Annotated in this window: 56 protein-coding genes and 1 tRNA gene (2 of these 57 only partly in view); 27 read left to right on the plus strand and 30 right to left on the minus strand. The window is 64.2% G+C overall.

Annotation, left to right across the window (positions count from 1 at the left end; translation table 11 throughout):
• Both DSM43276_RS11510 and DSM43276_RS11515 read left to right on the plus strand, forming a co-directional pair.
• Positions 1 to 395: the final stretch of an HNH endonuclease signature motif containing protein gene (locus tag DSM43276_RS11510; RefSeq protein WP_136629052.1), read on the plus strand. Its footprint begins 880 nt before the window's first position; the window shows 395 of its 1275 coding nt (coding positions 881–1275); the start codon falls outside the window, past its left edge; its stop codon occupies positions 393 to 395.
• A gap of 9 nt (positions 396 to 404) precedes the next feature.
• Positions 405 to 1610 (plus strand): FAD-dependent oxidoreductase, encoded by a 1206-nt coding sequence (locus DSM43276_RS11515; protein ID WP_078329980.1) that lies wholly within the window; start codon positions 405 to 407, stop codon positions 1608 to 1610.
• Positions 1611 to 1619: 9 nt separating this feature from the next.
• On the opposite strand, the gene polA is transcribed toward DSM43276_RS11515, so the two are convergent.
• Genes polA through DSM43276_RS11530 form a run of 3 tightly spaced genes read right to left on the minus strand, consistent with a single transcriptional unit; the run spans position 1620 to position 5182 of the window.
• The gene (polA, locus tag DSM43276_RS11520) at positions 1620 to 4328 is read right to left on the minus strand and encodes a DNA polymerase I (RefSeq protein ID WP_078329979.1); all 2709 of its coding nucleotides are present in this window, start codon (positions 4326 to 4328) and stop codon (positions 1620 to 1622) included.
• A 32-nt stretch (positions 4329 to 4360) separates the two neighbouring features.
• Entirely contained in the window at positions 4361 to 4759 is a 399-nt protein-coding gene (locus tag DSM43276_RS11525; RefSeq protein ID WP_078329978.1) for a VOC family protein, read from the minus strand.
• A gap of 9 nt (positions 4760 to 4768) precedes the next feature.
• Positions 4769 to 5182 carry a winged helix-turn-helix transcriptional regulator gene (locus DSM43276_RS11530; protein WP_412458670.1) on the minus strand — a complete coding sequence of 138 codons (414 nt, stop codon included), beginning with the start codon at positions 5180 to 5182 and terminating at the stop codon, positions 4769 to 4771.
• Between the two features lie 116 nt (positions 5183 to 5298).
• On the opposite strand from DSM43276_RS11530, the gene DSM43276_RS11535 reads away from it, so the two are divergent.
• The 4 genes from DSM43276_RS11535 (at position 5299) to DSM43276_RS11550 (ending at position 8481) form a co-directional block, all read left to right on the plus strand.
• Entirely contained in the window at positions 5299 to 6009 is a 711-nt protein-coding gene (locus DSM43276_RS11535) for an SDR family NAD(P)-dependent oxidoreductase (RefSeq protein ID WP_078329976.1), read from the plus strand.
• 68 nt (positions 6010 to 6077) lie between these two features.
• Positions 6078 to 6518, plus strand: a complete 441-nt coding sequence (locus tag DSM43276_RS11540) for a Zn-ribbon domain-containing OB-fold protein (RefSeq protein WP_078329975.1) — start codon at positions 6078 to 6080, stop codon at positions 6516 to 6518.
• Positions 6515 to 7720, plus strand: coding sequence for a lipid-transfer protein (locus DSM43276_RS11545; protein ID WP_078327101.1), 1206 nt, complete (start codon positions 6515 to 6517; stop codon positions 7718 to 7720). The genes DSM43276_RS11540 and DSM43276_RS11545 overlap by 4 nt, the downstream gene beginning before the upstream one ends.
• 53 nt (positions 7721 to 7773) lie before the next feature.
• Complete coding sequence (locus DSM43276_RS11550; protein WP_078329974.1) at positions 7774 to 8481, plus strand: YwaF family protein; 708 nt, start codon at positions 7774 to 7776, stop codon at positions 8479 to 8481.
• On the opposite strand, the gene DSM43276_RS11555 is transcribed toward DSM43276_RS11550, so the two are convergent.
• From DSM43276_RS11555 to DSM43276_RS11580, 6 genes are all read right to left on the minus strand, one after another.
• Positions 8463 to 9188, minus strand: a complete 726-nt coding sequence (locus DSM43276_RS11555; RefSeq protein WP_078326937.1) for an ABC transporter ATP-binding protein — start codon at positions 9186 to 9188, stop codon at positions 8463 to 8465. The genes DSM43276_RS11550 and DSM43276_RS11555 overlap by 19 nt on opposite strands.
• Positions 9189 to 10142 (minus strand): ABC transporter ATP-binding protein, encoded by a 954-nt coding sequence (locus tag DSM43276_RS11560; protein ID WP_078329973.1) that lies wholly within the window; start codon positions 10140 to 10142, stop codon positions 9189 to 9191. It abuts the gene before it with no gap.
• Positions 10139 to 11308, minus strand: a complete 1170-nt coding sequence (locus DSM43276_RS11565; protein WP_078329972.1) for a branched-chain amino acid ABC transporter permease — start codon at positions 11306 to 11308, stop codon at positions 10139 to 10141. Before DSM43276_RS11565 ends, DSM43276_RS11560 begins: the two co-directional genes overlap by 4 nt.
• Positions 11305 to 12375, minus strand: a complete 1071-nt coding sequence (locus DSM43276_RS11570) for a branched-chain amino acid ABC transporter permease (RefSeq protein ID WP_078329971.1) — start codon at positions 12373 to 12375, stop codon at positions 11305 to 11307. Before DSM43276_RS11570 ends, DSM43276_RS11565 begins: the two co-directional genes overlap by 4 nt.
• Positions 12376 to 12405: 30 nt before the next feature.
• The gene (locus DSM43276_RS11575; protein ID WP_109556128.1) at positions 12406 to 13590 is read right to left on the minus strand and encodes a branched-chain amino acid ABC transporter substrate-binding protein; all 1185 of its coding nucleotides are present in this window, start codon (positions 13588 to 13590) and stop codon (positions 12406 to 12408) included.
• Between the two features lie 97 nt (positions 13591 to 13687).
• Positions 13688 to 14305 (minus strand): ANTAR domain-containing response regulator, encoded by a 618-nt coding sequence (locus tag DSM43276_RS11580; protein ID WP_078330003.1) that lies wholly within the window; start codon positions 14303 to 14305, stop codon positions 13688 to 13690.
• Between the two features lie 124 nt (positions 14306 to 14429).
• On the opposite strand from DSM43276_RS11580, the gene DSM43276_RS11585 reads away from it, so the two are divergent.
• Together DSM43276_RS11585 and DSM43276_RS11590 are read left to right on the plus strand one after the other, a co-directional pair.
• A tRNA-Leu gene (locus tag DSM43276_RS11585) sits at positions 14430 to 14506 on the plus strand.
• Between the two features lie 32 nt (positions 14507 to 14538).
• Complete coding sequence (locus DSM43276_RS11590; protein WP_136629054.1) at positions 14539 to 15078, plus strand: hypothetical protein; 540 nt, start codon at positions 14539 to 14541, stop codon at positions 15076 to 15078.
• 25 nt (positions 15079 to 15103) lie between these two features.
• Here the strand turns inward: DSM43276_RS11590 and DSM43276_RS11595 are convergent, their stop codons facing one another.
• Entirely contained in the window at positions 15104 to 15475 is a 372-nt protein-coding gene (locus DSM43276_RS11595; protein WP_078329969.1) for a hypothetical protein, read from the minus strand.
• 148 nt (positions 15476 to 15623) lie between these two features.
• Between DSM43276_RS11595 and DSM43276_RS11600 the strand changes: the two genes are divergently transcribed.
• The 5 genes from DSM43276_RS11600 to DSM43276_RS11620 all read left to right on the plus strand — a co-directional run bounded on the left by DSM43276_RS11600 (position 15624) and on the right by DSM43276_RS11620 (position 19893).
• Positions 15624 to 16100, plus strand: coding sequence for a nuclear transport factor 2 family protein (locus DSM43276_RS11600; RefSeq protein ID WP_078329968.1), 477 nt, complete (start codon positions 15624 to 15626; stop codon positions 16098 to 16100).
• Positions 16101 to 16173: 73 nt separating this feature from the next.
• Positions 16174 to 17436: a class I SAM-dependent methyltransferase gene (locus tag DSM43276_RS11605; RefSeq protein WP_078329967.1), complete on the plus strand. Its 1263-nt coding sequence runs from the start codon at positions 16174 to 16176 to the stop codon at positions 17434 to 17436.
• Positions 17433 to 18221, plus strand: a complete 789-nt coding sequence (locus DSM43276_RS11610; RefSeq protein WP_078326948.1) for a glycosyltransferase family protein — start codon at positions 17433 to 17435, stop codon at positions 18219 to 18221. The genes DSM43276_RS11605 and DSM43276_RS11610 overlap by 4 nt, the downstream gene beginning before the upstream one ends.
• On the plus strand, positions 18218 to 18871 hold the full coding sequence (locus DSM43276_RS11615) for a PIG-L deacetylase family protein (RefSeq protein ID WP_078329966.1): 654 nt from the start codon (positions 18218 to 18220) through the stop codon (positions 18869 to 18871). Before DSM43276_RS11610 ends, DSM43276_RS11615 begins: the two co-directional genes overlap by 4 nt.
• Positions 18868 to 19893: an NAD-dependent epimerase/dehydratase family protein gene (locus DSM43276_RS11620; RefSeq protein ID WP_078329965.1), complete on the plus strand. Its 1026-nt coding sequence runs from the start codon at positions 18868 to 18870 to the stop codon at positions 19891 to 19893. Before DSM43276_RS11615 ends, DSM43276_RS11620 begins: the two co-directional genes overlap by 4 nt.
• Before the next feature lie 5 nt (positions 19894 to 19898).
• Here the strand turns inward: DSM43276_RS11620 and rfbC are convergent, their stop codons facing one another.
• Positions 19899 to 20456 carry a dTDP-4-dehydrorhamnose 3,5-epimerase gene (gene rfbC / locus DSM43276_RS11625; protein WP_078329964.1) on the minus strand — a complete coding sequence of 186 codons (558 nt, stop codon included), beginning with the start codon at positions 20454 to 20456 and terminating at the stop codon, positions 19899 to 19901.
• 42 nt (positions 20457 to 20498) lie between these two features.
• Here rfbC and DSM43276_RS11630 point away from each other — a divergent pair, with 42 nt between their 5' ends.
• Positions 20499 to 21575: a class I SAM-dependent methyltransferase gene (locus DSM43276_RS11630; RefSeq protein WP_078330002.1), complete on the plus strand. Its 1077-nt coding sequence runs from the start codon at positions 20499 to 20501 to the stop codon at positions 21573 to 21575.
• Here DSM43276_RS11630 and DSM43276_RS11635 read toward each other — a convergent pair.
• Entirely contained in the window at positions 21572 to 22606 is a 1035-nt protein-coding gene (locus tag DSM43276_RS11635; RefSeq protein ID WP_157896042.1) for a glycoside hydrolase family 6 protein, read from the minus strand. The two genes, DSM43276_RS11630 and DSM43276_RS11635, sit on opposite strands and share 4 nt — an antisense overlap.
• A gap of 42 nt (positions 22607 to 22648) precedes the next feature.
• Between DSM43276_RS11635 and DSM43276_RS11640 the strand changes: the two genes are divergently transcribed.
• Positions 22649 to 23743, plus strand: a complete 1095-nt coding sequence (locus DSM43276_RS11640; protein WP_136629056.1) for a glycosyltransferase family 4 protein — start codon at positions 22649 to 22651, stop codon at positions 23741 to 23743.
• Here the strand turns inward: DSM43276_RS11640 and DSM43276_RS11645 are convergent.
• From DSM43276_RS11645 to DSM43276_RS11655, 3 genes are read right to left on the minus strand one after another with little or no spacing between them, the layout of a single operon-like run.
• Positions 23708 to 24736: a glycosyltransferase family 4 protein gene (locus tag DSM43276_RS11645; protein ID WP_211196767.1), complete on the minus strand. Its 1029-nt coding sequence runs from the start codon at positions 24734 to 24736 to the stop codon at positions 23708 to 23710. The genes DSM43276_RS11640 and DSM43276_RS11645 overlap by 36 nt on opposite strands.
• A 12-nt stretch (positions 24737 to 24748) precedes the next feature.
• Entirely contained in the window at positions 24749 to 26731 is a 1983-nt protein-coding gene (locus DSM43276_RS11650) for a glycosyltransferase (RefSeq protein ID WP_078330000.1), read from the minus strand.
• Between the two features lie 5 nt (positions 26732 to 26736).
• Entirely contained in the window at positions 26737 to 28212 is a 1476-nt protein-coding gene (locus DSM43276_RS11655; protein WP_078329961.1) for a flippase, read from the minus strand.
• Between the two features lie 32 nt (positions 28213 to 28244).
• Here DSM43276_RS11655 and DSM43276_RS11660 point away from each other — a divergent pair, with 32 nt between their 5' ends.
• The gene (locus DSM43276_RS11660) at positions 28245 to 29321 is read left to right on the plus strand and encodes a glycosyltransferase family 4 protein (protein WP_078329960.1); all 1077 of its coding nucleotides are present in this window, start codon (positions 28245 to 28247) and stop codon (positions 29319 to 29321) included.
• Here DSM43276_RS11660 and DSM43276_RS11665 read toward each other — a convergent pair whose 3' ends face one another.
• Positions 29322 to 30131 carry a WecB/TagA/CpsF family glycosyltransferase gene (locus DSM43276_RS11665; RefSeq protein WP_078329959.1) on the minus strand — a complete coding sequence of 270 codons (810 nt, stop codon included), beginning with the start codon at positions 30129 to 30131 and terminating at the stop codon, positions 29322 to 29324.
• A 131-nt stretch (positions 30132 to 30262) separates the two neighbouring features.
• Between DSM43276_RS11665 and DSM43276_RS11670 the strand changes: the two genes are divergently transcribed.
• The 8 genes from DSM43276_RS11670 to DSM43276_RS11705 all read left to right on the plus strand — a co-directional run bounded on the left by DSM43276_RS11670 (position 30263) and on the right by DSM43276_RS11705 (position 40257).
• On the plus strand, positions 30263 to 31189 hold the full coding sequence (locus DSM43276_RS11670) for a hypothetical protein (protein WP_078329958.1): 927 nt from the start codon (positions 30263 to 30265) through the stop codon (positions 31187 to 31189).
• A gap of 10 nt (positions 31190 to 31199) precedes the next feature.
• Positions 31200 to 32504, plus strand: a complete 1305-nt coding sequence (locus DSM43276_RS11675; RefSeq protein WP_157896041.1) for an O-antigen ligase family protein — start codon at positions 31200 to 31202, stop codon at positions 32502 to 32504.
• Positions 32501 to 33838 (plus strand): glutamate-1-semialdehyde 2,1-aminomutase, encoded by a 1338-nt coding sequence (locus tag DSM43276_RS11680; protein WP_078329956.1) that lies wholly within the window; start codon positions 32501 to 32503, stop codon positions 33836 to 33838. Before DSM43276_RS11675 ends, DSM43276_RS11680 begins: the two co-directional genes overlap by 4 nt.
• A 129-nt stretch (positions 33839 to 33967) precedes the next feature.
• On the plus strand, positions 33968 to 35422 hold the full coding sequence (locus DSM43276_RS11685; protein ID WP_078329955.1) for a cytochrome ubiquinol oxidase subunit I: 1455 nt from the start codon (positions 33968 to 33970) through the stop codon (positions 35420 to 35422).
• Positions 35423 to 35452: 30 nt separating this feature from the next.
• A complete protein-coding gene (gene cydB / locus DSM43276_RS11690) occupies positions 35453 to 36481 on the plus strand; it encodes a cytochrome d ubiquinol oxidase subunit II (protein ID WP_078329954.1) in 1029 nt (342 codons plus the stop codon).
• Positions 36478 to 38142: a thiol reductant ABC exporter subunit CydD gene (cydD, locus tag DSM43276_RS11695; RefSeq protein ID WP_078329953.1), complete on the plus strand. Its 1665-nt coding sequence runs from the start codon at positions 36478 to 36480 to the stop codon at positions 38140 to 38142. The genes cydB and cydD overlap by 4 nt, the downstream gene beginning before the upstream one ends.
• A complete protein-coding gene (cydC, locus tag DSM43276_RS11700; protein ID WP_078329952.1) occupies positions 38126 to 39778 on the plus strand; it encodes a thiol reductant ABC exporter subunit CydC in 1653 nt (550 codons plus the stop codon). The genes cydD and cydC overlap by 17 nt, the downstream gene beginning before the upstream one ends.
• Positions 39775 to 40257 (plus strand): DUF4190 domain-containing protein, encoded by a 483-nt coding sequence (locus DSM43276_RS11705; RefSeq protein WP_078329951.1) that lies wholly within the window; start codon positions 39775 to 39777, stop codon positions 40255 to 40257. Before cydC ends, DSM43276_RS11705 begins: the two co-directional genes overlap by 4 nt.
• A 3-nt stretch (positions 40258 to 40260) precedes the next feature.
• Here DSM43276_RS11705 and DSM43276_RS11710 read toward each other — a convergent pair whose 3' ends face one another.
• The 14 genes from DSM43276_RS11710 to DSM43276_RS11775 form a co-directional block, all read right to left on the minus strand.
• Entirely contained in the window at positions 40261 to 41955 is a 1695-nt protein-coding gene (locus DSM43276_RS11710) for a purine-cytosine permease family protein (protein WP_078329950.1), read from the minus strand.
• Between the two features lie 56 nt (positions 41956 to 42011).
• Complete coding sequence (locus tag DSM43276_RS11715; protein WP_078329949.1) at positions 42012 to 43421, minus strand: bifunctional lysylphosphatidylglycerol flippase/synthetase MprF; 1410 nt, start codon at positions 43419 to 43421, stop codon at positions 42012 to 42014.
• A 51-nt stretch (positions 43422 to 43472) separates the two neighbouring features.
• Entirely contained in the window at positions 43473 to 43658 is a 186-nt protein-coding gene (locus DSM43276_RS11720; RefSeq protein WP_078329948.1) for a PLD nuclease N-terminal domain-containing protein, read from the minus strand.
• A complete protein-coding gene (locus tag DSM43276_RS11725; protein ID WP_211196768.1) occupies positions 43655 to 44524 on the minus strand; it encodes an acyl-CoA thioesterase II in 870 nt (289 codons plus the stop codon). Before DSM43276_RS11725 ends, DSM43276_RS11720 begins: the two co-directional genes overlap by 4 nt.
• Before the next feature lie 14 nt (positions 44525 to 44538).
• The gene (pyk, locus tag DSM43276_RS11730) at positions 44539 to 45957 is read right to left on the minus strand and encodes a pyruvate kinase (RefSeq protein WP_078326971.1); all 1419 of its coding nucleotides are present in this window, start codon (positions 45955 to 45957) and stop codon (positions 44539 to 44541) included.
• 87 nt (positions 45958 to 46044) lie between these two features.
• Positions 46045 to 46359: a quaternary ammonium compound efflux SMR transporter SugE gene (gene sugE, locus DSM43276_RS11735; protein WP_078329946.1), complete on the minus strand. Its 315-nt coding sequence runs from the start codon at positions 46357 to 46359 to the stop codon at positions 46045 to 46047.
• 90 nt (positions 46360 to 46449) lie between these two features.
• Entirely contained in the window at positions 46450 to 46806 is a 357-nt protein-coding gene (locus DSM43276_RS11740; RefSeq protein WP_078329945.1) for an NINE protein, read from the minus strand.
• Positions 46803 to 47834: a prolipoprotein diacylglyceryl transferase gene (gene lgt, locus DSM43276_RS11745; protein ID WP_078329944.1), complete on the minus strand. Its 1032-nt coding sequence runs from the start codon at positions 47832 to 47834 to the stop codon at positions 46803 to 46805. The genes DSM43276_RS11740 and lgt overlap by 4 nt, the downstream gene beginning before the upstream one ends.
• Positions 47831 to 48661, minus strand: a complete 831-nt coding sequence (gene trpA, locus DSM43276_RS11750) for a tryptophan synthase subunit alpha (RefSeq protein WP_078329943.1) — start codon at positions 48659 to 48661, stop codon at positions 47831 to 47833. Before trpA ends, lgt begins: the two co-directional genes overlap by 4 nt.
• A complete protein-coding gene (trpB, locus tag DSM43276_RS11755) occupies positions 48658 to 49932 on the minus strand; it encodes a tryptophan synthase subunit beta (RefSeq protein ID WP_078329942.1) in 1275 nt (424 codons plus the stop codon). Before trpB ends, trpA begins: the two co-directional genes overlap by 4 nt.
• Positions 49933 to 50037: 105 nt before the next feature.
• Positions 50038 to 50856 carry an indole-3-glycerol phosphate synthase TrpC gene (gene trpC, locus DSM43276_RS11760; RefSeq protein ID WP_078288115.1) on the minus strand — a complete coding sequence of 273 codons (819 nt, stop codon included), beginning with the start codon at positions 50854 to 50856 and terminating at the stop codon, positions 50038 to 50040.
• A gap of 93 nt (positions 50857 to 50949) precedes the next feature.
• A complete protein-coding gene (locus DSM43276_RS11765; protein ID WP_078329941.1) occupies positions 50950 to 51582 on the minus strand; it encodes a TIGR02234 family membrane protein in 633 nt (210 codons plus the stop codon).
• A complete protein-coding gene (locus DSM43276_RS11770; RefSeq protein WP_078329940.1) occupies positions 51575 to 53110 on the minus strand; it encodes an anthranilate synthase component I in 1536 nt (511 codons plus the stop codon). The genes DSM43276_RS11765 and DSM43276_RS11770 overlap by 8 nt, the downstream gene beginning before the upstream one ends.
• A gap of 75 nt (positions 53111 to 53185) precedes the next feature.
• Positions 53186 to 53677 (minus strand): MarR family winged helix-turn-helix transcriptional regulator, encoded by a 492-nt coding sequence (locus tag DSM43276_RS11775; RefSeq protein ID WP_078329939.1) that lies wholly within the window; start codon positions 53675 to 53677, stop codon positions 53186 to 53188.
• A gap of 350 nt (positions 53678 to 54027) precedes the next feature.
• Here DSM43276_RS11775 and DSM43276_RS11780 point away from each other — a divergent pair, with 350 nt between their 5' ends.
• The 3 genes from DSM43276_RS11780 to DSM43276_RS11790 all read left to right on the plus strand — a co-directional run.
• Positions 54028 to 54471, plus strand: coding sequence for an MmpS family transport accessory protein (locus DSM43276_RS11780; RefSeq protein ID WP_078329938.1), 444 nt, complete (start codon positions 54028 to 54030; stop codon positions 54469 to 54471).
• Positions 54468 to 57281, plus strand: coding sequence for an MMPL/RND family transporter (locus DSM43276_RS11785; protein ID WP_078329937.1), 2814 nt, complete (start codon positions 54468 to 54470; stop codon positions 57279 to 57281). Before DSM43276_RS11780 ends, DSM43276_RS11785 begins: the two co-directional genes overlap by 4 nt.
• A 296-nt stretch (positions 57282 to 57577) precedes the next feature.
• Positions 57578 to 57671, plus strand: partial view of an HIT family protein gene (locus DSM43276_RS11790; RefSeq protein ID WP_078329936.1) — the 5' portion only. The gene runs 335 nt beyond the window's last position; 94 of the gene's 429 nt are visible here — the first part of the coding sequence; its start codon is at positions 57578 to 57580; the stop codon falls past the right edge of the window.

The following is a 57671-nucleotide window of genomic DNA, read 5'->3' on the forward strand; positions in this document are numbered from 1 at the left end:
GCGCCGCGGGCATAGCGGTCACCGGCGCCGGCACCAGGCTGCCCCTGCGTGATGTGATCCGCATGGCCACCCACGCCCACCACTACCTGACGATTTTCGATGATGACGGTCGACCGTTGTATCTGGGATGTTCTAAACGCATCGCATCGGCAGATCAGCGGATTGTGTTGCACGCCCAAGACCGCGGCTGCACCCACCCCGACTGCCACGTGCCCGGATACCTGTGCGAAGTCCACCACATCACCGAATGGGCCGACGGTGGCCCCACCAACATCGACAACCTCACCTTCGCCTGCGGCCCCCACCACCGCCTCCTCAACCACGGCTGGACCACCCAAAAACACCAAGACGGCACCACCCAATGGATACCCCCACCACAACTGGTTCGGGCGTAGCGTCCGAGTATGACGCAAGTTATGCGGACTCAGGTGTGTGTCGCCGGCGGAGGCCCCGCAGGTTTGGTGCATGCCCTGCTGCTGGCGAGGGCCGGGATCAACGTTGTCGTCCTGGAAAAGCACGCCGACTTTCTGCGCGATTTTCGGGGGGACACCGTTCACCCCACCACCATGCGCATCATGGATGATCTCGGGTTTATCGACGAGTTTCTGCGGCTGCCACACCAGAAGGTCGATCACATCGCCTTCGATGGCGACGGGCGGTTGCGCACCTTCGGCGATTTCCGCGCGCTCGCGTGGTTGGGGTACAAGCAGCCATATATCGCGTTCATGCCGCAGTGGGATTTCCTGGACTTCTTGGCTGAGAAGGCCGAGCAATACCCGGAATTCACGCTCATCCGTAATGCGGAGGTCACCGATCTGATCGTCGATGATGATGACCGAGTGACAGGCGTGCGTACACCCGACCTGGAGGTGCATGCCGAGCTGGTCATCGCGGCTGACGGTCGCACCTCTGCCGTACGCGCCGCGTCGGGACTGGAAATCGCCGACGAGAGTTCACCGATGGATGTGCTGTGGTTCCGGTTGAACCGGCGACCGGGTGATCCCGACGAGACATTTGCGGTACTGCGTAAAGGCCTGCTGTTGGCCATGATCCATCGCGGCGACTACTGGCAGGTCGCCCACCTCATGCCCAAGGGTGCCGGCCCGCATAACGGCTCGCTGGACGCATTCAAGGAGCGCTTGATCACGGCACGCCCCCAGCTGCGCGAGCACGTGAATGATCTGCGGTCCTGGGATGACACCAGCCATCTCGATGTCCGGGTCGACCGGCTCAAGACCTGGTGGCGCCCCGGCCTGCTGTGCATAGGCGATGCCGCGCATGCCATGTCGCCCGCAGGCGGAGTCGGCATCAACCTGGCTGTCGCCGATGCAGTGGCAGCTGCGAACATCCTCGTGGATCCGCTGCGCGAGGGACGTGTCACCGACGAGGATCTCGCCAGGGTGCAACGCCGACGCGAACTGCCGACCAAGATGGTGCAAGCGTTTCAGGTGTTCGTCCAGAACAACGTCATCAAGCCGGTTCTCACCGGCGACCTGTCCCCCATCAAACTGCCATTCTTTGTCGGACGGGGCCCATTCAAGTTCGTGCCGCCGATCGCGGTCGGCAGAGGCCTGCGTCCGGAGCGCGTACACACCCCGGACGTGCACTAGCGCCGCGACTCAGTGGGCCGCGGCATCCCAGCTACGGCCATACCCCACCGAAACCTCAAGTGGCACATCGAGCGGATACGCCGAACCCATGGTTTCGCGTACCAGCGTCTCGAGCGTGTCCCGTTCACCTTCGGCCACTTCGAAGAGCAGCTCGTCATGCACTTGAAGAAGCATGCGCGACTGTAAACCCTTGTCGCGCAGCGCTTTATCGGTGGAAATCATCGCGACCTTGATGATGTCGGCGGCGCTCCCCTGGATCGGCGCGTTGAGTGCTGCGCGCTCGGCCGCCTCGCGGCGCAGGCGATCACCACTGTCCAGATCGGGCAGGTAGCGGCGCCGGCCGAGCACCGTCGAGGTGTATCCGTCCTTGCGTGCCTGATCCACCACGGCGTGCAGGTACTCACGAACGCCGCCGAACCGCGAGAAGTACTGATCCATCTGCTCTTTGGCCTCGTCATTGGAGATCTTGAGCTGGGTGGCCAGGCCATAGGCCGACAGCCCGTACGCCAGGCCGTAGGACATGGCCTTGACCCGCCGGCGCAGCTCGCCGGTCACCTCGTCGATCGGCACCCCGAACGCCCGGGCAGCCACGAACGAGTGCAGGTCCTCGCCGGTGTTGAACGCTTCGATAAGACCCTCGTCGGCCGACAGATGCGCCATGATGCGCATCTCGATCTGGCTGTAGTCGACAGTCATCAACTCGGCGTAGCCCCCACCGACAACGAAGCCATCGCGGATCTCACGCCCGGCCTCGGTGCGCACCGGGATGTTCTGCAGGTTTGGCTCTGTCGATGACAACCGGCCCGTGGCCGCGATCGTCTGGTTGAAGGTGGTGTGAATACGTCCATCCGCGGCAACGGATTTCAGCAGCCCGTCGACGGTGACCTTCAGCCTGGTGACATCACGGTGAGTGAGGAGGTGCTCCAGGAACGGGTGCCCGGTCTTGTCGAAGAGCGTTTGCAGCGCGTCCGCATCGGTCGTATAGCCGGTCTTGGTCTTTTTGGTCTTGGGCATACCGAGCTCGTCAAACAGCACCACCTGAAGCTGTTTGGGAGAGCCCAGATTGATCTGCTTCCCGATCACCGCATAGGCGGCGTCGGCGGCCTCCCGGATACCGGTGGCGAATTGGTTCTGTAGCGAGGTCAGATGGTCGATGTCGACCGCGATACCGACCGACTCCAACCCGGCCAGCACCCGTAGGACCGGTAGTTCCATCTCGGTGAGCAGTGCCGCCGACTCGATGCGTTCGAGTTCGACGTCGAGCGCATCGGCGAGGTCGATGACGGCACGGGCACGCAGCATCTGGGCCTGGGATTGTTTGGCTCCGTCCGCACCGTCTTCATCGAGTAGCGAAAGCTGTTGCTCTCCAGTGTCTTCGGCGCGCAGCTCGCGGCGTAGGTACCGCAACGACAGGTCGTCGAGCGCGAAGCTACGCTGCCCGGGGCGCACCAGGTAGGCGGCGAGAGCGGTATCGGAGGTGACGCCGGCGAGTGGCCATCCGCGCCCGGTCAGCGCGTGCATGGCCTGCTTCGCCTCATGCAGGGCCTTGGGGCGAGCCTCATCGGCGAGCCACTCGGCCAGAGCTGCCTCATCCTCTGGGGTGACCGTTGTGGTGTCGATGTACGCACCATCTCCGTCGGCGGACGCGATGGCCACGGCCGTGGCATCGCCGTCATAGGGCGTGTATGTCCCGACTACCGCGAGGCCGCTACGACGGCCATCGGCTGTGTGTGCGGTCAGCCACTCGGCGACGGCTCCCGGCTCCAACGCCTGTCCCGCCAGCTGGAAGCCCTCGTCCACTTCGGGCTCCACCGCCTCCAGGGTCTCGAACAACCTGTCGCGCAGCACCCGGAATTCGAGATCGTCGAACAGGCGGTGTATCTGGTCGCGGTCCCAGGGGGCCAAGGCGAGCTGGGCGGGCACATACGGAAGCGGCACCGTCCGCACCAGATCGGTGAGCTCGCGGTTCAGGACCACCGATGCCAGGTTCGCGCGCAGCGAGTCGCCAACCTTTCCGCGCACGGTATCGGCCTTGTCGATCAGCTCTTGTAAGGAGCCGTACTCGAGGATCCACTTGCTGGCGGTCTTCTCGCCGACCCCGGGGATCCCGGGCAGGTTGTCGCTGGGGTCGCCCCGCAATGCCGCGAAATCGGGGTACTGGGTGGGCGTCAACCCGTACTTCTCGACCACGGCCTCCGGCGTGAACCGGGTGAGCTCGCTGACTCCCTTGCGCGGATACAGCACTGTCACGTCCTCATTGACGAGCTGCAGTGCGTCGCGATCACCGGTGACCACATAGACCTTGAAACCCTCGGCCTGCCCCTGGGTCGCCAGGGTGGCGATGATGTCGTCGGCCTCGAAACCTTCCTCGGCGAGCACCGTGATGCCCAGGGCCTGCAGCACTTCCTTGGTGATGTCGATCTGTCCGCGGAACTCGTCGGGCGTGGCCGAACGAGTGGCCTTGTATTCGGGGTACCGCTCCGAGCGGAATGTCTTGCGGGAAACGTCGAAGGCGGCGGCCACATGCGTCGGGGCCTCATCGCGCAGCAGGTTGATCAACATCGAGGTGAACCCGTACACCGCGTTGGTGGTCAGGCCGGACTGTGTCTTGAAATTCTCGGCCGGGAGCGCATAGAACGCCCGGAACGCCAGCGAGTTACCGTCGAGCAGCAGCAGGGTCGGCTGTTTGGTCTCGGTCTTGGTTACAGGCGCAGTCACCCTCCTACCCTAAGCAACGGGGGCGACAGCACCTACGACCCCGACGCCTCCCCTGATCCGTAGGACCGGGTGATGATTTCCAGATAGTGGCCCGACGGGTCGCGGAAGTACACCCCGCGGCCGCCATCATGGTGATTGATCTCGCCCGGATGTTGGGCCCGCGGATCTGCCCAGTGCTCGAGACCGCGATCAGTAATGCGGCTATAGATTGCGTCAAAGTCGTCCTCGTCGACCAGGAAGGCATAGTGCTGCGGGGTGATGTCGTCGCCCGCGATGGTCGCAAAGTCCAGATTGCCGCCGTGTTCGAGGGTCACATTGAGGAACGGGCCAAATTCCTGTGCGGAAGGCAGTCCGAAGATCTCGGTGAAGAAGCGCGCGGACGCGTCGCGGTCATGTGAATGAATAATGGTGTGGTTGAACGCGATACCCATGGAACCTCGCTACTTCGCCATCGACGGATTGTCAAGGCTAGCGTCGAATAGCGCCCGGTGGCCGCGAATGGCCTCGTGATGGCCGCGGGCCCAGAGGACCAAGGCGGCGGAGATGCTGTGCAGGTCGAGTCCCAACGGCGTCAGCGCATACTCCACCCGCGGTGGCACCTCGGCGAACGCGGTGCGCGTGACGAGTCCGTCACGGCGCAACAACATCAGCGTGCGGGTGAGCATGCGCTGCGAAATGCTCGGCACGGCGTCGTGAAGCTCGGTGTATCTGCGAGGGCCGTCGTGCAGCGTCGCGATGATCAGCACACTCCATTTGTCGCCGACGCGGTCCAGGACCTCGCGGATGAACTCGCCCTCGGCTAGCCCCACGCCGGCGCAAACACTCGGCAAAACAGAGCTCTCACGTTCCGTCACTACGCACATCCTTGTTCGCCAGCGCACACCCGTGTGCCTTTTGTAGGAGGTTCAAAACATCTTCATGATGGTGCTACGCACAGATCAGAAGAAATGATACGACCAGGAGGTTAAGGATGAACAGAACCATGCTCGTGCTCGGGGCTGGCACTGGCACCGGCGCGGCGGTAGCTCGGCGATTTGGCCGTGATGGTTTCCACGTCGCGGTGGTGGGACGCAGACGTGAACCCCTGGACTCGTTGGTGGCAGATCTCCTCGACGACGACGTACTGGCCACCGCGTTTCCCACAGACCTCACCGACGCGGTCCGCGTTGCCGAGCTCCTTTCGGCGGTGACCTCCGCGCTGCCCCCGATTGAGGCCATTTACTACGGCCCCTCGTCGCCTGTCGCATTCACCGCCGCCCGCGAACTCACCGTGGCCGAGGCCGACCGTTACTGGGGGCTGCTGGTGCGTCCGCTGATCCACACGGTGTCCGCGGTACTTCCCGGAATGATCGAACGAGGGCGCGGGACGATCCTGTCCACCATCGGCGGAACAGGAGCCAGGGCTATGCCCGAGATGAGCGGACCCGGGCCGGCCGCGGCCGCAGCGCGAAACTATCTGCAGGGACTGCATTCTGAAGTGGCACCGCACGGTGTGTACGTCGGGCTGCTGACCATCGGGGCGCTCATCCTCGGTAGCGAGATGGCGGCCGTGACACCTCGCGATGCCCACGAGTTCCCGACGGTCGAATCAGTAGCGTTGGCCGAGCAGTTGTGGGACATGTCAGCCGTCCGGAACACGTTCGAGAATTTCGTGCCGTCGGACTCGATATTTGGGCCATGATCCCGCCAGGCGGGACACAAAACTGACACACGTTTCAATTCGCCCATGAGCATGGGTAATCTGACCGGGTGCCTACAGATCAAGCCCCTGCCGTCGACGGCTGGTTCGATACCGACGAATCCGGTCAGCCACACCTGATAGGCGGCAAGTGCACGCAGTGCGCCACCATCGTGTTCCCGCCGCGTGCCAACAACTGCCCCAACCCGGCCTGTGACAGCGATGTGCTCGATCAGGTGCCGCTGTCGTCTCGTGGCACGGTCTGGAGCTACACGGAGAATCAGTACGCACCTCCTCCCCCCTATCCGGCGTCCGACCCATACGAGCCGTACGCGATCGCCGCGGTCGAACTGGCGGCCGAGGGCATCATCGTGCTCGGCAAGGTGGTCGCGGGCACCGGCGCTGCCGACCTGAAGGTGGGTCAAAGCATGGAACTCGCACTCGAACCGCTCTACACCGACGACGAGGGCGTGCAGCGTCTGGTCTACGCATGGAAGAAGGTCTCGGCATGAGCCGCACCCCGGATCCGGTTTACATCCTCGGCGCGGGCATGCACCCGTGGGGTAAGTGGGGACGTGACTTCACCGAGTATGGCGTCGCCGCGGCCCGCACCGCACTGCAGGACGCCGAATTGGATTGGCGCCAAATTCAATTCGTCGCCGGAGCGGACACCATTCGCAATGGTTACCCGGGCTTCATCGCCGGCTCGACCTTCGCCCAGAAGCTGGGATGGAACGGTGTACCGATCAGCTCGACGTATGCGGCCTGTGCCAGCGGTTCGCAGGCGCTGCAGAGTGCCCGCGCGCAGATTCTCGCCGGTTTCTGCGATGTGGCATTGGTCATCGGGGCCGACACCACCCCGAAGGGCTTCTTCGCGCCGGTGGGCGGCGAGCGCAAGGCCGACCCGGATTGGCAGCGTTTCCACCTCATCGGCGCCACTAACCCGGTGTACTTCGCGATGCTCGCGCGGCGCCGGATGGACCTCTACGGTGCGACTGCCGAGGATTTCGCCCAGGTGAAGGTCAAGAACTCCCGGCATGGTCTGAACAACCCGAACGCCCGGTTCCGCAAGGAGTCCTCCGTGGAGGATGTGCTGGCCAGCCCCGTCGTGTCGGACCCGCTGCGGCTGCTGGACATCTGCGCCACCAGCGACGGCGCCGCGGCCCTGATCGTGGCCAGCGCCGATTTCGCGAAGAAACATCTCGGCTCGGTCGAGGGCGTCCCGTCGGTTCGCGCGGTCGCCACCATCACCCCCAAGTATCCGCAGCATCTTCCTGAACTCCCCGATATCGCTACCGATTCCACCGCGGTGGTGCCGGCGCCCGAGCGCGTGTTCAAGGATCAGATCGTCGACGCCGCCTACGCGGAGGCCGGTATCGGTCCCGAGGACGTGAGCCTCGCCGAGGTGTACGACCTCTCGACGGCCCTGGAGCTGGACTGGTACGAGCACCTGGGCCTGTGCGCCAGGGGCGAGGGCGAGCAGCTGTTGCGCAGCGGTGCCACGACGGTCGGCGGACGGATTCCGGTGAATGCCTCCGGTGGCCTGGCCTGCTTCGGCGAAGCCATCCCGGCCCAGGCCATCGCGCAGGTGTGCGAGCTGACCTTCCAGCTACGCGGGCAGGCCGGTGATCGGCAGGTCGAGGGTGCGCGGGTCGGGATTACCGCCAACCAGGGCCTGTTCGGCAACGGTTCGTCGGTCATCGTCGCGCGCTAGCCACGCGCCGTGGTGATCGCGCCGCGGTGATCGTGGGGCGTTAGCCTCAAGCGATGGAACGACAGTTCCACGCGTACGGCCCGTCGCATTGGGTGATTCTTGCCGTATTCGTGCTTGGCGCAGTGCTGTTGGTGTCGTGCGGGCGCAGCCTCGCCGAGATCCGCGCGCGCCTGCTCGGTCGTGCGCTCGGCGCCGTGACGGCGATCATCTATGCCGTCATCTTGATCGCCGGATGTATTCCTCTGCGCATCGACGTCTCGGTACCCCTGCGGCTGACCGACCTGGCCACCGTCGTCGCGGCGTACGCGCTGTGGTCCCAACGGCATTGGGCATATGCGTTGACGTATTACTGGGGACTGGTGCTCAGCAGCCAGGCGCTGATCTCCCCCGTGCTGACCGGCCCCGACTTCCCGGACTACAGGTTCCTCGGGTTCTGGTCGATACATCTGCTCGTCGTGTGGGCGGCGATCTATCTCACCTGGGGTCGGGGCATGCGTCCCACGTGGCGTAGCTATCGCCTGACCGTCACTGTCACGTTGTCCTGGGTCACTCTCACCATGGCGTTCAATGCCATCGTCGGGTCGAATTATGGCTTCCTCAACGAGAAGCCCTCAACGGCAAGTCTTTTGGATCTGATGGGTCCGTGGCCCTGGTACGTGGTCTCCGCGACCGGGTTGGTTCTCACGGTCTGGGCATTGATGACCTGGCCGTGGGAGCGATCCGCGGGTAAAACGGGCGAAGGTCAGACAACGCCGAGATAGGCGGACCGCACGCTGTCGTCTTGCAGCAATTCTCGTCCGGCGCCCGATCGAACGACCGAACCGGTCTCCAGAATGTAGGCGTGATCCGAACGGCTCAGCGCCTGCTGTGCATTTTGCTCGACCAGAACCACCGTCGTCCCGGAGGCGTTGATCTCCTCGATGATGTTGAAGATCTTCGTGATCAACAACGGCGCCAGACCCATGGACGGCTCATCGAGCAAGAGGATCTTGGGCCTGGCCATCAGGGCACGTCCAATGGACAGCATCTGTTGCTCGCCGCCGGAGAGAGTGCCGCCCTCTTGGTGCCGGCGTTCGGCGAGCCGCGGGAACAATGCGTTGATCCAGTCGAGGCGTTCCCGGCGCTCTGCGCGCGACTTGAATTTTCGCCCGTAACAACCCATTTCGAGATTCTCGGCGACGGTCATGCCGGGGAAAATCCCCCGCCCTTCGGGCGCCTGGACGATTCCCGCCTTGACGCGCTTGTGCGCCTTCATCTTCGAGATGTCCTGGCCCTCGAAGAAGATGGTCCCGGCACTGAGCGGGACCAGGCCGGAGATGGCGCGCATGGTGGTCGACTTGCCGGCGCCATTGGAACCGAGCAGGGTGACCAGCTCGCCCTCGCGGACATCCAGGGACAACGTGCGCACAGCCTGGATTGGGCCATAGTGGACCCCGACGTTGGTGAGTTTCAGCTGTACGGGAGGCACTTACCTCTCGCTTTCGGTATCGGGCACAGCCGAGTCGAGCCAACCAGGTCCGGGACCGGGTCCGTGGAATTCCTCATCGGCCACTCCTAGGTACGCCTCGATCACCGCCGGGTCGTTTCTGACCTCGGCGGGCAGGCCGTCGGCGATCTTCCTGCCGAATTCGAGCACGACGATGCGGTCGGTGACGCCCATGACCAGCTTCATATCGTGCTCGATGAGCAACACGGTGTATCCGTAGTCGCGGATGCGCTGAATCAGCTCGATCAGCGATTCCTTCTCACTGGGGGTGAACCCGGCAGCCGGCTCGTCCAGACAGAGCAGTTTGGGTTCGGTGGCCAGCGCCCGCGCGATCTCGAGTCTGCGCTGGCTGCCGTACGGGAGATCCTTGGCCTTGATGTCGGCGACATCGGCGATGCCGACGAAGTCGAGCAGCCCCAACCCCACGTCGACGGCATAGTGTTCCTCACGACGGTGCCGCGGTGTGCGCAGTAGCGCCCCCAGTACCGAGGTCTTGTGCCGGGCATCCGTACCTACCGCGACATTCTCCAGGGCCGTCATCTCGCCGAACAGCCGGATGTTCTGGAAGGTCCGGGCGATCCCGCGCCGGGTGATCTGGTGCCGCCGCAGTCGGCGCATCGCTTTCCCGTCGAACACGATGCTGCCCGATGTCGGCTTGTACACGCCGGTGATGGCGTTGAAGCAGGTCGTCTTGCCGGCGCCGTTGGGACCGACCAGGCCGAGGATCTCGCCACGCCTGATATCGAAGCTCACCCCGTCGAGGGCTTGCAGGCCACCGAATTTGAGCGTCAGTTCCTTCACCTCGAGCAGCACCTCGGCGGTGGCGGGATCGGTCGTGTCGTCGAGATCGTCGGCAAGGTCGACCGCGGTATCGGATCCGGCGAACTCGACAACTTCCTGCTCGTCCTCGGGACTGTCGTTCTCGTGCTCGGTCATGCCGGGGCCTCGGCTTCCTCGGGCTTCTTCGCGCCAAACCGCTCAGATGCCTTGCGCCAGTAGGCCATCAGCTTCTGCTGCGCCGGGAACAAACCCTGGGGCCGGAAGATCATCAGCACGACCAGCGCCAATCCGAAGAACAGATACTTCAGATTGCCAAGGTCTACGCCCTGTACCTGCACGCCGAGAAGGCGGTTCGGCAGGTACACGATGATGAACGCGCCGAAGATCACGCCGAGCTTGTTGCCCTGCCCACCGAGCACCACGGCGCACAGGAACAGCATCGAGTTGATGATGTTGAAGGTGGGCGATGCCACGTACTGGACCTGGCCCGCGTACAGGGCGCCGGACAATCCGCCGATGCTGGCGCCAATCACGAAGGCCCACAACTTGAACCGAAACGTGGGAACCCCCATCATCTCGGCGGCGTCCTCGTCCTCCCGAATGGCCACCCACGAGCGGCCCACTCGGCTGCGCTCCAGATTGCCCATCAGTATCAGCACCACCGCGATCAGGCAGAGACCGAGCCAGTACCACCACACGCCATAGTTCAGGTGGCCACCAGAATTGCCGCTGGAGAAGACACCGCCGCGGACGTACTGCTCCCCCACATGCGGATACGCGATCTTGTGTAGGCCACGCGGCCCGTTAGTGACCTCCAGATTGTCGGCGAGCAGCCGGATGATCTCGCCGAATCCCAGCGTGACAATGGCCAGATAGTCGCCCCGAAGGCGCAGTGTGGGTGTGCCCAGCACCAGGCCGAAGAAGGCGGTGATCGCCACGGCGATGGGGAGACAGGACAACCATGCCCAGCTCGAACTGAAGAAGGCCGATGTTCCCATGCGGTTCCACGGACTGTCGGGGCTGGTGAGCAACGCGACCGTGTATGCGCCGATGGCGTAGAAGCCGACATACCCCAGGTCAAGCAACCCCGCCTGCCCCACAACGACATTCAGGCCTATCGCAATCAGCGCTACCATCGCGAACTGGGCCATCACCGGGCCGAAGGCGGTGTTGGGAGTGTCCAGGAGCGGGATCTTCCACACCGGTAACAGCGCCATGAGCGCGAATCCGATGATCCCGTATGCCCACTGGACCGGGCGGGCCAGCTCGGACCACCACCGGCGTATCGAGTCGCCCGGTGCCAGAGCGCGCGCGGCCGTCATGCCTTCGCCCGCCCGAGACTCTCACCGAGAATGCCGGTGGGACGGAACATGAGCACCAGTACCAGCAGGACGAATGCCACCACGTCGCGCCATTGGGTGCCGAACACCGCTTGTCCGTAGTTCTCCATCACGCCCAGCAGCAGGCCGCCCAGTAGCGCACCGCGCAGGTTGCCGATACCACCGAGCACGGCGGCAGAGAATGCCTTGATCCCCAACAGGAATCCGCCGGAGTAGATGATGCCCTGCGGCACCTTCAGCGTATAGAGGAGCGCGGCCGCCCCGGCCAACAGTCCACCGATGACGAACGTCGTCATGATGATGCGTTCGCGCGACACGCCCATCAGCGTCGCCGTCGTCGGATCCTGCGCGACCGCACGGATACCGCGCCCGAACTTGGTGTGGTTGATCGCGATATCGGTCAAAAGGGCCAGCACCAGGGCCGCCGCCACCACCACGATGGTGACATTGGTGAGCGTGGCCTGGAACGGAATGTGGTGGCCGCCTATGTCAAAGGGGCCAAACGTCCATACCGGCCGGGGCGTCACCAGGCGGATCGGCTGCTGTGCATTACTGCCGCCGTAACCCTTCAGGATCTTCGGCAGCACGAAATGCACGAATTCCTGGATGACAAAGGACATCCCGATGGCGGTGATGAGGAACGTCAGAGGCCGCGCGCCGCGGCGACGCAGCGGGCGGTAGGCGACCGCTTCCAGTCCCAGCGCCGTGGTGGCCGATACCACCATCGCGACGAGCATCGCGACACCGAGATACAGGACGGTGAGCGATACGCCCTTGTTGTAGGCATTACCTCCGGGTGTGAAGCCGAGTATGACGTCCAGGGCGAAGTACGCCCCGAACATGCCCAGCATGAAGACCTCGGAATGCGCGAAGTTGATGAGGCGTAACACCCCGAAGACGAGCGTGTAGCCCACCGCGACCAGCGCATAGATGGCGCCCCACGCCAAGCCGTCGATCGTCAGCTGACCGATGCTGTTCCACAGTCCGTGCAGATCGAATGAAATTGTGCTGGCCTGCACACCTGTCTGTGCCATCCACCCCGAAATCATTTGCGGCTGAGCCTAGTCCCCTCGTATGTCCTACGTGACCTTATACACCCAGATAAGCGTCGAGGTTAGCTCTCCGTTCTCGTTCCACTTGTACTCACGCGCCACACCCTGCCCCTGGTAGTTCCGCACCCAATCAACCAATCCAGCCCGGGTGGTCTTTCCGGCGTCGATTCCCTTGACCAGGATCGTCGCCAGGTCATACCCCTCGGTGCTGTACGTCCCCGGCTCCTGTGAGAACTTAGCGGTGTATTCCTTGGCGAAGGTGTCCGACGCGGGCCCACACGGGCAGGACAGCAGCGCGTCCTTGGCGGAATCGCCCGCCTGCTTCACGAACTCCATGTCCTTGGTGCCGTCCGCGGACACGAACGTCGCGGTCACTCCGGCGTTGCGCAGCTGCTGTACCAAGGGGGCCGCTTCGGCGTAGTAACCGCCGAAGAACACGGCATCAGGTGTGGCGCTCTTGAGCTGAGTGACCGCCGCGGAGAAGTCCTTGTCCCCCTTCTTCACCGAGGCGTTGCAGTCGGTTCCGAGCGTCCCGCGTACCGCGTTGGCAAGCCCGGAACCGTAGTCGGTGCTGTCGTCGACCACGCAGATCTTCTTGTACCCAAGCGTCTTCTTGAGGTAGTTGGCAACGGCGGGGCCCTGCACTCCGTCATTGGCCAGGCCCCGGAAGAACGTCTTCCAGCCCTGCTGGGTGAGTGTCACGTTGGTCGCCGAGGCGGTCGTGGAGACCAGACCGGCCTCACTGAAGATCTGGCCCGTCGACTTGGTTTCCCCAGAGAACCCCGGCCCGATCAGCCCGATAATGGTCGGGTCGCCGATGATTTGCGGAGCAATATTGCTCGCATTCTGCGGCAGCCCCTCGGTATCGAACTCACGGAGTTTGATCTGGCATCCGGGATTAGCGGCGTTGTGCTTATCAATGGCCAGTTTCGCCCCGTCGAGAATGTTGATTCCCAGCGCCGCATCCGGGCCGTTGAGTGCACCGGCCATCGCCAGGGAAATATTGGCGCACTGCGCCTTTCCATCACCGGCGGGATCGGCCGCCGACTTCACGTTGGACGCAGGTACCTCGGACCCGTCCTGAGCGATCTGCACCAAGGGCGAGATCTTCAGGGTGGTCTGATTCGACTCGTCCGACTGAGTGCCGGCATGACAGCCGGCCAGGGCGAGGGTCACCGCGCCCAGCATGATCACACTCGCGCGTGCACGCACGATTACCTCCGGATGGCTGGGGCTGACAGGGCGAAACAAAAACGCTGATCAGAAAACATAGCCAACCGCGGGGCAACGCGCAGTGCTTACCCGAGTTTCAGCTCGGCGCGCCGGTATCGAGTGTTTCCAGCACCACTTCGGCAACCCGCTTCATGGTGGTGCGGCGGTCCATCGCGGCGCGTTGGATCCATTTGAACGCCTCGGGTTCGGTGAGGCCCTGGGTTGACTGCAGGACGCCCTTGGCGCGCTCGACAAGCTTGCGGGTCTCCAGCCGGTCAGCCAGGGTCTGAACTTCCTTCTCCAGCGCGGTGAGCTCGCCAAAACGGCTCACGGCGACCTCGATGGCAGGCACCAGGTCGGTCTTGGAGAACGGCTTCACCAGGTAGGCCATGGCGCCCGCGTCGCGGGCCTTCTCCACGAGGTCGCGTTGGCTGAATGCGGTGAGGATCACGATCGGGGCGATGCGCTTGGCGGCGATCTCCGACGCGGCGTCGATGCCATCCCGGCGCGGCATCTTCACGTCCATGATGACCAGATCCGGTTTGAGCTCTTCGGCGAGGTCGACGGCTTCCTGCCCGTCCCCGGCCTGACCTACCACGTCATAGCCCTCCTCTTGGAGCATCTCGACCAGGTCGAGGCGGATGAGGGCTTCGTCTTCGGCGACGAGCACGCGGTGCGCGGGTGCCGCCGGTTCGGTGTTCTGAGGGCCGGTCATGGCGACCATTGTGACGCATGTGGTCGCATGTACGGCGATACCCTGGTGAAAGTGATGTACCCCATCCCTTAAGGTTGGAGATCGCGCGACTGGCCGCTGGTCACCAAAACGGCAGTAACGCGTTGCCCTCGTATCCCAACTGGCAGAGGAAACGGATTCAAAACCCGTGCAGTGTGAGTTCGAATCTCACCGAGGGCACCACGAACTGCCGCGATGATGCTTTGATTCCCCGCATGAAGCGAGCAACTGTCGGCATGCTGATGTTTGTGGTGTCTGCCTCTGCCGTCGCGGCGTGCCAGACGTCGTCGGGCATCACCCGGATATCGGAGCCATCGTCGGCAACTGCCACCACGAAGACCTTCTCCGCGTCGACTATCCCCAGGTCGACATCCGTCTCCCCCACTACCAACGCGGACGCGGATGACCCGGCCAAGCGCATCCGCGACACGTTCCGAAGCCTGCAGAACCCCGTCATCGCCGCGACGAAGGACGGCACCGGCAGCTATGAGATCCCGGTTCCACCCCAACCCTCAGTGGCAAAGCCGGCGGCCTACATCGCGGCGCTGTGCACCGGCGGCCCGGCGGTCAACATCTCGTTCGACGGCACTCCGGTGCCCGGCGGCGGAATCTGTGGAGACGACCCCGGAAAGCCAGGAATTATTGTGATGCTTCTCGCTGTCAATGCCGACCCGACAACCCCCCACACGATCAGGGTGCAGGGAGCTGCCGGTCAGCACAGCTGGGTATCCATGGCCTACGGCCAGATGTACTGAGCTCAGTGGCTCAGCAGCTCAACGTCTAGCCGACGTCGGTGCAGGTGACTCCGGGGTTCTCGCAGTCGGAACCGGTCTGTCCGGGTGCGCTGACCCAGCCGCCGTCGTCGTCATGTCCGGGGGCGATGTTGGATTCGGGTGGGTTGTTGTCGGATCCACAGACCACCCAGGCGTTCTCACACTGAGCACCCGCACCACCGGGCAGGTAGCCCCAGCCGCTGTTTCCGTCGTCGCCCGGCTGATCGACCAAGGATCCGTGCGAGGGCGAGTTGGGCGCGCCCGGAACCGGAGGTGCCGGAGACGGGTCGGCCGACGCCACCACCGCTCCGAATCCAACGAACGCAGCAGCCACGACGCCAACCGCAGGCGCCACGACAAGACGAGTGAATGAGTTCATGGGCACCTCTTCAAAGGGCGGATAAATACAGGACAAATGTACTCCCACACACAGCTTTTGCAGATGATCTTGGTAGGAACCGCACACCATGTCTAACCCCTGGGCGATGCCGCACGCGATACCGCTTCACGTGCTAATACTGGCAATCATGACCCTCGCCACACTCGTCGATATCCACGAGATCACCGAGCTCAAGTACCGCTATGCCCGCACTTTGGACAACAAACTATGGGACGAGTTCGCGGACACGCTCACCGAAGATGTTCAGGCGACGTACGGAACCGCGGTACACGGCGCGCCCCTCGAGTTCACCTCGCGCACAGGTGTTGTCGACTACATGCGGTCATCGCTGACGACCGATATCACCAGCGTGCACACCATGAGTCATCCCGAGATTCAGGTCGACGGCGACATCGCGACCGGCAGCTGGGCCATGAGTGATGTCGTCATCGTGCCGGCGCACAGCGTCCTCATCACCGGAACCTCGTACTACACCGACCGCTACCGCCGCGATACGGACGGGAAATGGCGGATCAGCTACATCTCCTATTACCGCCTCTACGAGGCCATGCAAAACACCAAGGACATCGGGTTCAACCTGATTGCGAACCGCTGGTCGCAGTAGCGCCGAGAACCGGGTACCCTATCGCCGGGTCTGGAGACATCCGTACTCCACATAGCTGGCTAAGGAGGGACCGGTGCGCTGCCGCTTGTGCGACTCGACCGAGCTGCTCAGCGTCGTCGATCTGGGTGCCACCCCGCCATGCCAGAAGTTTCTGCACACCGACGAGCTGGATCTGCCGGAGCCCACCTATCCTCTGCACCTGAGGCTGTGCCGGGATTGCATGTTGCTGCAAATTCCCGCGCTGATTAGCCCCGAAGACAACTTCACCGAATACGCCTACTTTTCGTCGTATTCCGACAGCTGGGTTGACCACGCGCACTCCTACGTCACCAACTCTATTGCGCGACTGGGACTTTCCCCGGACAGCGTCGACGACTTCATGATCGAGGTAGCCAGCAACGACGGCTATCTGCTTCAGCACGCGGTCGCCGCGGGTATCCGCTGCCTCGGTATCGAGCCCTCAGTAAATGTCGGGCACGCCGCGCGCGACAAAGGCGTTCCGACGCTGACGGCCTTCCTCGACGAGGACACCGCCGCCCGTGTCCGCGCCGAACACGGTCCCGCCCGCCTGGTCGCTGCGAACAATGTGTACGCGCACATCCCCGATCTGCGCGGGTTCACACGTGCTCTGCGCGGGCTCGTTGCCGATGATGGTTGGGTGAGCATCGAGGTGCATCACGCGCTCAACCTCATCGAGCTTGGCCAGTTTGACACCATCTACCACGAGCACTTCCAGTACTACACCGTGTTGGCGGCCCAAAGAGCCCTTGCTGTAGGCGATCTCGAAGTGGTCGATGTCGAACTCCTTGATACGCACGGTGGTTCGATAAGGGTCTGGGCACGCCCTCGCGAGTGCGGGCCCGAGATCGCAGCATCGGTCGCCGAGGTCCTGGAACTGGAACGGCGGGCGGGTCTGCACGAACTGTCTGGCTATGAACGATTCCGTGCGACGACCGAACGAATCCGCTTGGAACTCCTGCAGTTTCTCCTCACCTGTAAGGCCGAAGGCAAGACCGTCGTCGGCTACGGCGCACCTGGCAAGGGCAATACCCTGCTGAACTACTGCGGCATCCGCACCGACCTTCTTGCCTATACCGTCGACCGGAATCCCTATAAACAGGGCATGTTCAGTCCCGGCACGCGCATCCCGGTGTACTCCCCCGGGCGTATCGACGAAGACAAACCCGATGTGGTGCTGGTGCTCCCATGGAACCTGGAAGCCGAGATCACCAATCAATTGCGGCATATCGGCGAGTGGGGCGGAAAGCTTGTCTATCCCCTGCCCCAGCTGCATGTCGTGGAACCGCACGTTGAGCCCGAAGGAGCATCGGTATGAAGGTCGTGCTTTTCTGCGGCGGCTTCGGAATGCGCATGCGCAACGACGCCGGCGATGTGATTCCGAAGCCCCTCCAGATGGTCGGACCACGGCCGCTCATCTGGCACGTGATGAAATACTATGCGTACCACGGGCATAAAGAATTTATTCTGTGTCTGGGTTACGGCGCCGAAGCCATCAAGGACTTCTTTCTCGGCTACAACGAGGCGCAGTCCAACGATTTCGTCTTGGCTGAAGGTCAGGTGCGGCTGTTGAAATCGGATATCGCGGATTGGACGATTACGTTCGCCGACACCGGCGCCGAATCGCCTATCGGTGAACGGCTTCGACGCGTCCGCCACCACCTCGGCGACGATCGCTACTTCCTTGCCAACTACGCCGACGTTCTCACCAACGCTCCCCTTGATGATCTGGTGGCCAAGTTCCAGGATTCCGGAGCCGCCGCGTCCATGCTGCTGGTTCCGCCGCAATCTTCCTTCCACACCGTGGATGTGAACGAGGGCGGATCCATCACCGATATCACCGCCGTCTCCAAGCTCGACATGTGGGAGAACGGCGGCTACTTCGTGCTGTCCCAAGATGTCTTCGACTATCTGCCCGCGGGCGGCGACCTGGTCGAGGATGCCTGCGGGTCGCTGGCCAAAGAGGGCAGGATGTTCGGCTACAAGTTCAGCGGGTTCTGGAAGCCGGCCGACACCTTCAAGGAACGTGCCGAGCTCGACGAGGGTTATCGCAAGGGCGTGCGCCCGTGGATGGTCTGGGAGCAGGAGCCCGCCACCACGTGATTGAACTCAGCACCGGATCTGTCGATGAAATCGCGCTCCTGGCAGCGCATTGCGACGATATCGCGATCGGTATGGGCGGCACGCTGCTGACCATGGCCACCCGCCGGCCCGGCTTACGGGTGCGGGCCCTCGCGCTGACCGGCGGCGGAACCGAGCGGGAGTCCGAGGAGCGGGCCGCGTTGGCGGCACTGTGTCCCGGCGCGGAAGTGACCATCGACGTGCTCGACTTTCCGGATGGGCGCGGCCCCGCGCATTGGAACCAGATCAAGGATGCCCTGACCGCCTTTCGCCGTAAGTCCGCGGCCTCGGTGGTCTTTGCTCCGCAGCGCCACGACGCCCATCAGGACCACCGGCTGCTGGCGACCCTGGCACCCACCGAATTTCGGGATCATCTGATCCTCGGCTACGAGATCATCAAGTGGGAGACGGACACCCCGACACCGACCGTGTTTCAGCCGCTCAGCGATGAGATCGCCCGCAGCAAGGCTGATCTCATCTACACGCACTATCCGTCGCAGCGACCGCATGATTGGTTTGACCACGAGACATTTCTCGCGTTGGCACGAGTGCGCGGTGTGCAGTGCCGCCACCGGTACGCCGAAGCGTTTGTACTGGAGAAAGCCACGATCTCTATAGGAGCAGCGCAGTGAAGGTTCTCATCACCGGCCATCAGGGCTATCTCGGTACCGTGATGTCGCAGATGGCCGCCGAGGCCGGTCACGAGGTGGTTGGTCTGGATTCGGGGCTATTCGCCGATTGTGTGCTGGGCCCGGCGCTCGTGGAACCGCCGTCCATTGCGGTCGACCTTCGTGATGTCACGGTCGATCAGCTGGCCGGCTTCGATGCGGTGATTCACTTGGCAGCGCTCTCGAACGATCCGCTCGGCGCGCTGGCGCCGGACCTTACCTACGACATCAACCATCACGCGTCGGTGCGGCTGGCGCAGCTGGCCAAGGACGCCGGAGTGGGCCGCTACCTCTACGCCTCGACGTGTTCGGTGTACGGGTCGGCGGGCGATGATCTGGTCACCGAGAACGCTCCCCTGAAACCCTTGACTCCGTACGCGGAAAGCAAGGTTCGCGTCGAGGACGATGTCGCGGCGATCGCCGACTCTGGTTTCTCCCCGGTGTTCCTGCGCAACGCCACAGCATTCGGATACTCACCCAGGCTTCGCGCCGATATCGTGCTGAACAACCTCGTCGGCAACGCCGTTATCACCGGTGAGGTCCGGGTACTCTCGGACGGAACACCCTGGCGCCCTTTGGTACACGCCCGCGACATCGGCTCCGCGTTCCTCGAGTGCCTCACGGCACCTCAGGACGTGATTCACTGCGCGGCGTTCAACGTCGGCACCGAGGAGAACAACCAGACGGTCGCACAGATCGCGGAGGCGGCCGTCTCCGCCGTACCCAACTCGACCCTGACCATCACGGGCGAGACGGGCGCAGATCCTCGCTCCTATCGCGTCGACTTCTCCGCGATCCGAGCCGCACTGCCCGGTTACCACGCGCAATGGTCGATCGAGGCGGGCGCCAAAGAGCTCTACGAGCAGTGCGTGGCCGGCAACCTCACCGAATCGATGTTCCGCCAGTCCTTCACGCGACTCGCCCACCTGAAGAGTCTGCGTGAATCGGGAGCAGTTGACGACACGCTGCGACCGGTCACCCGGTGAGCCGGTCAGCTTCCGGTCAACGCGGCCCAACTGCCGGCGGCAGCATCCTTGGCGCTGATGACGGTGACCGGAAGTGGCCAGTCGATGCCGAGCTGGGGATCGTCATGGGCGACCGAGACATCCTCGGCGGGGTCGTGCGGCCGGTCGATGCGATAACAGAGGTCGGCCCACTCTGTCAGCGCTTGATGGCCATGCAGTACGCCGGCCGGGACGAATAGGTGTTTGAAGGTGGAATCGTCGAGAGTGAAGCTCTGCCAACGTCCGAAGGTCGGTGACGGGTGTCGCGCGTCGACCAGCACATCGAAGACGGCGCCGCGCGCACAGCGGATGAGCTTGCTTTCCCCCTTGCCGGAACGTCCGTGTAGACCACGTAATACGCCCTGGCGTGAACGTGATTGGGAGTCCTGCAGAAAGTCGGCGGCCCGCGTTGCCGCACCGGCAGCAAGCTGGTACTCGTCGAAAGTCGTGGCGTCGAATGTCCGGGTGAAGAACCCACGATCGTCCTGGTATGGCGTGGGCTCCATCAGCAGTACGCCGTCGATTTCGGTGGTGTGGATACGCACTCCGCCATACTGCCGTACTGCGGAAAGATTGTGGTGCCAACGGTGATCAGGTGTCGTTATTGCCGCGGCCAGGCGCTGCACCGGGTGTTGGACCTGGGAGCCGTACCCGCCGCTGATTACTTCCCCTCCGCTTCCAGCGCACCCACGAAGGACGCTCTACATCCGCTGGCCATGGTGCTGTGCACGGACTGCGCGCTCGCGCAGCTCGAGATCGACGATACCGACACCGAGGAGCCGCGGGCCGTGGAGCCGCAAGCCCTGCGGGACCAGGCTGCCGACGCGGTTGGCCGAGCGGAAGCCGCCGGGCTCCTCACGGGACGCACCGTGTACGAGTTCACCAGCCCTCACGGTGGCAGCTGGCTGAACCTCCTTGTTCCCAAAGGATTTGAGATCGCAGCTACTGAGCCCGCAGATCTGGTGCTGGACAGCTTCGGCATGATGCACGACCGGGATCAGGCCGATGCGATCGGTATGCGCGCCCGCCGCACCAGCGCCGAGGGTGTTTTGCTTCTTCAATTCCATTCGATAGCGACCATCTTGAGGTCGGGCCAGTGGAACTCGCTGCGGCACGGACATTTTGCGTACTACTCCCTGACCGTGCTGCGCCGAATGCTCGCCGACGTGGGTATGTCCGTGGTGGCGGTATGGGAGTTCGACTTGTACGGCGGCACCCTGCTGGTGGCGGCGCGGCATGGTGAGCATCCCGCTCCGCCTTCCGTGGAGCAGGTCCTGGCCCGGGAGAAGGCGCACGGCGCTGAGAATTCGGGCGGCTTTGTCCGGCTGCAGCACGAGGTGGACGAGCAGGTGCAGCGCCTCACCCACTGGCTTGACGAACGGCGTGCGTCCGGACAGACGGTGTATGCGTATGGGGCACCGTCCCGGGCGGTGGCGCTGTTTCACCGGGCAGGATTGACGACGAAATCGGTAGTGGCGGTCGCCGATGCGTCTGTAGCCAAACAGGGGCGACGTATGCCCGGAACCGATATTCCGATCGTGTCCCCCGCCGATCTGGTGGCTGCCGATCCAGCCCACGTGCTGCTGACCCTGCCGGATCTGTATGCAGAAGTGCGCCTGCGCTTTCCGGAGCTGGAGGGCCGTTGGATGACCGGGCTGTGTTAACGCAGTAACGCGGTCGCGAGCGCCGGACTGAACTGTCCCCCGGGTGCGTCGGGGGCGGCGCCACAGGGGCCGTTCGAGCTGCCCGGCGCGAGAATCCAGAGGTTCATGTCCAGACCGTCGGGGCGCCCCAGCACCGCGGGCGGTGTCCCGAGGATGCGGCCTGCCGGGTTGCACCAGTCAAAATTCCAGTCCGGGTTGCCATTCTGCGAGGTGTCGACGACATAGCGTGGATCGGGGACACCGAACCACTGTTGCAATGCCGCTCTGATGCGTTGCGCGTACGCGGTGATCTCGAAGGTCGGCGCGAACGATGAGACGTTGACGGAGTACCCCACGCGATCGGAGATCCCGACCTTGGCGAGCAGGGCCGCCATCCGCTCCGGAGTCACCGAACCCGATGAGGTTCCTGCGTCGACGTAGACGCGCGTGTTGGGATTCCGCGCCGAGAAGGTGGCCACCACATACCGGAGGGAATCGATTCGATCGCTAAAATCAGTGCCCTCCAGGGATTGCCGATCCGCGAACCACAGGGCGTCGGGCTCGACGATCAGCACCAGCCGGGCGTCCGTCACGAGCGCGGATACTCGGTCGACCCAGGCTCGGTATACCTGGGGCGTGACCGCGTGGTGAGGCCCCGAGAAGCCGTCATCACGATCCGGAATGTTGTACAGCACCAATTGTGCGGTGCCGCCGGTATCTCGTGCCCGCGTCACGATGTCGCCGATGTTTCGGCTGTCGTCCTCGTCATTGCCGGTGGCCCACATCGCAATCGGGTACCGCGCGATGCGATCCCGGATTGCCGCCGCCCGCGCGTCACCGGGGTGGTCGCGTACCCACCACTGCACGTCGAGAGCGTTGGGCACCAGCGGACCCGTATCGAGCCGGCGTGCCGCCGTGTCTGCCGCATCGCGATTCTCGAACTTGCTGGAGTCGCGTGTCAGCACCACCGCAGCTATCAGAATCAACACGGTGAGCGCCGCCGCGCACAGCCACTCTGGACGGCGGCGTCGCACTACTGCCTCACCGGTCACAGCGGGGAACGATACAGACCTGTTGAGCTCTACACTTGGCCCGTGCCCCACACCGGTCCAGCGCCCGCGCCCGTGCGCGTCCTGGCCATCGGCCCGGCCCCGGCGAGTCCCGAGAGTCGCGGCGGCATGGCAACCGTCATGGCGCACATGGCGGCATTGACTGACCCCTCGGTGACGGTGCGGGTGGTGCCCACCTATGTGGACGCCGCACGGTGGCGTTGGTTGTGGGTGGGCGTGCGCGGAATGATCGTGTCGTCATGGTTTGTCCTCACCGGGCACGTCGACGTTCTGCACGTCCATCTCGGCCATGGCGGCAGTGTGGCCCGCAAAGCAATGCCCCTGTGGGCCGCGCGCCTCCGCGGCATACCGGCACTCATCCATGCCCACAGCTTCGACTTCGCCGGGTGGTACCGCGAGCAGCGAGGCGCGGTGCAACGTGGTGTGCGATGGGGATTACGCGCCGACCGGTGGATCATCCTGGGGCGTGACCTCGCCGATGAGTACACCGCGTGCCTGCAGCTCGACCCGTCACGGGTGTCCGTCCTGCGCAATCCGGTGCGCATCCCCGAACAGGCCGCGTCCACGTGCGGCGACCGCTTGACGGCGGTAAGCCTGGGCAGGCTCGGTCACCGCAAGGGCACGTACGACGTCATCCGGGCGGCATCTGTACTGGCACCGGAGATTCGCGCAGCACTGCACATCCACCTTGCCGGCGATGGCGAAGTGGAACAGGCGCGCACCGCCGTCGCATCGGCCGGTGTCGCGGACGTGATCACCGTGCACGGCTGGCTGGATGCGGCGGCAGGCGCCGAATTGCTCAGTGGTGCGGACATCTTCGTGCTCCCCAGCTATGCCGAGGGGCTGCCCATGGCGCTGTTGGAGGCCATGGCCTCGGCGGTCGCGGTCATCACCTCACCGGTCGGATCGATTGCCGAGGTCGTACGCAACGGTGAGAACGGCCTGCTGGTGACTCCCGGCGATATCGATGCCCTGGCCAGGGCCCTCAGCCGGCTGACCACAGATCAGAAGGAGCGTCGCAGGCTGGGGGCCGCCGGGCGTGAGACGGTGCGTGGTCTCGATATCGCCGAGTGGGAGACGCAGCTAGTGCGGACGTGGAAGCTGCTCGCAGATCGCTAGAAGCCTGGCCGCGGCGTGATGTGCGGCGAAGTTCTGCGCGTAATGCTCGTGTGCGGCTGCGCCGAGGCTCTCGGCGACGACGGGATCCGCATGGCGGTCGAACGCCGCGGTGAGACCGGCGGTGTCATCACGGCCCAATGCCGCCTCACCGGGCGGTTGGAACTCCGGCAATGCACCCTCGGTGGAGACGATGACGTTCACCCCCAGCTGCATGGAGAGCGTCTGCACCCCGCTCTGGGAGGCCTGCCGGTAGTGCACAACCGAGGCCTTGGCTTCTGAAAGAGGTTGCAGCACATCGCTGTAGCTGTATGGGCCACGGATCCACCGGACTGATTCCGGCAGGGCGCGCGTGATGTCACCGTCCCCGATCAGCACCAGATGATCGCCGCGCCAGGCCGGGCCCGCGACATGGGCCTGCCACGCGCGCAGGATGAGGTCGACATTCTTGTACCCGTTGAGCCGGCCGATCAGGACGAAGTCCCGACGCCGGCTCGCGGGAACGAAGGCTGGCACACGCTGCGGATCGAGATCACTCGTAAGCGGAACCACCCCGACCGGCGATGAGGCGTCGGCGGTGATGTTCCGCGCCACATAGTCGCTGAACGCCACGCGATGAGCCGCGTTCGCCTCCCAGCGGCGAAACGCTCTGCGCCGCCATCGCGACACCTCCTCGGAAGCGTCGTGCGGCCGATCGTCGTGGACAAGCAGCACGCGCGGCAGGCCCGCGCCGAACATCTGCCAACGGGGATCGCGGACAAGCTCGGTGATCACCACATCGGGCCGGAAGGCCCGGACTCTCGGCACCGCGCGTACCCAGGATGCCCACCCGGCGGGATCCTTGAGCGAGGGCTCCAGCACCAGCTCATAGTCCCGCGCCGGATCGGATTCCGGATGCTGATCGGAGGTCACCAACAGCACCGAAGCGCCCTGACTGCGCAGGGCCTCGGCGTGCACGCGCGCCAACGGGCGCATCCAGGGCGACAGCCAAAGGATTCGCATCTGGTCTCAGCCCTTGTGCACCGCGGTAAAGGCTTCCTCGTACGAGTCTGCCATCGTCTCGATCGTGTACAGATCGCGCATGCGGTCAAAGCCGTTGCGTCCCAGGGCTGTCAAACGTTCGGGCCCAGTCAGGACGTCCCTGAGCGCGGCGCGCCACGACGGTACGTCGATGGGGTCGACGACCATGCCGCTGCCGTCGTCGAGCATGTCCGGGACCGAGCACACCGCGGAGCCGATGACCGGTACGGCGCGCGCCATCGCTTCGAGGATCACCAGCGGAAAGGCCTCACTTCGGCTGGGCACGCAGAGCACATCGCAATCGGCCAGCGCATGCTCGGGTCCCGGAGACCAACCCCGCCAATGCACACGGTCGCGCACCGCCTCGGGAGTGAGTGCTTCCAGTCGTTGACGATCGGGTCCGTCTCCGAAGATGGAGAGCTGCCAATCATATTCGGCCAATCCGGCCAGCGCCTCCACCAGCAGGTGCGGATTCTTGTGCTCAACAATGCGGGACAACATCACGAAACGCAACGGGCCGTCCGGTGTCCTGCGCTCGGGTGCGTCACCGGGAAGGTCGCGGCGGCGGACAACCCCATTGGGGGCGGTGAAGAAACGTGTACCCACCCGCTGATGTGCCGACACCTCTTCCCAGTGTCTGCGCGACAGTGCGATAAAGCCATCGGACCGGCTCATCGCCGCCGCGAGTGGCACCGAGTATGTGCCGGTCTTCAGCTCGGGCGGGATATGAGCCGCCACAAGCCACTTGCGATGCCGTCCCGCCGCGCGCCATAGCGTCGCGGATCCGGTCTCCGTGTTGGTGTCTCCCGACACCAGGATCGCGGGTCCGGGGGCAGTCTCAAAGGTGGGACACCACCAGGGCTGGCGCACCACACGCACAGTCGGCGGGATCTCGGCCACCAACGGACCGAGTCGCTGCATGCACGCGATGGTTACGGAGTAGCCACGCCGGTCCAATTCGGTGGCCAGCAATACGTGCTGGCGTTCGGCTCCCCCGTACACCAGCCGATTCGTGGTCAGAATTACCGATGGGCGTCCCCCGCTGGCGCTGATCCGCGTCGTGCGCGCGCGACGGGCACCGGGCTGCACCCGGTCCAGCATGGATGTCCCGGCCAGGTAGAGATCGGCCGTCCGCACACCCTTCGAGTGTTCTAGTGTCAGTGCGATATTGGCCCTCAGCAGATCGTCGGAACGGATGCCGCGCTGCCGATCTCCGGCGACTGTCCCCTTGGCACTGTGCGTGACGCCGGGTTCATCGACAAGAACCAGTCGCCATCCCGCTGACCGCGCACGGAGCTGCCAGTCGGCTTCCTCGCCGTAGAGGAAGAACTCCTCATCGAAACCGCCGATCTCATTCCAGGCCCGCCGATTGACCAATAGGCAGGCGCCCGTGAGGTATCCGTCCACGTCGGTGGGGCGCGTCCCGTACAGCTCCGAGATCGCGCGGCCGCGCAACGCCGGCGCGTAGCCCGCGCGTGACACCAGCGCCCGCAGCAAGCTGGGAGCGCGATGTCCGTTATCCCACGGGGACTCGCCGGGAAGAGGGGTGGCAGGGACTATCGGCGGCGCGGCCGCGGCCACCCCCGCATCGAGCGTGACCCGGGCGCGGGTCTGCGTGAGCGGCCCCGTCACGATCGCATCGGGGTTCAGTAGCAGCAGATGTGCGCCCGGCGCGAAGTCTGCCAATCTGTTCACCGCAGAGGCGAATCCCAGATTGTGGTCCGTGCCATACCAGTGCACGTCCGGGTAGGCCGCCCGAACCGCCTCCATTCCCGGGTAGTCCGGTCCTGAGTTATCCCACACGTGCACCGGCAGATCGCCGAGATGTTCGTGACAGGACCGCAGGCAGTCCTCGAGCAGATCCGGTCGGCGGAACGCCACGATGCACACCGCGATACCCCCGTGCACCTCACTGACCCGAGGGGCCGGCAAGTAGGCCCGGTCGAGCTCCCTATGTCTTTTCCTAGCCATGTCGATCACCCATCAGAGGCCTCCTTGCGGAGTACTTCCCGGACATCTCGCAGATGTACGGGGCCCGCCCACAGGGTCACCACCACATACACGCCGGCGGCGATGGTGGCGGCGATCAACTCGTGCATCCACTGCGCGGCAAGCAGGAGCGTGCCCACTGCCGCCGCCGTTGGTATGGCCAACCGCAGCAAGAACATCCACGGCGTGCGATAGCCCGTACAGGTGGTCAGCCTGATGGTGGCGGCAACCAAGCCCACCACCTCACTGGCCACCAGCGCGATCGCCGCACCCAGAGAGCCCAGGTGAGGGATGAGCAGAACATTGAGAACGATGTTGCCGGCGAGATTGAAGACATTGAGGCGCAGCAGAAACGATTGATGATGCGCTGCGAACAGCGCCTGACTGACGGTGCCGGTCAGGAAGGTCAGGCCGACCGCGACCAGGAGCAACGGCATCACCAGATTCGATTTGTCCACGAACTGTTCGGTACCCAGGAGTGCGACGAGATCTCGGCCCACAAAGAAGCCGACGACCGCGACCGGAACCGCGATGGCCAGCATCAATCCCATAGAACGCTCGATGAACGCCGCGAAGCGCTCACGCGATGACGCGAACAGTCCCGTCATCGTGGACAGAGTGGCGCCCAAGAAGAAATTCCCCACCAGCGACAGGGTGAACGCGGTCTGGTATGCCAGGCCATAACGGCCTACCTCTGCGGGTGTGCTCAAGAGACTGAGTATCACGCCATCGATGCGCCAGTAGAGGACGCCGATAATGAGCACCATTGTCTGCGGCAGGCTTTCGCGTACCAGGACCCAGGTCTCTTTCGCAGACACGACGATTCGCAGCGGGGTGATCCGATGTGCCGCGATACCTTGAATCAAAAGCAGCGCGGCCGGTGCCGCCACCTGGGGCAACGCATACCAAACGTGCGCCGCACCAACAGTTACCAGGATGATCGTCACCACGAGCATCGCTACCCGCGATAGCGTGTCCGCCAGCGCCACCGCGGAGAACCGGACCGAGGCCATGAATATCGGGTTGAGGCAGCTCGACAATGTGGTCAGGGTGAGGCTCGCGCTGACGATCAGCAGCATCGACTGCACCTCGGGCTGATCCGCGTAGATCAGCCAGCCCGACAGGGCGGCCACGGCGGCAAGCGGGAGGCAATAGCTGAGTGAGAAGGCCAGATTGATACCGACCAACCGCTGCAGGCTTCCGGAACCCGCGGAGACACGCCGGACTATCACCACACCGATACCCAGCTCCGTCAGGCTGGTCCACAGTCCGATGAAGAAGATCGCGGAATTGAGATGCCCGTAGGACTCCGGGCCCAGCGCACGCGTGGTCAGCGCGATCGCGACGATGGACGTGATCGTCCCCAGTATCCGGCCACCCAGCTGCCATGCGATAGCACTGGCAATGCGCCGTCCAGATGCCGGCTCGGTAACAGGTGATCCATCGGTGCGCTCCGGCGTCATGTGCTACCTTGCGCCGACACGGGATGGGAACAATGCAACGACGACTGCACGCGTATGTGGCTTTGCCGCACGGCGTTTCGGCTTCGCAATGGGAGGTCAGGAACGGCGCTGATGAGGTGCCGGACCGGGCGCCCTACGGACTGCATCGATTGGCCAACTACGGCGTGACGCCGACATTCAGCGAGTTCTCGTTCGGGCGCCGCCTCGAGCGCGTGGCCGGTCACATTCGTTATCGCACCGGTGATCTGGAAATCCTGGAGGTCATAGCCGACAGGGCGGCACGACGTGCGAGCGATGTCGTGTTCTGTTACGACGAGCGTACCGGTGTACCCGCGGCGGCCGCGGCGTCCATCCGGATGAGCCCACCGGTGGTGACCGGAGTCGGATGGCTTACCGAGCCCGCAGATTTTCCGCCGGTTCATCGCGGGCTGGCGCGCCACGCGCTGGCGCGTAGTGCCGCGGTTTTTTCGCAGTCCCCCCCGCAGGTCGAACTGCTGTCGCGCTCCTGGGGTGTCGACGATTCGCGGCTGCATTTCGCACCCGTGGGTATCGATACCGACTTCTATCGAGCACAACCGTGGGAGAGCACGGCCACTCCCCTGGTCGTCAGCGCGGGCGAGGATGTTCACCGGGATCACGCGCTCCTTGTCCAGGGGGTTCTGACCGCCCGTGAACGTTGCCCAGGCCTCACACTCGAGTTGGCTACCGCGCTGCCGGTCAGCGCGCCACCCGGGGTGGTCACGCTGCATACCGAGCGTCTCTACGGACGAATGCGCGATCTGTATCGTCGATCCACCGTGGTGGCGATCGCGGTACGCCCGGATGTGATTACCGGTTCGGGCCTGACGGTCGCTCTTGAGGCCATGGCCAGCGGGCGCCCGGTAATTATGACGGACAATCCGGGGATAGCGCATTACGTCCGGCACAACGTCGACGGCATCCTGGTACCGCCGGGTGACCCCGATGCGTTCGCCCGGGCGATTGCGGACCTGGTGTGCGATCCCGACCGCGCCCGCGCCCTCGGACAGGCGGGGGCGCAGCGGGTGCGGGCGGAGTTCAGCTCCGAACGAATGGCTGAGCATTTTGCGAGCATTATGCATGGGGTTTAGCTACGACGCCTGCCAGGACCGTGCGGGCCCGACCGTGGCCTTCCGCAACCGCAGGATGGACGCCGGCCCCTGCACCAGATATCGCCGGGCCATGCGCCGCGGTTCACGGCCCAACCGATAGGACCACTCCAGTCCGCAGCGCTGCATCCATTCCGGAGCTCGCGCGGCGGCACCGGCAAGAAAGTCCGCGGATGCGCCGAAGGCCAACAGGACCGCGGCGCCGGTGGTCACGCCGTGGTCTGCAATCCACAGTTCCTGCAGAGGCTTTCCGAGCCCCACCACCAGCACATCGGCGCCCGCGGCAGCGATGTCACGCGCCAGGGCCTCGCTGCGACCCGGGTCGGTGAGATCGAGGCGATCGGGCGCCCACCATCCAGCGATCTCAAGGCCCGGATAGCGTTCGTCGAGCACCGCGCGCAGCCGATCATGCATCTGCGGTAGTCCACCCAGGAATCCGACGCGCCGACCGGTGCGTGTTGCCTGTTCGAGGACCAGCGGCAAGAGGTCGGCTCCGGTGATCCGTGGCCAGTTCTGCCGCGTCCTGACGCGGGCACGCGCCACGATCGGTGCTCCGTCGGCAAGCATCAACCAATCCAGCTGCGGCCCGAGCTCCGCACAATCCGGGTTCGCACGACCAGCGCCGAAGTGATGCAGATGGTCCAAATTCACCGAGCCAACCACCAGCGGACGATCAGCAGACGTTGAGACACGCTGTGCGACGGCGGCGAGGACATCCCGGGCTGAGCAAAGATCCACCGTCACCTGGGAGATCGTCACTCTCAGCGGAGAGCCCAACGCTTCTGTCGACACGGCGGACAGCCTAGCGTCGGTGATTCCATACGGCGGGCAAGTGTGGGTTATCCTCGTGACCAATAACGCTGGTTATGGGGACGGCGCGCCTGCTGCGAATAGTCCGGACGATAGCGAGAGTCGGAGCACCCGTGAACGTCAACGACCTGGTCAGACGGATCTTGAACCGGCGAATCGCGCTGCTTGTGGTGGCCCTGTTGGTGTGCGGAGCAGGCGCCTACGGATACACCACGGGAGTCACCGTTCGCGCGTCCACGGCCTCGGCCGTCGTCATACCGCCTCCGACATACTCCTCGACCGGTGACACCCTGGGCGCAAACCCCATGCTGAATCTCTCGCCGGAGAAGGCGCAGCTCGCCGGCATCCTCGCCACCTCGATGTCCAGCCAGCCCGCGCAGGCCGCCATTGCGGCCGCCGCCCCGGGCGTGGATTACAAGGTCTCCAACACCATTGACCTTGGGCCGAGCAATCAACAACCGTCGCCTCAGGTGTCGATCCTGGTGCTGTGCAGCGCCACGTCCGACTGCCAGGCAGGCGCGGCGGCGCTCCTGGACGTTGCTCGCGACAATCTGGTGAAGCTCCAGGTGGGCGCTTCTGTCTCACCCGAGAACTGGGCCAGCCTCACGGTTCTGCAAGATCCCACCGCACCCGTCGTGATGTCCAACAGCGCGATCAAATCGGCAGGCTCCATGGCCGTCGCCGCACTGCTGGCGGGACTCATCGGGCTCCTGATGTACGACGCGGTTGCGGCACGCCGTCGCAAAGAAAAGTCTGCTGAGACTCCGACCAAGACCAAGGCCCGGGCGAAGACTCCGACCACACCCGCAGCGGACGAGCCGCCCCCCGAGGCCACACCGATCGAGGAACCGGCGCCGGCGAGCGCAAGCGGCAACGGTCAGGCCGTGGCAAACAGCCCGACGTCCATGATCATCGACGATGATCTGGACAACGTCGAGATCGACGACGAGGCACTCGCCCAAGCGGTGCTGAACTGGACTCCGCCCCGACTCACCGATTTCCGTAGCTGGCATGACGACAAGCCTTCCTCGGACCGCTAGCCCAGGCGCCGTGGCGTCCGGTCGCGGACTGGACGCCGTCACATTCACGGCCGCGGCATTGATCGTGCTGCTGAGCACCCGGCAGGTCTACGCGGTCTATGCGTTGAAGGGACTGAGCCCTGCCCAGGTCGCGCTGATTCTCACCGGCGCGCTGGGCGCCTATTGGGTGCTCTCGGGGCATCGCCTTACCCTCGGTGCCCGAGGGCTTTCCCTCGCGATCCTGGCTTCCCTCCTGGCGACGGTGGTGTCGTTCAACGTCGTGACCACACGCGTCCTGCCGCACCTGGCCCTGATACAGGCCGGGCAGGGTATCGCCGCTTTCGCGGTGACGGTAACCGCGCTCATCGGCTTCATCTTTCTCTTCGCCGCCCATCCCGAGAGCTCCGCGCGCACCATCGAGATCTTGCTGAAGGCACTCGTCATCGGCGGTGCCATCACCGCGGCCCTGGCCCTGGTGCAGTTCGCGACCAGCCTCGACCTCGCGGCGATGATCCGGATTCCCGGCATCATGAAGTTTGGCGATACCGGTGTCGCACATGGGATTGTCCGTGAAGGTGTCGTCCGCGCGCAGGGCGCGGCCGCCCATGCCCTGGAGCTCAGCGCGGTGCTGACCACCATCGCCCCCATTGGGGTCGCGCTCGTGTACAGCGCCAAGGCGGCCGGCAGAAGGACCTGGCCATGGGCCGTGCTGACCATCGTGATGATCGCGGGTTCCGTGGTGACGGTATCTCGATCGGCCTTCATCGGATTGGCGGCGGCCATTCTCGTGATGTCGTGGCGGTGGCCGGTACGCCGCCTCGCCGGGTTGCTGTGCGCCGCTGTGGGTGCGGCGGCAGTCGCCGCGGTGAGCGGGCTCGGCGTCTTCGACGCGATCATCAGTACCTTCATGGGCAGCGCTGATGATCCGTCGCTGCAATCGCGCGCGCGGGGAATCGACTATGTGATGTCGCATTGGACAGAGCACTTCTGGCTGGGACAAGGGTCGTTCACGTATCCGCTCGGGCCCGAGCAGCCGGTTCTCGACAACGAATACCTCAGCCGTCTCATCGAGGGTGGCATCCTGGGCCTGCTGACCCTGATCGTCCTGATGATCACGGCGATCATCTACGCCGCCGGTGCGCGCAATCGCTGCCAGGACGCGCCCACTACGGAGTTGATCAATGGTGTGCTGGGCGGACTCGTCGCGCTCACCGTCGTCGGCTCTGTGCTGGATGTATCTGCTTTCCAACAAATTTCGATGATTCGGTGGCTGCTGATCGTGCTCGCGGGTGCGGCGTGGGCACTGGTAAGACGCCACCAGAAAGTAGCGGCGTGACGCACCGGGGATTCGATCATTCGAACGCATGGCAGGCCCGCCTCCACGATGCGGTGCCGGGTGGCGCGCACACCTACGCGCGCGGCGCCGACCAATACCCCGTGGGCATGGCGCCGGTGCTGACTCATGGGTCGGGCGCCCGAGTGTGGGATGTCGACGGCAATTCCTATGTCGAGTACGGCATGGGGCTGCGTGCCATAACCCTCGGACATGCCTACGCCCCCATCGTCGAATCCGTTCGTGAAACTCTGGACCGGGGAGTGAGTTTCAGCCGCCCAACGGTGCTGGAGGCCGAAGCCGCCGAGGATTTTCTGCGCACCGTGCCGACCGCCGACATGGTCAAGTTCGCCAAGAACGGGTCGGATGTGACCACTGCGGCCATCCGCCTCGCCCGCGCCGTGACCGGACGTACCGTGGTCGCGGCTTGCCGGCAGCCGTTCTTCTCGACGGACGACTGGTTCATCGGCACCACCGAGATGAACGCGGGCATCCCGAAAGCTGCGACGGATGACATCGTCAGATTCAACTACAATGATCTCGCCACTCTGACAACACTTTTCGACCGGTATCAGGGTGAGATTGCCTGCGTCATCATGGAGGCCGCCAGTGCTGCGGCCGAGCCCGAGCCCGGGTTCCTGGAATCCGTGCGGGCGCTCTGTACCGATCGGGGTGCACTGCTGGTGTTCGACGAAATTATCACCGGATTCCGGTGGTCGCGAGCGGGTGCCCAGGCGGTCTACGGGGTCACCCCGGATCTGTCGTGCTGGGGCAAGGCGATGGGAAATGGTTTCGCGATCGCCGCGCTTGCCGGAAAACGTGACTACATGGAACGCGGTGGGCTGCGGACCGACGATCCCCGGACATTTCTGTTATCGACCACCAACGGACCGGAAGCGGTGGGACTGGCCGCGTTTCGTGCGGTGGTGCGGTCCTACCGTGACGATGCCCCGGTCCGCGCGATGGAGGCCGCGGGCCGCAGTCTTGCCGAGGGTGTCGCCGATATCACGATGGCATTTGGTGTGGGCGAATATATCCGCACCGTTGGCCGGTCGTCATGTCTCACCTTTACGAGCCTCGATCCGGACGGACGGCCGTCGCAGTCCTATCGCGCACTGCTGTTGCAGGAACTCCTGCGACGCGGTGTGTTGGGGCAGTCCTTTGTGATCTCCGCCGCACACACGGCGTCCGATATCGAGGTGACCCTGGATGCGGTGCGGGGCGCCGCCGAGATATACCGGCGCGCTCTCGATGCGGGCAGCACCGACGGATTCCTGCTGGGTCCGGCCGTGGCGCCGGCATTGCGCTCCCACGCCGCGCCCCGGCGGATCCCCTAACGTCGGCCTTCTTGTGGGTTCACGCGTTTACCGCCCCGCGTTCGTCTCGTTGGCGTATTAGTAAATGTGGCCCGTATCGCGTTGATCTCGGATAGCAACTACTACTACGCTGCGTCGTAGGAGGTGGCGATGAACGCCCTGGATGTATCCCGATGGCAATTCGGCATCACCACCGTGTACCACTTCATCTTGGTGCCGTTGACCATTGGGCTTGCACCGCTGCTGGCCATCATGCAGACAGCGTGGGTCGTCACCGGCAACAACGCCTGGTACCGCCTCACCCGGTTCTTCGGCAAGCTGTTCCTCATCAACTTCGCGTTGGGTGTAGCCACGGGCATCGTGCAGGAATTCCAGTTCGGGATGAACTGGAGTGAGTACTCCCGCTTCGTGGGCGACGTGTTTGGCGCTCCCCTAGCTCTCGAAGGGCTCGTGGCCTTCTTTCTGGAGTCAACCTTCCTGGGTTTATGGATATTTGGATGGACGCGCCTGCCCAAGCTGGTGCACCTCGGGTGCATCTGGATGGTGGCGATCGGCGTCAATGCCTCGGCCTTCTTCATCATTGCCGCCAACTCATTCATGCAGCACCCGGTGGGTGCCATCTACAACCCGGGAACCGGTCGGGCCGAGCTGACCAGCATCACCGAGCTCCTCACCAACAACACAGCCTTGGCCGCCGTTCCGCACACCATCGCCGGATCCTTGCTCACGGCAGGAACATTCGTCGCCGGCATCTGTGGCTGGTGGATGGTCCGTTCGCATAAGCTCGGCACTCTGGAGGACGCGCGCACGATGTACCGGCCCGCCGCGATTGGCGCGTGTGCGGTCATGATCCTGTCCGGGGTCGGCCTGGCATTCACCGGTGACGTTCAGGGCAAGCTGATGTTCCAGCAGCAGCCCATGAAGATGGCCTCGGCCGAATCCCTGTGTTACACCGAGAAAGACCCCAAGTTCTCGGTATTGACCGTGGGCACCCACAACAACTGCGCCAGCGTCGTACACGCCATCTCCGTTCCCTATGTCCTGCCGTTCCTGGCCGAGGGAAAGTTCAGCGACGTCACCCTCAAAGGGGTGGAAGACCTGCAGAAGGAATACGAGCAGAAATTCGGCCCGCGTAACTATCGCCCGAATCTCTTTGTCACCTACTGGGCCTTTCGCGCGATGATCGGACTGGCTGCGGGATCTGCCGTGCTGGCATTGGCGGGACTCTGGGTCACCCGGCGCGGACGGATCCCGAATCAGCGGTGGTTCGCCTGGCTGTCAATCTTGGCCATTCCGACCCCCTTTCTGGCCAACAGCGCCGGGTGGGTGTTCACCGAGATGGGGCGACAACCCTGGGTGGTTGCCCCCAATCCCACCGGGGTGGAACAGATCCGGCTTACCGTAGACGTGGCGGTCTCCCACCATTCCGCGGCGACGGTGTGGCTGTCCCTCGTCACGTTCACCCTGCTCTACGGTTCGCTGGGTGTGGTGTGGTTCTGGCTCATCCGCCGTTACACCATCGAAGGGCCTCTCGAACACGACACCGAGCCCGCAGCACCCGTCACCGATGACGACAGCCTCAAACCGCTGTCCTTCGCCTACTAGCCCAGCCTGTCGCGTAAGGAGGTTCCGAACATGAATCCGACAACATTGCAACAGTTCTGGTTCATCGTCGTAGCGGCGTTGTTTCTCGGCTTCCTCGTACTCGAAGGTTTTGACTTCGGTGTCGGAATGCTCATGCATCCACTCGGCCGCGGTGACGATCGCCGACGACGAGCCGTGCTGAACACCATCGGGCCGGTATGGGATGGCAACGAGGTCTGGCTCATCACCGCGGGCGGCGCGATGTTCGCAGCCTTTCCGGACTGGTACGCGACGGTGTTTTCCGGCCTGTACCTTCCGCTGCTGCTCATTCTTGTGGCCATGATCGTCAGGATCGTCGCCATCGAATGGCGGGGAAAGATCAACGACCCCCGCTGGCGTGCCCGCTGCGACCTCGGGATAGCCATCGGATCCTGGATACCCGCACTGCTGTGGGGTGTCGCGTTCTCGTCGCTGCTCGCCGGGCTCCCGGTGGACAGCGCCAAGCAGCTCAGCCTGACGATCGGCGATGTACTCAGACCGTATGTCCTGCTGGGTGGCGTGGTTTTCGTGGGGCTCTTCGCCTTTCACGGTGCATTGTTCATCTCGCTCAAGACTGCGGGCGCGGTGCGCGAGGACGCTGTCTCGATAGCACGCACATTAGCGATTCCCGTGATTGCCGCGGCCGGCGGATACGGATTATGGACACAGCTCGCCTACGGCAAGAGTTGGACGTGGATCGCGCTCGCCATCGCCGCGTTGTCGCTGGTGGGTGCGGCGGCCGCGTCGCGAATCTCTCGTGACGGCTGGGCCTTTGCCTGCACATGCCTGACGGTGGTCGCGGTCGTCACCCTGTTGTTCGGCTCCCTCTACCCGAATCTCATTGTCTCCAGCCTTGATCCGGCCTACAACCTGACGGTGACATCCGCGTCGTCAAGCCCGTACACGCTCCGGGTCATGAGCTGGGCGGCGGCGGTCACAGCTCCCGTTGTGCTGATCTACCAAGGCTGGACATATTGGGTTTTCCGGCAGCGCATCTCGGCCGACCAGATTCCCGACCCCGTCGGGCTACCCGTGCGATGACACCATCGCGCGGTGCCCCGGTCGATCCGCGGCTGTGGCGCCGCAGCGCCCCAGCCCGCCGCTACCTGATCCTGACGGTGCTCTGCGAGCTGGTGATGACGGCCTGCACGCTCGCGATCGCAGTGGTTCTGGCGCATGCTCTTGCCCGGCTGATCACCGATCCGGCGTCTCGCGACATGGCCCATATGGGGCAGGCGCTCACCCTCCTCGTCGTGCTCTGGACTCTTCGGGCCGCGGCCCAGGGTGTGCAGACCCGGTTCAGCGAGCGGGGCGCGACCGGCGTCATCGCCGATCTCGACGACCAGTTGTTGTCAACGATGGCCCAGGCACAGCCGCGTGAGCTGGAGCGTTGTCGGGACGCGGCCACGACGGTATTGACCCGGGGACTGGACGACCTGCGCCCCTACTTCGCCGGATACCTGCCCGCGGTCCTCAGCGCCGCCATCGTGACACCCGCCGCAGCCGTAGTGATCGCTCTATCCGATATCCGATCGGCCATCATCGTCGCCATCACCCTGCCGCTCATACCGATCTTCATGATTCTCATCGGCCTGCTCACCCGGGATCGTGCAGAGGCGGCGCTGAACGCCTCAACGGCCGTCACCAGTCAGATTCTCGATGTGATCACGGGTATCCCGACCCTCCGCGCCCTCGGGCGCTCCGCGACGCCATTGCGCCGGATCACCGAACTCGGTGCCTCGCAGCGCCGTTCCGTCATGGCGACGCTGCGGGTGGCGTTTCTGTCGGCGATGGTGCTCGAAATGATCGCGACGCTCAGCGTGGCGCTGATCGCGGTGAGCATTGGCATGCGTCTGGTCTTCGGACACCTCGATCTCACCACCGCGCTGACGGTGCTGATTTTGGCGCCCGAGGTGTATTGGCCGTTGCGGCGCGTAGGAATCCAGTTCCACAGCGCCGCCGATGGCAAGGCCGCCGCGGACAAGGCCTTCGAACTCCTGGACACCATCGGTGGACCGGCCGCCGATAGTGGAACGGTCGTTCCCCGCAGGCATCCGCTGATCGAGCTGGACGCCGTCAGTGTGGCCGACCGAAGTGGTTATGCACCATGGGAATTGAGCGGGAAAATCCGCGCCCGCGCTGTCACGGTACTCACCGGTCACAACGGCGCCGGAAAGTCGACGGTGCTGCACACGATTACCGGCCTCACCACACCCGCGCAGGGCCGGGTACTCGTGGACGGGGTATCGCTTGATCAGATCCAGCGCGATATGTGGTGGTCGATGATCGGATGGCTGCCGCAACGCCCGGTGCTGATACCCGGCACAGTGCGCGAGAATCTCGAAATATTCGGAGCGCTGGATGATCTGGAGTCTGCCCTGGCCGACAGCCAGTTCGACAGCACACTGGCGACACTGCGAGACGGATTGGACACCCGCCTGGGTGCGGGCGGCGCCGGGCTGTCACTGGGTGAACGCCAGCGGCTGTGCCTGGCCCGTGCGCTCGGTACCAATCGGCCGATCCTGCTACTCGACGAACCCACGGCGCACCTCGACGCCGATACCGAGGCCTCCGTGCTGGCCGCACTGGTGGCCCGCGCGCGCCGCGGCGCCACGGTGGTACTGGTGGGCCATCGAGCGCCCGTCCTGGCCGCCGCCGACGCAGTACTCACCGTGCAGGCAAGACATGCCGCGCACCTCTGATCCGTTACGGCACTGGCTGATCGCGCTGCGGGTACAGCCGATGCGGCTGGCCATCGCCGTCACATATGGCGTCTTGGCCCTGGCGAGTGCGCTGGCGCTGGCCGGTTTATCGGCATGGCTGATCACCCGGGCCTGGCAGATGCCACCGGTTCTCGATCTGTCTGTAGCCGTCGTTGCGGTGCGCGCACTGGGTATTTCGCGTGGCATCTGGCGGTACTGCGAACGGCTCGCCGGTCACGACATCGCGTTGCGAGGCGCTGGCACTGTCCGCGCGCATGTGTACGCGCGTCTGGTCGGCGGCTCGGCCGGAGCGCTGCGCAAGGGTGTGGTGCTCGATCGTATCGGCGCGGACATCGACGAACTGGCCGAGACAGTCGTACGCAGCGTCATCCCGGTCGCAGTGGCCGGGGTGCTCGGGGTCGCGGCCACCGTGGCGGTCGCGCTGATATCGATACCGGCCGCGGCGATCTTGGCCTGTGCGCTACTGGTCGCCGACGTGCTGGCTCCGGCGCTGGCGGCGCGCGCATCCAGGGCACGGGAGACACGCGGCGCCCGGGCTCGCGCCTTGCAGGCCGAGACGACGGTCGAGATCCTCGATCATGCGCCGGAACTGCGGGTAGGCGGCCTTCTCCCCCGTCAGCTTGATGTAGCGCGCCAGCGCCGCAAGGACTGGGCCGCGGCCCAGGACGCTGCCGCCGGTCCTGCCGCGTGGTCGGCGGCGGCACCTACCCTGGCCATGGGAGCCGCGGTGGTCGGAGCCTTGGCGGCGGCGGTCGAGCTCGCCGGGTACATCGCACCGACAACCCTTGCCATCCTGGTGCTGTTGCCACTGGCCGCCTTCGAGGCCTCCACCGCGCTGCCCGCAGCGGCCATCGGGATCTCCCGTTCGCGCGCATCGGCACGACACCTCCACGCGCTGGCGGCCGGAGAGGTCGACGCTCCTGCGCCTGTCGATGTGATGCCGAACTCCGACACGTCGGGAATGTCCCTCGAATGCGCCGAATTATGCTGGCGGACAGGTCGTTCGATATCGGGCCCGCTGACGTTCCGGTTGGCGGCGGGTGCGCGGATGGCGATCACCGGTGCCAGCGGCATCGGCAAGACATCCCTGCTGACGACGCTCGCCGGGCTCGCATCGCCTACCTCTGGCGCCATCCGGATTGACGGCGATGCACTCGAGAGCATGGCGCCGACCGAGCTGCCTTCGCTCATCAGGTTTTTCGCCGAGGACGCGCACCTGTTCGCCACCACGGTGCGCGATAACCTTCTTATCGCTCGGGGTGATGCGACCGATGGCGACTTGGTCGACGCGTTGTCCGAGGTTGGCCTCGGTCCCTGGATCGAGTCGTTGCCGCATGGACTGGACACGGTGTTGACCGCAGGTGCGGCCTCGGTATCGGGCGGTCAACGCCGGCGGCTGCTGCTCGCCCGGGCGCTGTTGTCCGAGGTACCCGTGCTGCTGTTGGACGAACCCACCGAACATCTCGACGGACCCGCCGCCGAGACGTTCCTGCGGGAGTTGTTGGACGCCAAGAGCTCACTGCTGGCGGGGCGGACGGTCCTGGTGGCCACCCACCATCTACCGGATTCGGTGGACTGCCGGCACATCCAACTCGGCGATACAGTGCAGGTATGACGGAAACGCCGCCTCCGCCCCCGCCGTACCACCCGTACCAGCCTCCCACCGGGTACCCGCCCTACCCGTACCCCTACGGGGCGCCGGGAATGCCGGTGCCCCCACCGGCTCCCAAGAACGGCTTAGGCGTGGGTGCACTGGTCGTCGGAATCATCGCCATTCTCTTGTCGTGCACCGTCTTCGGCGGATTTCTCGGCGGCCTCGTCGCAGTGGTCCTGGGTATCGTGGGCGTGCGCAGAGTCAAGCGCGCGGAGGCCAACAACCGGGGCGTGGCGATCTCCGGCATCGCACTCGGGAGCCTGGCGATACTGCTATCCACGCTGATCCTCGTGTTCACCCTGGTCTTCATGAAATCAGCCGGTTTCACCGACTTCATCACGTGCATCTCCGATGCGAAGAGCGATCAAGCCAAGGCCACCCAATGCCAGAACGATTTCGAGAAACGCATGAACCAGAAGGCGGGTACCCCCGAGCCGTGATCCCTACCGGGTGGGCGGATCGGCACGCAGCACGTGCTCGCCGCCGCGATCCGTGGCCAGGCTCAGCGATGAAATGTACTGCTTCTCACCGTCGGGACCCGGCTTCGCCGAAGCGAGCATGTCGGGACGCTCGAACTCGATTCCACTGACCGCACACCGAAGCAACTCATCCGAAGGGTTGCCGTACTCGTCATACATCGGCAGGTCGATGCCGTCATCGGTGCGACGCAGGTAGTACTTGCCACGCGTGGCTACGGCCAGGATCGGCGGTAGCACAAAGGCGATGACGACGGCCACGATCGGCGAGTAGGGCCGGATTGCCTCCCCGAACACTCCGAAGAAGACCAGGATCGAGATGCCTGCCGACAGCAGCATCGAGACGAACCCAACCGGATTGACGTTGTAGAGCATGCCGCGCCGGAATTCCGGCTCCATGGGCGAGATCTTGAGGACGTACTTGTTGATCGCGATATCGGTCGCCACCGTCACCACCCACGCCATACCGCAGTTGGCATAGAAGCCGAGGATGGTGTTCAGGAAGTCGAACATGTTGGCTTCCATCAGCACCAGCGCGATCAGCAGGTTGAACAGCACGAAAATCAACCGGCCCGGGTAGTGCTTGGTGATGCGGGTGAACGAGTTGGTCCAGGCCAGCGAACCGGAGTAGGCGTTGGTGACATTGATCTTGATCTGGCTGATCACGACCAGAATCACGGCCAACGTGATGGCCAGCCAGTGCGGCATCATGTTCTGGTAGATCTCCAGGAACTGGTGCACGGGCTGGTTGGCCACCGCGGCACCGCCTGCCACATTGGCGATCAGATACACCGCCAGGAAGAGCCCGATCACCTGCTTGATGGCACCGAACAGCACCCAGCCGGGCCCTGCCAACAACATCGCTGTCCACCAGCGGCGGCTGTTCTCGGGCGTCTTGGGCGGCATGAACCGCAGATAGTCGATCTGCTCGGCGATCTGCGCGATCAGGGACAGGCACACACCGGCGGCGAGCATGATCGACCCCAGGTTGACCCCCTGTGCCTCCTTGCCTCCGTAGGCGAAGAAGGTTCCGATCGAATCCGGGTGGCGCACCACGAGATACACGAACGGGATGACCATCATGACGAGCCACAACGGAGTAGTCCACACCTGGAGCACCGACAGCGCTTTCATCCCGTAGATAACCAGCGGAATGATGATGATGGTGGACACCGCATATCCGATGGGTACCGGTACTCCGAGCCCGAGTTTGAGGCCCTGGGCCATGATCGAGCCCTCGAGCGCGAAGAATATGAACGTGAACGTCGCATAGATGATGTTCGTGACGATGCTGCCGTAGTAGCCGAATCCGCTTCCGCGCGTGATCAAATCGAGATCGATGTTGTAGCGGGCCGCGTAGTAGGACACCGGGATTCCGGTCAGGATGATGATGACCGCGAAAACCCCTATGCCCCACAGCGCATTTCCGGTGCCGTAGGAGATTCCGATATTGGCGCCGATCGCGAAGTCCGCCAGGTAGGCGATGCCGCCGAGGGCGGTCACCCCCACCACCGCCGGGCTCCACCGGCGGAAACGCCGCGGAGCGAATCGAAGGGTGTAGTCCTCCAACGTCTCCCGCAGGGCCGCGCTCTCCGCGGCATCGTGGGTGGACGGAGCAGACGAAACGGGTGCGGATGCAGTCGTATCGAGAGTGTCGGTCACGCGGACAGCCTGTCGATCGCCCAAGTCGTGCGCGTTTTCCCAACGTTAATGTCCTGTTACGCAGGCGCCTCAGCTGGTGTTTTGGGGCGCAACCGTGGGTTGAATTCCAGGCTCAGCAACGCGAATGCGGCCAGCGGCACCGTCGACATCTGCACGAGCACGTAGCGCCGGTCTCCCAACGCGTGGAATTTGCGCAGGTACCGGTACAACGACTCCAGTGCGATCAGCGGATCGAGCACATGAATTGCCGAGTAGCAGATCTCCTGCACCCGAGTCCGATCCTTCTCAGCGAAGATTTCCGGGAATGCCGCGAACGCCAGCGACAGGCGGCGGGCTCCTTCGGTCTTCGCGGCGGCGATCATGTCGATCGTCAGTCGCTCGTCGATGCCGTTGGGCGCACCGGGGCGCCGCCACGGCACGTCGAGCGAGATATCGGTACCGCCCCCGGTGGTGGCATAGCGGTGAAATCCTTGCACCACACCACGATTGTCGCGAGCAATGATCAGCCGGATGCCGGGATAGCGGCCGAGTAGCGCACCGTCGAGGATCATCGAGAACCCGCGCTCGAATCGACCTCCGTGCGAAAGTTCCATCACCTGATGAAGTTCGGTGCGCAGTGCGCCATCGAGACAGCGCTCATCGACGATCTCGGTGGTGACCCCCGAGTTGTGCGTGCGCTGCATCCCTTGGCGCAGGTTCCGATACTGGCGCCCCACCATGTCGAAGCCCTGCACGTCGACGACGACATCGCGGCCCACCGCGACGGCGTGTAACGGATGGCCCACGGCACGCACGTCACTCCAGAGCGACAGGCGGCGCTCACTGCACCCCAGGACTGCGATGCGCCAGCCATGCGAGCGACACATGGCCGCGAATTCCCGTACCAGGGAGGGGAACCTGGATTCGTCTCCGATCGGATCTCCCCCGACCACGGCGAAACCGGCACGCGTCCGAAACCCGATGGCCGCCGTGTGATCGGTGTTGAAGTAGTAGGACTTGAGCGAGTGCATGGCAAAGGCGGCCAGCGGGTCGTCGCTGGTCCTGGCCACCAGCGCGCCGATCTGGGCCAACGCTTCGGGCTGTGCCGGCGCGGATGTCGGCCACATCAGGATGAGTCCGGCGGCGATCACCAGCGCATCGCTGGTGCGCTCGAACTGCAGGACCGCGGCCCCCAGCGCGATCAGCACAGCTGCCCCCGCCCACGCCGCGTGACCGTAGGTAACGGGTCGGCCCAGGAAGATGCCGCGGGCGATGAACCCGACGCAGAACAGCACGGTGAGAGGCCAGAGAATTTCGTCGAAATCGGGCTGCACCGGGTATCCGGAATGGGCGACCAGCAACACCAACCATCCCGCGACAAACAGCACCGCAGCGGCGCTTACGAAGCGCGCGCGCCGCGAATCACTGTGCACTGCAATGCGTTCGGCAATGCGCACATGAGTGGTCACGGCTGACGGTTCGAGCATTCCGCCACCTCCCACAGTCGCCCTGTACCGACCTTAAGGATACTCCCGCGGCTACCAGCGGTCGGAGGGATTGCTCTTCCCGATGGCAAACCAGAGAATGGGGCCGAAGATCGGGAACACGAGCACGATGATGGCCCACGGCAGCTTCTCGCCGTTGGGCTTCACCGGGTCCTTGATGATGGAAATGATGGTGACGACAGTGAGAACCAGCACCAGCAGAGAAACAATTCGAATCATGACCGCCCCGGGAAGTATTTGATAATGCCTTCCTGGATAGTACTGGCCAGCAACGCTCCTTCGCGATCGAAATAGCGTCCCGCGCCCATTCCGCGACCTGCCGAGGCAACCGGCGACTCGGTGGCATAGAGCACCCAGTCGTCGAAGCGCAGCGGACGGTGAAACCACACGCTGTGGTTGATGGTGGCCGCGAATATCCGGTCATAACCCCAGGACAGCCCGTGGGTGGTGATGATGGAATCCAGCACCGTGGTGTCCGATGAGTAGACCAGGGCCGCACTGTGGAGCACCGGGTCATCGGGCAGCGGCGAGTGAGTCTTCATCCACACCCGATTATGTTCCAGCCGTTCAGATTTCGACTTGAGCACCCAGGCGGGGTCGTTGTCGTAACGCCATTCGATGGGTTTGAGGGCGGCCACGAACATCGGCACGGTCTGCTCATAACCGACCAAGTGCTCATCAATGCTCGGCAGCGTCTCCGGGTCGGCCACCGCGGGCGGCTTCACCGCATGTTCCAGCCCCGGCGAATCCTTCAGATACGACACCAACGCAGAGGACAGCAGGAGGTCCCCCTGGACCGCATCGATGCGGCGATTGGCGAAACTCCGCTCGTCGCGCAACCGCAGCACCCGGAATTCGATGTCCTGCGCCGGGTCGCCACCGTTGATGAAATGGGTCGAGACGGCCGCCAGTGAAAGCTTCTCCGACACGGTACGGCCGGAGGCCACCACGGACTGCGCCATCAGCTGACCGCCGAAGGTGCGGGGCGGATTCACGGTGGGGTGACCGCCGATGTACAGGTCGGTCTCGGGGTTCTTCAGCTCCAGCAGCGCGAGTAGCTGTGCGAAATCAGGTGCGTTGCTGATGCTGATCCTCTTCTCTAGTGGTCGTCCTCGCCGATCCGGTGCACGTGGATCAGATTGGTCGAGCCTACTGTCCCCGGCGGAGCGCCCGCGACGATCACCACCAGATCCCCTCGCTGGTAGCGCTCCATCGCCAGCAATGCGGTATCCACCTGTTGAATCATGCCGTCGGTGGTATCCATCACCGGGACGATGAAGGTCTCAGTTCCCCAGGTCAGTGCCAGCTGGCTACGCACCTCGGGCAGCGGAGTGAACGCCAGCACCGGCAGCGGGGTGTGTAGTCGAGCAAGCCGCCGCACCGTGTCACCGGACTGTGTGAATGCCACGAGCGCCTTTGCGTTCAGGCGTTCGCCGATATCGCGTGCGGCGTACGAAATGACGCCGCGTTTCGTCCGTGGCACGTGGGTCAACGGCGGTGCGCTGACCGAATGGCTCTCGATCGCGGACACGATGCGAGCCATGGTCCGCACCGCCTCCATGGGGTACTTGCCGACCGAGGTCTCCCCCGACAGCATCACGGCATCCGCGCCATCGAGGACTGCGTTGGCGACATCCGAGGCCTCGGCACGCGTCGGCCGCGAGTTCTCGATCATCGACTCGAGCATCTGGGTCGCCACGATGACCGGACGGGCATTCTCGCGCGCAATCTGGATCGCGCGCTTCTGCACAATCGGCACATCTTCGAGGGGCAGTTCGACGCCGAGATCGCCCCGGGCGACCATGATCGCGTCGAATGCCAGCACGATGGCCTCAAGGTTGGCGACGCCCTCGGGCTTCTCCAGTTTGGCGATCACCGGCACGCGACGTCCGACGCGGTCCATGATGGCGTGCACGAGTTCCACATCGCCGGGTGACCGCACAAACGACAGCGCGATGAGGTCCACCCCGAGGCGCAGCGCGAATTCGAGGTCCGCGATGTCCTTTTCCGACAGGGCGGGCACCGAGACGTTCATACCGGGCAACGACAGACCCTTGTTATTGCTGACCGGACCGCCCTCGGTGACCAGGCAGACCACGTCGTTGCCTTCGATGGCCTCGACAGTCAATCCGACCTTGCCGTCATCGACCAGAAGCCTGTCGCCGACGGCAGCATCGGCAGCCAACTGCTTGTACGTGGTAGAGACCCGATCCGGGGTTCCCACGACGTCCTCGACGGTGATCCTGACCTGCTCGCCTGTCGCCCAGTGCGCGGACCCGGTGGCGAACCGGCCTAGCCGGATCTTGGGACCCTGCAGGTCGGCGAGGACACCGACCGCTCGCCCGGACTCGTCGGATGCCTTACGCACCCAGCGGTAGTTCTGCTCATGGTCCGCGTGCTCGCCGTGGCTGAAGTTGAGTCGCGCGACGTCCATCCCGGATTCGACGAGCTCACGCACAAGCTCAGCGGAACCGGTCGCAGGACCAAGGGTGCAAACAATCTTTCCGCGTCTCGTCACGACTTTTGAGCATAGTCGTGGTGGTACCTACTCACGAGTCAGTGCGGGCACGATTCACTCAGCGGTTACCTTGCCCGGTTTACGTTGTCAGGAGGCCAATTTCAGACCGATAATGCCGGCGACGATCAATCCGAGACTGAGCAGCCGCCAGACGTTGGCCGAATCGCCGAACAACACGATGCCCAGGATCGCGGTACCAACAGCGCCAACTCCCACCCAGATCGCATATGCGGTGCCGACTGGCAGGCTCTTCATCGCGATGCCGAGTAGCGCGATGCTGATGATCATCGATCCGACGGTGCCTACGGTTGGCCACAACCGGGTGAAACCCTCGGTGTATTTCAGGCCGATGGCCCAGCCCACCTCGAGCAGACCCGCGAGAAGAAGGACCAGCCAAACCATGAGAGATACCTCCGCATTTCGGTGAGGCCGTCCCCTGGCGAAGAATTACCGGGCCGTCCCGGTCAAGATCATTGTCTCACAGCCGTCGGGCTAGTCCCGAAGCTGGCGACCCGCCTTATCGCTGACCTTGCCGCCGAAGATCAAGACCGCGTCGATGATTCCCCAGATAAGGGCTCCGACTCCAAATGTCGCCCAGCCGACTAGCAGCTGGACAACGCCCAAGAGCGTCTGACCCAGGTAGATCCGGCCGAAGCCCAGGAAACCGACCAGGCCCAACAATTGCAACAGGCCGGCGACCAGCTTCGACTTATCGGAGTATGGCGCTCCGGTGGCCGGGTCCCGCCCATAGGGGGCGGCGGGATCCACATACGGCGGTGGGTACGGAATGCCAGGCGATGGGGGTACCGGCGGAGGTGTTCCGAAAGGAGGCGGAGTGCTCTCGGTCATTTCTCCACAATGCCAGAGTTCTCAACGGATTCGTCGGCCGATTCCTCCGCGGTATCTTCCACCGGGTCTTTCGTGACGTCTTCTTCCGTCGCTTTCGAGTCTTCCGCGACATCTTCCGCGGCAGACGCCTCGAGAGATTCGTCGCCTGCGGGCTGCGCCGGGGTGCCGCCCAGGGTCGCCGGGTCCTCACGGCCCTTGGGAGCCAGCAGGATGTAGGCGATCGCGCCGAGGAACACCACCGTCGAGGTGAACGAGTTGACCCGAATACCGCCGAATTGCGTCGCCGGATCCACGCGCATCAACTCGACCCAGAAGCGTCCCACGCAGTACGCCGCGACGTACATCGCGAACAGCCGTCCATGACCAATCTTGAAGCGACGGTCGACGAAGATCAGCAGCGCGAAAACCAGTACGTTCCACAACAATTCGTACAGAAAGGTGGGGTGAACGACTTGGGCGACCTCGCCGGTGGACACACCGTTGAGGTTGAGGACGTCAACGCTACCGTCGGCCGAACGACGGTAGAACAGCTCCAGCCCCCACGGCAGCGTGGTGGGGCCACCGGTGAGCTCCTGGTTGAAGTAGTTACCCAACCGGCCAATTGCCTGGGCCAGTACGATTCCGGGCGCGATAGCGTCGCCGAACGCGGGCAGGGAAATTCCCCGACGGCGGCAGGCAATCCAGGCACCGACACCTCCGAGAGCAACGGCCCCCCAGATGCCGAGACCGCCTTCCCAGACCGCTATCGCCTTGGCCAGTCCCTTACCGTGCGGGCCGAAGTAGGTCTGCCAGTCGGTCATCACGTGATAGAGCCGTCCACCGACCAGCCCAAAAGGCACCGCCCACAAGGCGATGTCGTAGATGACGCCGCGTTCGCCGCCGCGTTGCTCCCAACGACGATCGCCGATGACCAGCGCGACGATGATGCCCGCGATGATGCACAGTGCGTAGGCGCGGATCGGGATTGGTCCCAGATGCCAGACCCCCTGGGGTGGGCTGGGGATGTATGCCAGATTCACGACTGTCACAGTGTTGTCCTTGTTGTTCCCGAGGTTGTCCTCGAGCTGATGCCCTGCCGCACTCCGCTAGCCAACTCTTCAGTCAGGGTACGCACGGCGGTCGCACCGTGTGGGGCGGCCGCCACCAGGGCCGAGCCGACGATGACACCGTCGGCGTACGCGGCGATCTCCGCCGCTTGCGCGCCCGAGCGCACGCCAAGGCCGACACCCACCGGGATATCGGAGACTTCGCGAACCCTGCTCACCAGGGCGGGAGCGGCGTTCGAGACCGCATCACGGGCGCCGGTGACACCCATGGTGGAGGCCGCGTAGACGAATCCCCGGCATGCGCCGATCGTCATCTCCAGCCTCTCCGGCGTGGATGACGGCGCGACCAGGAAGATGCGATCGAGGTCATGTGCGTCCGAGGCGGCGATCCAGTCCTGCGCCTCGTCGGGGATCAGATCGGGAGTGATGATGCCGAGGCCCCCCGCCGCCGCGAGATCACGCGAGAACGCGTCAACTCCGTACCGCAGCACAGGATTCCAGTATGACATGACAACGGCGTGCCCGCCCTCGTCGGTAATGGCACGAACCGTGGTGAAGACGTCGGCTACCCGAACTCCGTTCGTGAGCGCGGTTTCCGCGGCAGCCGCGATCATCGGGCCGTCCATCATCGGGTCCGAGTAGGCGATCCCGACCTCGATGATGTCGCACCCACCCCGCACCAGCGTGGTCATGAGTTCGATCGAGGTGTCCAGGTCGGGATACCCATTGGGTAGGTACCCGATCAACGCGGCACGCCCCTCGGCGCGGCAGTTGTCGAAGACTTCGGTCAGGCGGCCGGGCTGCGTCATGGCCTAGTTCCATCCTGGTCGGTGCCGTTCTTGTCCAAGAGGTCGAACCACTTGGCCGCGGTCTCAACGTCCTTGTCGCCGCGACCCGACAGGTTCACCACGATGAGCGCGCCTTCTCCCAACTCCGCTCCGAGTTTCAGTGCGCCTGCGACCGCATGCGCGGATTCGATCGCCGGGATGATGCCCTCAGCGCGAGAGAGCAACAGGAAGGCGTCCATGGCCTCGCTGTCGGTGACCGGGCGGTAGTCGGCACGTCCGGTTTCGCGCAGCCAGGCATGTTCAGGGCCCACCCCGGGGTAATCCAAACCCGCTGAAATCGAATGGGATTCGATGGTTTGACCATCTTCATCCTGCAGCAGATAGGAGTAGGAACCTTGGAAGGCGCCCGGTGTACCGCCAGTGAATGTGGCGGCGTGCCTTCCGGTCTCGACACCATCGCCGGCGGCCTCGTATCCGACCAACCGGACCGCCGGGTCGTCGATGAAGGCATGAAAGAGGCCGATCGCGTTCGAGCCGCCGCCAACGCAGGCCACGACCGCGTCCGGCAATCTGCCCACCTGATTCAGCACCTGCGCCCGCGCCTCCATACCGATGATGCGCTGGAAATCGCGGACCATCACCGGGAATGGGTGGGGGCCGGCGGCCGTACCGAAGCAGTAGTACGTGTTATGCGCATTGGTCACCCAGTCACGCATGGCGTCGTTGATGGCGTCCTTGAGGGTTTTCGACCCCGACTCCACGGACACCACCGTCGAACCCAACAGCCGCATCCGCGCCACGTTGAGCGCCTGGCGCGCGGTGTCGACGGCACCCATGTAGATCACACATTCGAGACCAAGAAGCGCACACGCGGTGGCGGTGGCGACGCCGTGCTGCCCCGCACCCGTTTCCGCGATGACACGGTTCTTGCCCATCCTCTTGGCCAGGAGGACTTGACCGAGAACGTTGTTGATCTTGTGAGAACCGGTGTGGTTCAGGTCTTCTCGCTTGAGCAGGATCCGCGCACCGCCCGCATGGGTGCTGAGGCGCTCGGCCTCGTACAGCGGGGACGGACGGCCCACGTAATGGGTCTGCAACCGGTCGAGCTCGTCAAGGAAGGAGCGGTCGGATCTGACCTTCTCGTACGCGGCGGTGACTTCTTCGATGACGGCCATCAGCGCCTCGGCCACATACCGGCCGCCATACGGGCCAAAATGTCCACCGCCATCGGGATCGTGCGCGGTGGTCTCGGCGATCGCAGCGCTCATCTGCGGTAGGCCGGTGTTCTTCATGGTGGATGAGCCGCTTGCGCGAAGGTCGTCAGACTTGGATGAGCCGCTTGCGCGAAGGTCGTCAGACTTGGATGAGCCGCTTGCGCGAAGACCGTCAGACATCGACTAGCGTGCCGGTTTGGGGCAGGACGGGTGCGTGCCCGCAGTCACCAAGTCAGCGACGGCGCCCCGAGGATCGCCACTGGTCACCAACCCCTCACCGACCAGGACGGCGTCGGCACCGGCACCGGCGTAGGCCAGCAGATCGGCGGTCCCGCGAATACCCGACTCGGCGATACGGATCACGCCACTGGGCAGTCCGGGTGCGATGCGCGAGAAGCAATCCCGGTCGATCTCAAGAGTTTTCAGATCGCGCGCGTTGACACCGATGACCGACGCGCCGGCGGACAGCGCACGATCCGCCTCTTCCTCGGTGTGCACTTCCACCAGCGCGGTCATCCCGAGGGACTCGGTGCGGTCCAGCAGGGAAACAAGTGTGTTCTGTTCGAGCGCCGCGACGATCAGCAGGATCAGGTCGGCGCCATGGGCGCGCGCCTCGTGGATCTGATACGGACCGACGACAAAGTCCTTGCGCAGCACCGGAACTGATACGGCGGCGCGTACCGAGTCGAGATCATCGAGGCTTCCATGGAACCGCCGGCCTTCGGTGAGCACGCTGATAATCCGCGCTCCCCCGTCCTCGTAGGCCTTCGCGAGCTCGGCGGGATCACTGATATCTGCGAGCGCACCACGCGACGGGCTGGCCCGCTTGACCTCCGCGATCACGGCGATACCCGGCACCCGCAGGGCAGCCATGACATCGAGTGGCTTGGGAGCGGCCTTGGCCGCCGCCTTGACCGTGGCGAGATCGACAACGGCTTCGCGAGCCGCGACATCAGCGCGCACGCCATCGAGGATCGAATCGAGTACGGTTCCCGAACTCATGACCTCGACGATTCCCTTCTTGCGGCGCCCCCGCGCCTGCGCACTCGAACTTCACAGAGGGTAGCCGCTGTGGGGTCACACACGAAAACCGGGTCAGGTAGGGCCGGAGGAACCCTCGGCCCGGCCTAGGGTGGGGTCGTTCCCGTCGTCCAAGCTGTCCCACATCACCCGCTCGCTCTGCTTCTTGTCTCCCGGATCGGTGCCGTCAGTCCGCCGGGCGGCCGGGGTCTGGTACTTCGTGTCCACGGCTCCCCGCGCGGCCCGTAGGAGCGTCATGGCGGCCAATACCGCCACGACGGCGGCAATGACCGTGGTCGTGGCTCCAGCGGAGAGCCGATCGGCGCCGATCAAGGTGGATACCGGAACGTTCTTGACATCCGCCGCACGGGGTCCGGCGTCGCGAATGGCCCAGAGGCTGACACCCAGGTAGGCCGCGCCGGCCCCGATAATCGCCACCAGGACGGCCAAGATCCGCAGCGCCCATCCGCGGATGGCGAGGGTGGCGATGGCCGCCGCGACCAAGGCGACCGCCAGCGGAAACAGGGCGGCCGACCACTCGGCGCCCGCCACCAGAATCGTGCGGGGCTCCCCCAAACCGTCGAACGACCTCAGCCGGACCCAGGTGAGCTTCGAGGCACCCCACAACCCGCTTGCTGCGATCAGGAGCAGTCCGGCCCCCGTGAGGAGACGCTTCCGGCCCGGATTCCGCGGGGCCGGATCAGACATCCGCAGCGCCCGTAAGGGTTTCGGCGGCCGCGATCGCATTGAGCACCGCGGTGGCCTTGTTCCGCGCCTCGTTGTATTCGTACTCGCCCGTGGAGTCGGCCACCACACCGCCGCCGGCCTGCACGTAAGCACGACCGTCCTTGAACAGCGCGGTTCGGATCGCGATGGCGAAATCGGCATTTCCGGCGAAGTCCAGGTACCCCAGTACTCCCCCGTAGAGGCCGCGGCGAGTGAGCTCGACTTCCTCGATGAGCTCCATGGCGCGCACCTTCGGCGCACCGGACAGCGTTCCCGCGGGGAAGCATGCGGTAATGGCGTCCAGTGCGGTCTTGCCGTCCGCGAGGAGTCCAGACACCGTCGACACCAAGTGCATGACGTGGCTGTAACGCTCGATGTGGCTGTAATCGCTGACCTTCACGGTGCCCGGGGTGCAGACGCGTCCAAGGTCGTTGCGGCCCAGATCGACCAGCATGAGGTGCTCGGAGAGTTCCTTCTCGTCCGCGAGCAGATCCTTGGCGAGCAGGGTGTCTTCCTCGTCGGTGGCGCCGCGCCATCGCGTGCCGGCGATCGGATGGGTGGTGGCCACTCCGTCCTTGACCGTGACGAGCGCCTCCGGACTTGATCCGACCACCGAAAACGCCGTCCCGCCCTCGGAATCCGGCGCGTGGAGCAGATACATATAAGGGCTGGGATTGGTGACCCGCAGGATCCGGTACACCTCCAGCGGGTCGACATCGGTCTCCATTTCGAAGCGCATGCTCGGCACCACCTGGAATGCCTCACCTGCTTCGATATCGCCGACCAGCTTGTCGACGATGGCGCTGTACTCCTCCACGGTGCGCTGGCTGCGATATGTGGGTGCCGGGCGGTCGAAATGGGCGACCGTGGAGGGCAGCGGCTGACCCAGCGCAGCCGTCATGACGTCCAGTCGTGCGACCGCGCCGTCATAGGCCTCGGCGACGCGTTCCGGGGTGTCATCCCAGTTCACCGCGTTCGCGATGAGCGTGATGGTGCCCTCGTGATGGTCGACGGCCGCCATATCGGTGGCGAGTAGGAGCAACAGATCCGGCAGCCCCAGGTCGTCGGTCGTCTGCTGCGGAAGCCGCTCCAGCCGGCGGACGATGTCGTAGGCCAGGAAGCCGACCATGCCGCCGGACAGCGGCGGCAGGTCCGACAGCGCCTCGCCTGCCAGCAGGTCCATCGTGGCCCGCAACGCATCGAGGGGATCACCCCCGACGGGAGCTCCCTCGGGGGTGGCCCCCAGCCAAGCGGCCTGACCGTCCCGGACGGTCAGTGCGGACGGAGATCCCGCGCCGATGAACGACCAGCGCGACCATGACCGACCGTTCTCCGCCGATTCGAGCAGGAAGGTGCCCGGGCGGTTGGCGCCCAACTTGCGGTAGGCGGAGACCGGAGTCTCGCTGTCTGCCAGTACTTTTCGAGTCACCGGCACCACCCGATGCGCCGCCGCCAGGGCGTTGAATTCTTCCCTGGTCGTGGTCGCGGCGCCACTGACGGTGCTATGCATGGAAGCTATTCTCCCAGACCCCTGGGAGCCGATTAGGCCGCGTTGCCGACCCGGGCCAGCCGACCCGGGATTCGCCTAGCCCTCGTAGGCCCGCAAAGACTCGACAAGGCGCTCCAGCCCTCCCACCACAGCGTCGCGATCTTCGCCCAGTCCGGCGAGAGCCGCGGACTGGATAAGCAACCGCTCCGGGAAATGCTCGTCAACCACCGCGCGTCCGCTATCCGTCATGCTGATGATGACCGCTCGCCGGTCATTGACGCTGGCCTCCCGAGTGACGTATCCACGCTCCTCGAGTTTGCGCAGCGTTCGGCTCACCCACGCTTGTGATACGCCAAGCTCTTCGGCGATGTGCCGAGCGATGACGGGACCTTTGCGATATCGCAGCACGATGAGAATGTCGTGCTCGGGCTCCGGGATAGACGCGGACGTGCACAAAGGTTCAATCGCGCGCGCGAGCAGACCCGAGGCACGCTTCAGCAAGCCAATGATCTCCATGGAGGCTGTGTCGAGATCGGGCCTGTTCTGCGACCAATCGCGCACAGTGATCGAACTCTCCTTGACCACCATCGCGTCCCTTCTTGGATCCTCTCGACCGCGGGATGTGCACGTGCCGACCTAAGGCTATCGAACTCTGCGCGCCCTGCCCGCAAGCTCGGCAACATCGGTGACAACTGGACCGGCGCGGTCTGCGTCACACTGACTAGACACCAATTACTTAACTTATATAGTATTCGTCACGCATCCGTTCAGGACTTTGCCTGTGCTGTGACGACAGATCCGGGAACGAGCGACGTGGAACGTCAACGGGTCAATGATGACCGACACATTCTTGCAGTAAGACATAAGTAACGCTGCGAATACGTGCCGCCATGTCCGCATGCCCGAAGGTCATATCTTAAGGACGGAAAGGGTTAGCTATGAGCATCTCCAGGAGCCGTCGCATACTCAATAAGACCTGGTTGCCGCTCCTATCCCTGGCCATACTTCTGACCGCAGGACTGGCCATCAAGTTCGCACACGGGGTTTTCGGCTCGCAGGACCGAACACACAGCCCGGGAGGCAATTTCGCCGTAGTCCAGTTCAATCCCAAGAACATCGTCTACGAAGTGTTTGGCGACTACGGCGGCTGGGCGAGGGTGAGCTACTGGGACACCAACAACAGACCGGTCGATATCCAGCCCACCTCATTGCCGTGGACACACACCGAGACGACAGTCTTGACGACCGCGACCGGCGACATCACGGCACAGGTGGCAGGCCAAAATGTCGGCTGCCGCATCACCGTTGACGGCTTAGTGCGCTCGGAGCACACCGCAACCGGCGAGCACGCCGGCGTCTGGTGCCAGGTGCTGTCCGCATGAGCGCACATTCCACACAGAAACCGTTCTTCGCCAGGATAATTCGCAAGTTCTCCATACTGGTGGTACTCGCCTGGGCGGCGTTCACCGTCCTGATCAACACCGTGGTTCCGCAGCTCGAACCCGTCACCGACGCGAACCAGGGCCCGCTGGTACCGCTCGACGCTCCGTCATCCCGGGCCCTGATTCACATTGGCGAATCGTTCCAGGAATCCGATAGCAACAGCCTGGCGATGGTCATCCTGGAGGGTGATCACAAGCTCAACGATGCCGATCACAGGTTCTACGACGCGCTGGCCAGCAAGCTGGAGAACGACAAGAAGCACGTCCAGTACGTGATGAACCTGTGGGGTCAGGGCACCACCGCAGCGGGCGTGCAGAGCTCCGACGGGCAAGCCGCGTACACCCTCGTTCGGGTCGCCGGCGACCAGGGCTCGACGGTGTCCGACGAATCCATCCGTGCGGTCCGCGAGCTGGTCGCCGAGATCCAGCCCCCCAACGGGGTCAAGGTGTACGTCTCCGGCTCGGCCCCGCTATCCACGGACATGCTTCAGGTGGGCAACCAAAGCATGATCCGCCTGATGTACGTGACGATCGCCATCATCACGGTGATGCTGTTGATCGTCTACCGATCCGTCGCCACCGCCCTCCTGACGCTGTTGGTGGTGATGGTCGAGTTATCTTGCGGGCGTGGTGTTGTCGCCTTCCTCGCCTATCACAAGCTGATCGGCATCTCGGTCTTTGCGTCGAACATCCTGGTGTCGTTGATCCTCGGCGCCGGGACCGACTACGCGATCTTCTTGATCGGCAGGTACCAGGAGGCGCGGCACGCGGGCGAGGATCGGGAGACGGCGTATTACTCCGCGGTGAAAGGCGTCTCGCACGTCATCCTCGGCTCCGGCCTGGCCATCGCAGGTGCGACGTTCTGTCTTCAGTTCACGCGCCTCAACTACTTCAACACCATGGGCATCCCGTGCGCGGCGGCGACGCTCGTCGCGGTCGCGGCGTCCCTCACGTTTGGGCCCGCGGTGCTGGCGCTGGGTAGCCGCTTCGGGGTTTTCGAGCCGAAAGTCAAGGCAAGTGCCGGTATTTGGCGCAAGGTGGGCACCGTCACCGTGCGTTGGCCGGGCCGGATTCTCGTGGTGAGCAGTGTTGTGGTGCTGATCGGATCGATCACGCTGCCGTCGTACCGTCCCAACTACAACGACCGGATATACATTGCCGACGACGTCCCGGCGAATCAGGGATATGCCGCGGCAGACAGGCACTTTCCGGTGAGCAAGCTCAACAGCGACATGCTCATGATCGAATCCGATCACGACATGCGTAACTCGACGGACATGATCGCGTTGGACAAGGTGGCGCGCGAGGTGTTCCACACACCCGGTGTCGCCATGATCCAGAGCGTCACCAGGCCGCTAGGTACACCGCTGGAGCATTCGTCGTTCACGTACACGATGGGGACCATGGGAACCAAGATCAACGAGATACTCCCGTTTCTTACAGACCTCACCGATCGGTTCACCCAAATGGCCGACATCACCGATCGGATGGCCGCCCTGATGCGCCAACAGCAGGAGCTCACCGGGCAGCAGGCAGGATCGGCGCACATCTCCCTCAAAGGTGCACAGGAGTTGAAAAACGTCACGGTGAGCATGCGGGACACCCTCGCCAATTTCGACGATCAGTTCCGGCCGCTGCGCAATTACTTCTACTGGGAACCGCACTGCGCGGATATCCCGATGTGCTGGGCGATGAGGTCACTGTTCGATATGACCGACCAGGTCGATTCGATGACCGATGCGGTGGACGACAGCCTCAAGGCAGCTGTGATCCAGGACGCGGTCACTCCGCAACTGGTCGAGGTTATTGGCAGAAGCGCCGCCGAACTGGACAACATGAGAAAGGTCGTGCTCACCGAGCAGAGCACCATGCGGCCGATGCTCACCCAGATGAATGAGCTGGGCCGCCAGATGATGGACCTCGGATATGCATTCGACAGTTCGAAGAACGACGAGTTCTTCTACCTGCCCCCCGATGCCTTCGACAATCCGTACTTCCAGATCGACCTGAAGTACTTCGTCTCACCGGACGGGAAATCCGCCCGCTACATGATCTACCACGACGGTGAGGCACTGAGTGAGGAAGGCATTGATCATGCGCAGGCCTATCTGCCCGCCGCCAAGGAGGCTCTCAAAGGAACGACCCTGGCCGGATCGCGGGTCTATCTGGGCGGTGCGGCGGCGACGTACTGGGACATCCAGGACGCCACCAAGACCGATCTCCTGATTGCGGCGATCGCGGCGTTCGCATTGATTTTCCTGGTGATGCTGTTGATCACCCGCAGCGTGGTGGCGGCACTGGTCATTGTCGGCACAGTGGCGTTCTCCTACTCGGGCGCCTTCGGCCTGTCCGTGTTGGTCTGGCAGCACTTCCTCGGTATACCGCTGAGCTGGCTGAACCTGCCGATCACCTTCATCATTCTGGTGGCCGTGGGGTCGGACTACAACCTGTTGCTCATTTCCCGCTATCTGGAGGAGAGCAAGGCAGGGCTCAACACCGGTCTGATCCGTGCGGTGGCCAACTCCGGCAAGGTCGTCACCACCGCGGGCATCGTGTTCGCGACCACGATGATGGCCATGCTGTCCAGCGATCTGCTGTCGGTGGGCCAGCTTGGCTCCATCATCGGCCTGGGCCTGCTGCTGGACACGCTCATCGTGCGGTCGTTCATCACCCCCGCCATTGCCCGGCTGCTCGGGCCGTTGTTCTGGTGGCCCCGGGTGATCCGGTCACGCCCGCTACCCGCCCGCTGATGTGGCGGCATGCCTGGGACCGCATGTGCGGCCCGGGCATGCCGTTCGGGGCACTCGGTTGCTCGCCGGACGACGCTCGCGCGCCGGCCCGGGAGTGCCGGGGAAACCGGGTACGCCAGCGCAACTCCCAGTGAAACTCCCATACCGCGCCGCCGGGTAGGAACACCGTCACGTTCTTCGATGGCACGTCGCACCTCATCAGGTCGAGCCGATATACGGGCCTGTCCGGCCGCACTTCTCGGACCCCCAGGGTATCGAACACCCGTTCGATAGGTCAACGCCTCTAGCGTAAAGCGGTGGCTGACGAGTGCTTGTTTTGCGGGATTGTCTCCGGTGTCGTACCCGGCGTACGCGTCGCGGAGGATGCCAAAACCTATGCCTTCATGGACA

The organism is Mycobacteroides salmoniphilum, assembly GCF_004924335.1.
GTDB lineage: Bacteria > Actinomycetota > Actinomycetes > Mycobacteriales > Mycobacteriaceae > Mycobacterium > Mycobacterium salmoniphilum.

Bases quoted from the DNA above. Each gene is read 5' to 3' on its own strand.
- trpA (WP_078329943.1), bottom strand. From the start codon at position 48,661: ATGACGCAGCCCGGCCGCCTGACCGAAGTCTTCGACAACTGCCGCGCC.
- DSM43276_RS11565 (WP_078329972.1), bottom strand. From the start codon at position 11,308: ATGACGGCCGCGCGCGCTCTGGCACCGGGCGACTCGATACGCCGGTGG.
- sugE (WP_078329946.1), bottom strand. From the start codon at position 46,359: ATGGTTTGGCTGGTCCTTCTTCTCGCGGGTCTGCTCGAGGTGGGCTGG.
- DSM43276_RS11600 (WP_078329968.1), top strand. From the start codon at position 15,624: ATGACCCTCGCCACACTCGTCGATATCCACGAGATCACCGAGCTCAAG.
- trpC (WP_078288115.1), bottom strand. From the start codon at position 50,856: ATGAGTTCGGGAACCGTACTCGATTCGATCCTCGATGGCGTGCGCGCT.
- cydD (WP_078329953.1), top strand. From the start codon at position 36,478: ATGACACCATCGCGCGGTGCCCCGGTCGATCCGCGGCTGTGGCGCCGC.
- DSM43276_RS11580 (WP_078330003.1), bottom strand. From the start codon at position 14,305: ATGACCGGCCCTCAGAACACCGAACCGGCGGCACCCGCGCACCGCGTG.
- DSM43276_RS11650 (WP_078330000.1), bottom strand. From the start codon at position 26,731: ATGGCTAGGAAAAGACATAGGGAGCTCGACCGGGCCTACTTGCCGGCC.
- DSM43276_RS11780 (WP_078329938.1), top strand. From the start codon at position 54,028: ATGAGCATCTCCAGGAGCCGTCGCATACTCAATAAGACCTGGTTGCCG.
- cydC (WP_078329952.1), top strand. From the start codon at position 38,126: ATGCCGCGCACCTCTGATCCGTTACGGCACTGGCTGATCGCGCTGCGG.
- DSM43276_RS11770 (WP_078329940.1), bottom strand. From the start codon at position 53,110: ATGCATAGCACCGTCAGTGGCGCCGCGACCACGACCAGGGAAGAATTC.
- DSM43276_RS11705 (WP_078329951.1), top strand. From the start codon at position 39,775: ATGACGGAAACGCCGCCTCCGCCCCCGCCGTACCACCCGTACCAGCCT.
- DSM43276_RS11535 (WP_078329976.1), top strand. From the start codon at position 5,299: ATGAACAGAACCATGCTCGTGCTCGGGGCTGGCACTGGCACCGGCGCG.
- DSM43276_RS11590 (WP_136629054.1), top strand. From the start codon at position 14,539: ATGAAGCGAGCAACTGTCGGCATGCTGATGTTTGTGGTGTCTGCCTCT.
- trpB (WP_078329942.1), bottom strand. From the start codon at position 49,932: ATGAAGAACACCGGCCTACCGCAGATGAGCGCTGCGATCGCCGAGACC.
- DSM43276_RS11660 (WP_078329960.1), top strand. From the start codon at position 28,245: ATGCAACGACGACTGCACGCGTATGTGGCTTTGCCGCACGGCGTTTCG.
- DSM43276_RS11740 (WP_078329945.1), bottom strand. From the start codon at position 46,806: ATGACCGAGAGCACTCCGCCTCCTTTCGGAACACCTCCGCCGGTACCC.
- DSM43276_RS11715 (WP_078329949.1), bottom strand. From the start codon at position 43,421: ATGCTCGAACCGTCAGCCGTGACCACTCATGTGCGCATTGCCGAACGC.
- DSM43276_RS11685 (WP_078329955.1), top strand. From the start codon at position 33,968: ATGAACGCCCTGGATGTATCCCGATGGCAATTCGGCATCACCACCGTG.
- DSM43276_RS11545 (WP_078327101.1), top strand. From the start codon at position 6,515: ATGAGCCGCACCCCGGATCCGGTTTACATCCTCGGCGCGGGCATGCAC.
- DSM43276_RS11525 (WP_078329978.1), bottom strand. From the start codon at position 4,759: ATGGGTATCGCGTTCAACCACACCATTATTCATTCACATGACCGCGAC.
- DSM43276_RS11775 (WP_078329939.1), bottom strand. From the start codon at position 53,677: ATGGTGGTCAAGGAGAGTTCGATCACTGTGCGCGATTGGTCGCAGAAC.
- DSM43276_RS11595 (WP_078329969.1), bottom strand. From the start codon at position 15,475: ATGAACTCATTCACTCGTCTTGTCGTGGCGCCTGCGGTTGGCGTCGTG.
- DSM43276_RS11765 (WP_078329941.1), bottom strand. From the start codon at position 51,582: ATGTCTGATCCGGCCCCGCGGAATCCGGGCCGGAAGCGTCTCCTCACG.
- DSM43276_RS11570 (WP_078329971.1), bottom strand. From the start codon at position 12,375: ATGATTTCGGGGTGGATGGCACAGACAGGTGTGCAGGCCAGCACAATT.
- DSM43276_RS11785 (WP_078329937.1), top strand. From the start codon at position 54,468: ATGAGCGCACATTCCACACAGAAACCGTTCTTCGCCAGGATAATTCGC.
- DSM43276_RS11720 (WP_078329948.1), bottom strand. From the start codon at position 43,658: ATGATTCGAATTGTTTCTCTGCTGGTGCTGGTTCTCACTGTCGTCACC.
- DSM43276_RS11515 (WP_078329980.1), top strand. From the start codon at position 405: ATGACGCAAGTTATGCGGACTCAGGTGTGTGTCGCCGGCGGAGGCCCC.
- cydB (WP_078329954.1), top strand. From the start codon at position 35,453: ATGAATCCGACAACATTGCAACAGTTCTGGTTCATCGTCGTAGCGGCG.
- DSM43276_RS11560 (WP_078329973.1), bottom strand. From the start codon at position 10,142: ATGACCGAGCACGAGAACGACAGTCCCGAGGACGAGCAGGAAGTTGTC.
- DSM43276_RS11610 (WP_078326948.1), top strand. From the start codon at position 17,433: ATGAAGGTCGTGCTTTTCTGCGGCGGCTTCGGAATGCGCATGCGCAAC.
- DSM43276_RS11550 (WP_078329974.1), top strand. From the start codon at position 7,774: ATGGAACGACAGTTCCACGCGTACGGCCCGTCGCATTGGGTGATTCTT.
- DSM43276_RS11655 (WP_078329961.1), bottom strand. From the start codon at position 28,212: ATGACGCCGGAGCGCACCGATGGATCACCTGTTACCGAGCCGGCATCT.